Origin of the sequence: Weissella sp. LMG 11983 (genome assembly GCF_025908495.1) — a bacterium.
Taxonomy (GTDB): domain Bacteria; phylum Bacillota; class Bacilli; order Lactobacillales; family Lactobacillaceae; genus Weissella; species Weissella fermenti.
Map to the genome: position 1 here is coordinate 1 of NZ_JAOZFD010000002.1, position 57,671 is coordinate 57,671.

A 57,671-nucleotide genomic window follows, 5' to 3' on the forward strand; every position below is an offset into this window, starting at 1 on the left:
ATCTGCATCTTGTACAAGTGCACGGGCTACCAAGGCACGTTGACGTTGCCCACCTGAAAGTTCATTTAGCGAACGATTAGCCAAGTGGGCAATATCCATTTTCTCGAGGCATTCTCAACAATTGCTTCTTCAGCCTTACCGACCGAATGCCAACGGGAGATTTGCGATAGCACGCCCATCATCACCAAATCGAAAACATTCACTGGAAAATCTAAGTCCAGGTCGCTTCGCTGGGGAATGTAGGCAAACTTATCGCGACGACAAGCTGACCAGTAACGGGCGAGTCGTCATAAGTGATTGTGCCGGCGGTTGGTTGAATAATTCCTAGAATCGCTTTAATGAGTGTCGACTTACCAGCGCCATTAGGACCGATAATACCGATGAGCTCATTTGGATTAAAAGAAAGGGTCAAATCTGTAAAAACAGGTCCATATTCATAGCCAACCGTCAAGTGATCAACGCTTAACATATGCCATTCCTTTCATGCGTACTTACTTATTCAAAGTAAAAATAGAATAACGAGTAACAATGTAACAGTTTTTGTCCGGAATGACAAATGAAAAAGTCATCATATTATATATGAAATAAATAACATGTTTTATATATCCGAACATTGCTTGTTTAAAAGGACAATCGCAGAAAGAATTCGTCCAATTGTTCCGAGGGTCGCTTTATATGGTAGAATTAACCATTAGAAAAGCGAGTTTGTTGGCATTATTATAGCGAAAGCCAACACGTAATGTGTATTTTGTACACTTAAAAGCTACTATATATAGTAAGGACAGGGAAATATGGGTACAGCTGAGACTTATCAACAGATTACAAAGAAGATGGACGGTCCCTGGCGAGTTCGACCAGAAGCGGGTAATCGTGTTGGCATGTTACAAGAAATTTTGCGCTGGATGGGACATCCTGAAAGCAAGCTGCGTGTGATTTCCACATCGTCGGAACGAATGGTAAGGGTTCAACTGGTGGCCAAAATTTTGGTTACAGCAGGGTACAAGGTTGGGCACTTTTCAACGCCAGAAAATGATCGTGGTTACATCGTCATTCTTGAAGCTGGCGTAGGCGGTGCGCGTGATGCAACCAATGTGATTGAAAAGCCATTGGTCGTGGCCTTTACCAAGATTTCATATGACCACGTTGGTTTGTTGGGTAACGACCTGCTTGAAATTGCGCAAGACAAAGCTGGTGCAATCAAGCCAGGTGCAAGTATCGTCAATTACCCAGGCCAAGATATTGAAGTGTACCACTTGTTGCACGATAAGGCAGAAGAAGTGGGCGCAATTTGGAATCCAAACCCTAAGCCAGTAATTACGATTGTGCAATCGTCACCAAGTGGCTTGGTCTTGAATGCTGATCAATTCGAAGGTTTGAAGTTGTCATTGACTGGTGCGTACCAAGCGAATAATTTGAGTACGGTTTTGCAAATTGTCACGGTCCTTAAGAGTCGTGGCTTTGAAATCAAGGATGTGGACGTCGCTGAAGCCTTGGCCCACGTTAAGATTCAAGGCCGTATGGAATTTGATGCGGAACGCAACATTTTGTATGATGGTGCGCACAACCCAGACGGTATTATCAGTTTGGTTGCGTCAATTCGTTCATGGCACTTGCCATTTAAGCCGGTCGTTGTTTTGGGCTTGCTAAAGGGTAAGAACTACCACGATATGTTGGAAGAATTATTACCACACGTTGATACGGTGATTGCTGTTACGCCTGATTCTGATCGTGCCATGTCAGCTGATGAACTGGCCGCTAAGATTGTGATGATGAGTAACGTTGACGTTGAAATCGCAGACGATCCAAGTGCCGCGATTACGTTGGCGCGTCGTGTTCGTGAATCATCAGAAGCCTTGATTCTGGTTACCGGTTCATTCTACACACTACGCGCGATTGAATCTGAAGGGATGTAAGACATGTTAAAGCGATTGGTAATTGCCTCGAACAATTCACATAAGACAGCAGAAATGGTTGATTATCTGGCGGTTTTGGGTGTTGAAGCGATTAATTATCGTGACCTACATGAGCAAATCACATTTCCAGATGAGACCACTGATGATATGGCTCAAAACGCACGCGTAAAGGCCCAAACAATCCATAAGATTTTGCCAGATGAATACATTTTGGCAGATGATTTAGCGTTGTTTGTACCAGCGATTCCGGATCATTTTGGTGTGACAACGATGCGCGAGTTTCAGGCGCACCAATTACGTGGGGATGCGGAAATTAACGCGTATGTATTAGCGCAGTTGCCAGATGATGCTGACCGAACGGCTTATTTGCAAGCCGATTTTGTCGTCATTGCACCGTCAGGCGAGACGTATTTCAGTCAAGCACGTGGGGGTATCACGTTAGCAACTGAACCGCGCGGTGGTCGCAACGGCTTGGATGAATTAATAGTTACAGAAAATGGTATGACGTTGTCAGAAATCGACATGCCAGAGCGTGTTCATTATGCACACCGTGGTCGCGCTGCCATCATGATTTTGCAACAGCTTAAAGCAGCTGGTGAATGGCAATAATAATAGATAGATAATGAAGAGGAGAGATAGGATAAATGGAACTCACAGCACAACAAATTACTGAGTTGTTGGCCGATCAAGATTTGTTGATTTCAGCGCCGGACTTTGATGGTGAGGTCAAGCATTTAGCCTATAATTCAAATGATGTTGAACCTGAAACGTTGCTCTTTATTAAGGGACGTTTTAAGGCTGAATATTTGACTGACGCCATCCAAAAGGGTGTTAAAGCGTTGGTCGCACCAGAAACTTTTGTCCACGACACAACGCTACCAACGTGGGTGGTTGATGATGTGCCAGCGGCCATGAGTATTTTGAGTATGGCGTTTTACGGCTATCCACAAAACGACCTTGCCTTGATTGGTATCACAGGTACCAAGGGTAAGACATCTGCAACGTACATGGCCTACGAAATGCTACGTGTCGCAACGAACGACAAGGTTGCGTTGTCATCAACGTTGCAAGTGATTACAGGGGCAGACCCAAAGTTCCACTATCGCGCGCACTTGACGACGCCCGAGTCATTAGACCTGTTCCGTTGGATGCGTGAAGCCGTTGATAACGGTATGACGCACATGGTGATGGAAGTATCATCACAAGCCTACAAGATGGAACGCGTTTACGGTTTGCGTTATAACGTGGGTATTTTCTTGAACATTAGTCCAGATCACGTTGGTGAAAACGAACACCCAACGTTCGAGGATTATTTGGAACACAAGATGATGTTGTTTATCACTCAGAACAGATTATTTTGAATGCCGATTTAGATCACTTTAGCGAATTGATTGAACATGCTGAAATGGCTGTGCCACGAGATGGTATTTGGTTATACGGTCGCGAAGATGAGGATTTACCAAAGGCTGACGTTTATTACGAAACGGTCGAAGCTGACTTGCAAGGTAGCACGTTTACGGTCCGTCAAGCTGGTCAACAAGCTGACCGTCTAGGCATTGCCGGCGAATACCACTTGGACATGCCGGGTGACTTCAACCAAGGAAATGCAGTCGCAGCGATGATTGCTGCCCGATTGACGGGTGCTGACCCAGATGCCATGCGTGAAGGACTAGAAGTTGTTAAGATTCCTGGTCGCATGCAAGTGTTGACGTCAGCTAACCACGGAACCATTTACGTGGATTATGCGCATAACTATGCCTCAATCGCTGCTTTGTTGAACTTTGTTCGTCAAAACGAAACGGTCGAAAAGTTGACGATTGTCGTTGGTGCACCTGGAAACAAGGGTGTGTCACGTCGACCTGGTATTGGCCAAGCAGTCAGTGAAGGAGCCGATATGGTCTACCTAACCAGTGATGATCCGCAATTCGAAGATCCAAATGCAATTGCAGACGAAATTCAAGCGGCCATCACTAACAAGGATGTTATGATTAACCGCGAAATGGACCGTACAGTCGCCATTACCGAAGCGATTAAGGCAGCAGGTCCAAACGACGTGGTTGTGTTGACAGCTAAGGGATTGGACGAATACCAAAAGATTGGTGGCGTAGATACACCGTATGAAAACGACTGGGCAGTTGCACAACGTGTTGTTAACGAATTGGAAGCCTAGTTTTTAATCATAAAATTTGGTATAATATACAGAATTGCCGATAGTATCGGTGATTTTTTATGTTTAAAACAGTGAATAAATGCATTAAATGTGCAGAGATTAAAAGGGGATAGTGCCATGGCTAAGGAACCTGCAGAAAATACGTCAGAGTTCGACTTGGGTGACTTCGTTGAAGGTAAGAAGTTTGCCAACTTCGAACACGACTTTAAGGGTATCGTTGAAAAGATTTACGAGCACTCATTGTTGGTCTTGATTACGGAAAATGACCCAGAAGATACAGCGACGGTTAACGAATACAACCACCGCGCCGTTGTCCGCATGTCAGAAACTAAGATTTTGGTGAAGACGGACAACCCAGCACCACGTAAGGCTGATGAAACTGAAGAGGAAGACGAAGAAGAAATTCCTGAAGACATCAAGCTTGAAGATGACGATGCTGAAGAAGAGGAAGAAGAGGAGTAACCGATGGACTACAAGAATCAAGTGGCTCAAGCCGTTGCTGCGGTTGTGCCTGAACTAGATGAAGCAACGATTTTGTCAAAGGTTGAAGTGCCTAAGGATTCATCAATGGGTGATTTTGCCTTTCCAACGTTCTTGTTGGCAAAGGAACGCCACATGGCACCTAACCAAATTGCGGCTGAAGTAGCTGAGGCAATCGATGCGTCAAACTTTAAGCAAGTTGAAGCTGCCGGACCTTACGTTAACTTCTTCTTAAACCAAGAAAACTTTGGTGCCGATGTGTTGCACGCCATCTTGGAAAACCAAGAATACGGTCACAACACGGATGGTGAAGCAGGGCACGTAACGATCGACATGTCATCACCTAACATTGCTAAGCCAATGTCAATGGGTCACTTGCGTTCAACGGTTATCGGAAACTCATTGGCTGAAATTTCAAAGGCCAACGGTTACCAACCAATCAAGATTAACCACTTGGGTGACTGGGGTACGCAATTCGGTAAGTTGATGGTTGCCTACAAGATGTGGGGATCAGAAGCTGAAGTTAAGGCTGACCCAATCAACACGTTGGTTAAGTACTACGTGCGTTTCCACGAAGAAGCTAAGGAAAACCCAGCATTGGATGATGAGGGTCGCGCTTGGTTCAAGAAGTTGGAAGACGGTGATGAGGAAGCTCGTCAATTGTGGTCATGGTTCCGTGAAGAATCATTGAAGGAATTCATGGAGCTTTACGAGACATTGGATATCGAGTTTGACTCATTCAACGGTGAAGCCTTCTACAACGACAAGATGGACGGCGTTATCGACACGTTGAAGGAAGAAGGCTTGTTGGTTGAATCTCAAGGTGCGCAAGTTGTTAACTTGGATAAGTACAACTTGAACGTTGCCATGATTCAACGTACTGACGGTGCCACTTTGTACATGACGCGTGATTTGGCGGCTGCCATCTTCCGTAAGAAGAACTACAACTTCGTGAAGTCATTGTACGTCGTTGGTGGCGAGCAACGTGAGCACTTCTTGCAAATGAAGGCCGTGTTGAAGGAAATGGGTTCCGAGTGGTCAGATGATGTTGAGCACATCCCATTTGGTTTGATTACTGTCGATGGAAAGAAGCTTTCAACGCGTTCAGGACGCATCATCTTGTTGAAGGATGTTTTGAAGGATTCTGTTGAATTGGCTTTGGAGCAAATCGAAGAGAAGAACCCAACTTTGGCAAACAAGGAATTGGTTGCCCACGAAGTTGGAACGGGAGCCGTTGTGTTCCACGACTTGATGAACGAACGTATCGGAAACTTCGACTTTAAGTTGGAAGAAGTGGTTCGTTTCGAAGGTGATACTGGTCCATACGTTCAATACGCAAATGCCCGTGCACAATCAATCTTGCGTAAGGCGGGTAACCCTGAACTTGATTTGTCAGATGTTGTCATCACTGATGAGAACGTTTGGGAGACTGAAAAGTTGTTGGGTGACTTTAACGATGTTGTTCGTCGCGCATGGCGTGATCGCGAACCATCAGTTATCGCAAAGTACGCTTTGAACTTGGCTCGTACGTTCAACAAGTACTACGCTAACTCAAAGATTTTGGCAGACGACGGTCAATTGAACGCACGTTTGGCTTTGGTTACGGCTGTTTCACAAGTCTTGACTGAGTCATTGCGTTTGTTGGGTGTTAAGGCGCCAAAGGAAATGTAATTACGATTAAGGCAGTTGATTTCATTACGAAGTCGACTGCCTTTTTTCATTCGGTTTTAGTAAATGACAATATCAATTGACGTAATTCTCATCTGGGTTTAATATTCTGACATATCTTTTGTCAATGAAATATGGGGGAGAAACGTGACAACTATTGGTATTCCAAGTAATCACTTGAACCATGCAAATCCAAAGCATGGAACAAATTACGTTGATTACACGCAGCAGAATTACACGGCAGCTTTGCGTGAGGCAGGGGCCTTGCCAATTGTCTTTCCAATGGGAACACCAGAGGAAGCGGCTGAATATGTAAATGCAGTCGATGCGGTATTGTTGATTGGTGGGCAAGATATTGGACCACTATTTTACGGTGAAGATCCAACACCTAAGATGGGTGAAACAGATCGCCAACGTGATTTGTTTGAGTTGGCCATCATCGCTGAGGCTCGTAAACAACGAAAGCCGTTGATGGGCATTTGCCGTGGCTCACAAATTTTGAATGTTGCGTTCGGTGGTACCTTGATTCAAGATATCAACACACAATATACGCCGGCGAATGGGCAACCAGTTGTGAAGCACATGCAATATCCGGTTAAGTGGTATGAACCAACACACCGTATTGATGTCATGGCAGGAACCTTTTTGGCGGGGACGTTTGGTGATCAACCGATTGTTAATTCATTCCACCACCAAGGAATTAAGCGCTTGGGGGATGGGTTGATGCCGGCAGCCTATGCGAGCGACGGCACAATTGAGGCATTCCAAACGGAAGACGCGTCAGTCCGCGGTGTGCAATATCACCCAGAAATGATGTTTGATCATGATGCCACACACTTGAAAGTATTCCAAGATTTCGTGGATTATGTTGCTGAACATAAGAATTAAATAGTACTAGACACAGATCGCTCATTGTACATTTTTGTATGATGGGCGAGTTTTTTGAGGAATAGTACGGCAGTGTAAATTTTGTTACAAAATCCGAGAAACCGCGTATTTACTGATATAATTATTTTTGTTGTTTTTTAACAAATAAAAAATTAAAAGTAATATGTATTTCAGGAGAGAGACATGGAAGTCTACGTATTAGCAACGGTGGTTATTATCGTTGCCCTAATCTTTGATGGGGTTAACGGATTCCACGATGCGGCGAATGCAATCGCCACGGCTATTACAACTGGTGCCTTGAAGGCGAAGACAGCAATCATTATGGCTGCTGTGATGAACTTGATTGGTGCCTTGATGGGAACGGCCGTTGCTGCAGTTATCGCACGTGACATCGTTGATATGACGCAGGTGAGCGCCGAGCAACAGTTGTTCTTGGTTATTGCTGCTTTGCTAGGTGCAATTGGTTGGAACTTAATTACGTGGTGGTTTGGGTTGCCATCTTCATCAACACACGCCATTATTGGTGGATTGATGGGAGCTGGTTTGGCTGAACAAATCGCTGGTAACGACGTACACATTAAGTTGGCTAAGGTGGTTGAAAAGGTTATTGATCCAATGGTGTTGTCACCAGTTGTCGGATTTGGACTAGCGCTACTAATCATGGTGATTTTGAATAAGATTATCAAGAAAGCCAATTTGAAGGAAACGGACAAGTTCTTCCGTACAGCACAAATTTTCACGTCAGCTTCATTGGCGTTGGGACACGGTTTGCAAGACGCCCAAAAGTCAATGGGATTGATGTTTATGGCGGCTGCCCCAGTTGGTTTCTTTGGTATTAAGCCAGGGCAAACTGAAATTCCATTCCAAATTATCTTGATGGCATCTTTGGCCATCTCAGTTGGAACAATGGCTGGTGGCCAACGTATCATTCACACGTTGGGAAGTAAGATTACGCTATTGAGCCCACAAAAGGGATTTGTTGCGGAAGCTGTTTCATCAGCAGTGTTGTTCATTTCTGCTTACTTTATTCACGCGCCAATTTCAACGACGCACACGGTCACGTCAGCAATTGCTGGTACGGGTGCCTCTGATGATATTCGTGCCGTGAAGTGGAGCACGTTGAAGAACATTGTGATGGCCTGGATTATTACGGTGCCATCTGCTGGGTTGATTGGTTTCATGTTTGAAGAAATCTTCCGTATGCTATTTATGTAATTAAATATGAAGGACGCTACTTGCCGGCAGGCGGGTAGCGTCTTTTTTTATTGCCGCCCGAACTTAAGGCAGAAAACCGAAAAACCTGTATAATTATAGTTATATATGCAAAAAAAGAGGGATTGAAAACCATGGCATTAAAGAAGCAAGAGCGCCAAGCGTTGATTTTGGATATTTTGTCACGCGAGGTGATTGATTCACAAGAAGGTTTGATGAACTCGCTACAAGCTGCGGGTATTGAAGTGACGCAAGCAACGGTTTCACGCGACATCAAGGAAATGCGCATTGTTCGTCGCGCTGACGGATCGGGTCGTCCACGTTATCAAGTGATGTCAGATGCACCGGTTGTTGATAGCGAGCAAGTGCAAAAGGGCTTTGCCGAAACAGCCGTGTCTGTGACGCGAGTTGAGTTTATGACGGTTGTGAAGACAACGCAAGGTAACGGAAACCGCTTGGCAGCATTGATTGACGCTGCGAACTTGTCAGAAGTCATTGCTACGTTGGCCGGACACAATACAATCTACGTGACCAGCCCATCAGCAGAGGCGGCCGAGAAGTTAGCACAACGCTTTACAAACTGGATGCAATAATATGATGACGCGAATAAAAGCATTTTTCGCGTGGATACGACGGAAATTTGGACCGTTTTGGACACGGTTCCAAATTAATCGTTGGATAGGTGTTGTTATTCTGACGGTAATCTTGGTGATTAGTGTTCTCGGAACATTTGAAGCAAAGACGACAGACGTGTCAGACCTAAAGACACGCCTACAATCATCCACCGAAATATACGATGTTAAAGATAATAAGGCTGGCTCAATTGCTGGTCAAAAGGGTACGTATGTATCCTTTAATAAGATTTCACCGAATGCAGTGAATGCTGTTTTGGCAACTGAGGATCGTAATTTCTATCATGAACCAGGATTCTCAGTGACAGGTATGGCCCGTGGTGCGTTGACGACGGTTTGGTATCGCATTCGTGGTATCAATGCCTCAGCCGGTGGATCAACCATCACACAACAGCTGGTTAAGAACGCGTTCCTGACGCAAAATCAAACGATCACGCGTAAGGTGCGCGAGTTGTTCCTGGCAATCCAGGTTGAAAAGGAATATTCAAAGCACGATATCTTGGCGATGTACTTAAACAATGCTTACTTTGGTCAAGGTGTCTGGGGAATTCAGGATGCGTCACTGAAGTATTTCGGAGTTAACGCTTCGGATTTGTCGGTGACGCAAGGTGCTATGCTGGCGGGGATGTTACAATCACCAAACGGCTATGACCCATTGAATTATCCTAAGAACGCGTTGAATCGTCGTAATCAAGTTTTGCAAAATTTGGTGAACGACAAGAAGTTGAGCCAATCAGAAGCTGATCAATATGCAGCAACTGCGATTGGCGCATCTGACCACAACGTCGATAATTCGAACTATAACTATCCATACTTCTTCGATGCCGTTATTGACGAGGCTATTAACAAATATGGCTTGACTGAATCAGAAATTTTGAACGATGGTTATAAGATTTATACGACGTTAAATCAAACGGACCAACAAAACTTACAAGATGATTATGAGACCAGCTGGTTGAACCCAATTGGTGGGGATTCACAAGCGGCGTCGGTTGTCATGGATGCTAAAACTGGTGGGGTGCGTGCCGTTGTTGGTGGGCGTGGCGAACACGTCTTCCGTGGCTTCAACCGCGCAACGAGCATGTATCGTTCACCTGGTTCAACAATTAAGCCAATTGTTGATTATGCACCATCGCTATCACGTGGGTTTTCGTATGATTCTGAGTTGAAGAATGAGAAGACCAGCTTTGGTACGAATGGTTATTCACCATCAAATTATGCGGATTACACTAGTGAAGATGTTCCAATGTACGTCGCACTTGAAAACTCATACAACATTCCAGCCGTTTGGTTGCTTGACCAAATGGGTGTCTCTGTTGGGTATAACGCAGGAATTAAGGCCGGTTTGCCATTGAAGAAGTCTGACAAGAACTTGGCCATGGGAATCGGTGGATTGCAAAAGGGTGTGACGCCTTTGCAAATGACACAAGCCTACACAAGTTTTGCCAACGATGGGGTGATGAGTCATAGTCACTTCATTACGAAGATTGTGGATTCTTCCGGCAAGGTGATTGTCAAAGCGAAGGAAAAGCAAACGCGTCTTTGGTCAAAGAAGGTCGCTGATGAAATGACATCAATGATGATGGGTGTTTACACGAATGGAACTGGTAAAGCAGCTGATCCATACGGTTACACGGTAGCTGGAAAGACTGGTACAACCGAGGTGACGGGTAGTGATTCAACGGCAACGAACGCCACAGACTCATGGGCAATCGCCTACACACCTGATGTGGTGGTCACAACGTGGACGGGTTATGATTTATCGGCTAACGGTGAAACGATTCCAGTATCACTTGGTATGACAGCTGGACCATTGATGAAGACGACTTTGGAGCAAGTGATTCCAAATACTGATCAAACCGCATTTGGTGTTAAGAGTGTGCGTCAAAAGATGAGCACGGTCACGGGAGAAAGCGGTAAGAGTAGTGGTAGTTCATCATCAAATGGTTTCTCAAACGCCATTGATGGTATTCAATCAGACATCAAGGATGGTGCAAGCCAAGCGTGGTCAAACGTGAAGGACGGTGCGCACGCGGCATGGTCAGGTATTCAAAGTCTGTTTGGTAATTAGCCCCCAAAGTATGCGATAATGGAATTACTAATTTAAAGAAGGATATTAATTAATATGATTAACATTTATGACAACGTAAACGCAGTTGCTGCTGATTTGCGCGAGACGGCCCAATACAAGACTTTGCGTGATGCGGTTGAAGCATTGAACGCCGACACAGCTGCTAAGGATGTGTTCCAACGCTTCCAAGCTGCCCAAATGCAAATCAACCAAGCAATGCAAGCTGGTCAAGAGCCAGAAGCTGCGCAAGTTGCAGAATGGCAAGAAATTGCTGGTGAGATGGACAAGCACGATTCTTTGAAGAAGATGATGGAAGCTGAGCAAGCAGTTAACCAATTGTTGATGGAAATCAACAACATCATCACGAAGCCAATCGCTGAGTTGTACGGCCAAGACTAATTGATATGACAAAGGCGTCGCAAGAAATTGCGGCGCCTTTTCTTGTGGGCAAAGGTTAAGAAACAACGTTAGGTATTTCCTAATATTGACTAATCAGGGATAATAGAACACAAAGACTTTAAGAGGAGTGGTGGACCGCATGAAATTTATTCACGCAGCCGATTTGCACTTGGGTAATCCGTTTGTGGGGTTGGCCAATGTGCCCGCATGGCTACAAAATAATTTGCAAACGGCCAGTGAAACAGCGTTGGCTCGCTTGGTTGATGATGCCGTCGCAGAATCGGTTGACTTCGTTTTGTTGGCTGGTGATTTGTTTGATACGACAACACCTGATACGCGCGCGCAATTGACGTTGGTAACGGCTTTGCAACGCTTGGATGAAGCTAATATTCCGGTTGTGATGGGCTTTGGTAATCACGATTTTGTGCAAGATTGGCAAGCTTTGCCAATTTGGCCGGCAAATGTCACGGTTTTGCCAGCTGATATCACAACTACGCAACTGACGACGACTAACGGAGAACGCGTTGCCATTACTGGCTTTTCGTACACAACGCGTCATATCACGGAAGACATGGCGATTAAGTTCCCGAACAAGCTACCTAGCGTGGCATTTCATATTGGGATGTACCATGGATCGCTTGGTCAAGACGGGACGGGTGATTATGCGCCTTTCAGTTTGGGAGACCTACAAGCACATCATTATGACTACTGGGCATTAGGCCACATTCACGTGCGTCAAACATTGCAAGCAGAACCGTTTGTTGGTTATTCAGGTAGCTTGCAAGGACTTAACCGCAATGAAAGTGGGGCAAAGGGTTATTACTTGGTTGAAAATCAAGGAACCCGCTTGGTACCAGAATTTACGCCAGTAGCGCCTATTGTTTGGACGACACATGAACTAACGTTGACGGGTGACTTAGCCGAAGCAGTTACGCAAATTCGTCGTGAACTAGGGATGCCAGAAGAATTTGAATTGGTGTCGCTAACAGTTAAGACTGACGCGCCGCAATTGTTGTCAATGATTGAAAATGGTCAATTATTGGCTGCACTAACACGTGCATCAAAGTCGAATGATGCGTTCTATGTATTTGATGTCCGGCTGGATAGCTCGCCACTAACAGCGACGTTGCCAGCAGTGGACCGGCATTATTGGGACGAGACGGCTGATGTGGTGTTTAATTTTGACATGTTGCAACGTTTGGGGTTGAAGCAGGTGACTGACGCATCAATTTTGACGTCATTTTTGTCACCTGACATGATGGCCGAAATCAAAGAAGCCGTCGAAACAAAATTACGTGTTGCGGAACAAGGAGGCCAGACGGATGTGGATTAAAAATGCAACCATTGTCGGATTTGGTCAATGGCAACAACAACGTTTTGATTTCGTGGATGGCTTACAAGTTATTCAAGGACTGAATGAAGCAGGGAAGACGACATTGCACCAGTTCTTGTTGGGGATGCTATTTGGATTCCCGCAAGCCAAGGGTCGCAAGGTTAATACTTACGAACCACTGGAGCAAGGCCCATACGGTGGTCATCTGCAATTTGAAGTAGAGGGCACAACGTATGAACTAACTCGTTTGGGACGTACACAAACCACGACGCGCTTGGTAGCGGTTGACACGCAACAAGAATTTGCGGACCCAGAGGGGATGCTAGCTGAGCTCTTAGGACCGGTTGACCGTGACTTGTACCAAGCGGTGTTCAGTTTCGATCAGGATGCGTTGACGCAAATCTTTGCGCTACGTCCTGATGAATTTGCGGAACACTTGCGCTTGCTGGCAACGCCAGGGTCGGAGCAATGGTTAGCAATTGCAAATCAATGGGAGCAAGAGGCGGTGAGCCAATTTGGTGTCACGAAAACAGCTCGTCGCCCGATAAACGAAGCGCTACAAACGTTGCAGACAGCGCAAGATAACTTACAAACAGCTATTGCAGCGCGACCATCCTTGCGTACTTTGTCTGAACAACAACAGGCTGCTCAAGCACGTTTAGACTCGCTAACTGAGCGCCAACGTAATCTATCAACTGATTTGTCATCACAAGCAAAGCAACAACAGCTGGTACCGATTTATCAACGTTGGCAACAACTCACAACTCAACTTGCAGATGCGCCAGAACCAATCGACACCCGCTTGGCTGAGGAGGCCGAGCAGGTACAGCAACAATTGTTGGCGCTAGAAACCGTGTCGGTTGAAGCGACAGTTACTGATGAACAATTAGATGACGCTACCCAAGCGGTTAATGCGTTGGACCAATTGAATCAGCAGCAACGTGAAGCTGCTCGGCGTCAAGCGGATATACAAAACCAAACGAGTTTGTTATTGGCAAAGTACCGCTGGCAAGTGTTCCCACCAGAGCTCACGCCATTCCAAGTGAACCAGTTGCAAGGTGGGCCACAAATTGCAGTTTCTGGCCAATACCAGCGCGCCGGTATTGGGGCAATCGCGTTTGGAATTGTTGCCGGATTGGGTTTGATTCTTGGTCACCAAGTTTTGCCGGGAATCTTAGCAATTATCCTATTAGGTGCAATTGGGGCATTCCTATTCTTTAAATTGCCTAAGCGGGTAACGGCATCAACTGATTTGCCAGCCGAATACGGTGATATGACACCGGAGATGGTGTTGAATGCGCAACCTGATGTGCGTTTAGGTCACCAAATGGCGCAACAGCTAGCTGATTTGATGGCTGCGCAACAAGCTGTCATGCCACAACAAAAGGCATTGGAAGAGAAGTTGGCTTGGTTAGGATATCAATTGTCTGAAAGTGATTATCGTCAAAAGTTAGCTGAGTTGCGGGCAAATAACCGCACGGCTGACCAACAAGTGGTGCAGAAGGCCAAACTTCAGCAACGATTGAATGAGTTGTTGCAAGTTTTGGGCGTCACATCCGTTGGTGAACTATTGCAACAACGTGAACTGGCAGCCCGCACCCAAGCCATGATGCAAGAAGCTGATTTGTTGCGAGAACAACTTGGGGATGCTGATTTGAATGCGTTGGCCACTGCCAGTGATACGGTGGATGACACTGATCCATCAGCAGTGACGTTACGTTTGCAAGAAGAAGTGAATGAGGTGCAACAAACACTGGCTCGTTTGGAAGCCCAACAACAGCGTTTGTTGACGGATACGTCAATCGAAACCCAACAACAGCAAATCGCGGACCAAACAGCGGCTATCACAGCTGACTTGAAGGCTTATTTCGTGAACCGTTTGGCTAATGAATGGGTTGCTAAAACGTTGGATGCCGCCATTGGTGACCGATTCCCACAATTGATTCACTATGCCGGCGATTTGTTGCAACGCTTAACGCAAGGAAACTATACGCAAATTTCACAAACAAAGACTTTAATTAAAGTGACGCGTCATGATGGGGCAATCTTTAATGTCAGTCAGCTATCAAAGGGTGCAGCGGAACAAGTTTATGTTGCTTTGCGCCTAGCATTTGTGCAAGCCGTTAAGGAGAGCATTCAATTGCCACTATTAATTGATGATGCGTTTGTAGACTTTGATCGTGAACGTCGCCAAGCCATGATTGACATGCTACAAGAAATGGCGGGTAACCAACAACAGGTCTTGTATTTCACGGCACATCAAGTTGCCGCGGATCATGTATTGGATTTGAATGAACTGAAGGGGGCTTCGAAATGACAGAAGCAAAACAACTAAAAGAATATCAAGTTGATGAACGAATGGAAATTTACGTCCTATTGAAGGAAGTTGATCCACGAGTGACGCAACAAGGTAAGCGTTACTTGGCAGTTTCGGTTGCGGACCGTTCAATGGAAATCCGCGGGATGAAGTGGGATGCGACGCAAGAAGAAGCGAACACTTTAAAGAGCGGTATGGTTGTCTTTATGACAGCGGTTCGCCAAATTTATCAAGATAAGCCACAATTGAAGGTACTGTCTTTGCGACCAACGCATGCCGGTGAACCACAAGATCCAGCTGACTTTATGAGTGCGGCGCCAATGAAGGCCTCTGAAATGGAAGAAGAAGTTTCAGCAATTTTGTTCCAAATCACGAACGCCACTTGGCAACGTATCGTGCGTCACTTAATTGCTAAGTACCACGACCAGTTTTACAAGTATCCAGCAGCAAAGAGTAATCACCACGCATTTGCAGGTGGGTTAGGATTCCATACACTCTCAATCGTACATTTGGCGCAAGCAGTGGTGAAGCAATATCCTGGCTTGGATGCAAGCTTGCTATACGCCGGTGCCTTACTTCATGATTTGGGCAAGGTAATTGAATTGACGGGGCCAATCGCCACACAATATACGACAGCTGGTAACCTCATTGGACACATCGTCTTGATTGATGAGCAAATTGTCTTGGCCGCCAATGAAATGAACATGGATTTATACAGTGAAGAGATGCTGTTGTTGCGTCACACTGTTTTGGCCCACCACGGCTTGATGGAATATGGTTCGCCGGTTCGTCCAGTTGTTAAGGAAGCCAACATTTTGCACCAACTTGATGAATTGGATGCTAATATTCAAAGTTTTGATAATGCCTTGGCAGAAACGGAACCGGGTGAGTTCTCACAACGTCAGTGGGCATTGGATAACCGGTCAGTTTACAAGCCAACTAAATAAGCATAACCAAAGGAGTCGTTTTGACTCCTTTTTTGTTACATTTGAAATATTTAGCCGCTAAATTGTCCTGTTTTATGGCAACTTACTTTCCGTAACTTTACAATTTTTGGATTTACGAAAAATTTTTGATAATTAATGTTAAACTACTTTAGTTTAGTAAGAAAACATTAAGAGAAGTGGAGAAAAGAAAAGGGCATGTACGAGTGGTTATTTGATCATATAGTTAATTTTTTGGTATTGGTTCCGGTCTCATACCCAATTATTGGGGGAATGGCGTTTATTGTTTCAAGTATTTATCAACGCATTTTCAATGAGCGTCGCCAATTACCAAATTATGTAGAAGGAGAAACGCCGTTTGTTTCAATATTTGTGCCAGCGCATAACGAAGAAGCATCGATTGAATCAACGGTTGTTTATTTGGCAACGCAGCTAAATTATCCGGATACGTCCTATGAAATTATTGTGATTGATGATGGGTCAACCGACCGTACACCTGACATCTTGAAAGTGTTACAAACACGCTTCCCTGAAAAACTACGTGTTCTGACAGTTGTTGATAATCGTGGTAAAGCACACGGATTCAATATCGCATTAGGTTACGCGCAGGGTGAGTTTATTTTGTCTAATGATGCTGACACGAAGCCGGAAGCAGATGCGTTGTGGAAGTACATCTCATACTTTGAGCGCGAAGGTGGGCAAAACGTTGGCGCTGTTACTGGTAACATGCTGGTTTCTAATCGCACAACGATGACAGCTTTGGCGCAAATGAATGAATTGAATTCTATTGTGGGCATGATTAAGCGTTCACAAATGGCATATGGTGGCTTGTTTGCTTTCTCAGGAGCTAATACGATGTATCGCAAAGCTGCAGTGTTTGACGTTGGTGGGTTCCAAGCTGAGCAACCAACGGAAGATATTGCGATTGCTTGGGATATGCAAATCAATGGGTGGAAGGCCTTGTTTGCACCGCACATCCGATTCTTCTTGGATATGCCGGAAACGCTACGTGCAATGTTTAAGCAACGTCGCCGTTGGGCATCAGGCGGAATCTATGTGCTACTAACGAAAACTAGCGCATTGCTACAACATCCAATCAAGCACCTGTCAAACTTGCCGATCGTGATTGATTACGCCTTTAGTATCGTTTGGAGTTTCTTTTACTGGGTTTCAATGTTGTTGTTCATCGCATTGGAAGTTTATTTCTTTGCGACGGGTAATATGGAACGTTTCGTGCACGGCTGGTACATGGTTGCCATGTTTGTCACGATTGAATTTGCCGTCGGAATTATTCAAGGTGTACTTTCATCTTATATGAACGATGGTGGGAAGACTTTGAAGTATCTTTTGTTCCTGCCTTGGTATTTGATGATTTATTGGATGGTCAATACTGCCGCAATGGTAACGGAATCAGTGCCAACCTTCTTAAAAGTGTTATCTGGTGATGAAGGCGGTGTTTGGAAGTCGCCTAAGCGTTCACAAAGTTTGGCAGCTGTTAATGAGGAGTTAAGTCATGGAAAGTAAATATAATCGTACGGTGGCTGCACCAAGCTACGTGAAAAAAGAATCGAATGAAGATGCCGTCACGGTTGATTGGTTCTTTGGTAAAGGGCACATCGGCACTAAGATTTGGCAAGCCATCTTAATGGTAATCGGTGTTTTCTTCGCTGCTTTGCCAATCTATATCACAGTTAAAACGATGCTGGCAACGTATATGAAGAAGGGTGAAACAGTCTGGTCATATCGTGAAGGATTTAAGATGTGGCAAGATGCAACGCATTTTTTCTTTCAAATGTTGATTTTCTTCGTCGTTATTTTCTTGGTGTTGTACATCATTAATGTTCTTCGTGCGCGTCATGAACGAAAGGGATTAACTGTTGATGCTGAACGAGTTGCGTATCGCATGTCATTAGCTGAAGAAATGTATGACAGCAAATACGGACCACGTGCTTTCCGTATGCAACGTCAGAATATTCGTGTGGCGGGTTATGATGATGTGGAAACTTATGAGTTGCGTGACCGCATTAAGTATTTTGAAATGACGGACGGTGAATAAACATGACACAAACAGATGCAGAAATTATTGAACACATGAAGCTGCGTGAGTTGAACATGAAGCACCGTCAAGTTACGGCAAATAAGATTTTCCGTATGCAAAAGCGCGTCCGACAAGTGACGATGCTAGTTTTGTCACTTGTAAGTTCAGTGGCTTTATTGGCGCTGTTTTTGTTCTCACCACTGGATGTGCACGATCGCTTGCAATATCTGCCAAAAGTCGATGTGTTGATTTTCTTCATTCTCCTTTGGGTGACGGCTTTCATTTGGAACAAGTTGGGCAACGTTGGACCACTTAAGCGTTTCTTCCAGCGCGAGGCTAGCAAGATTCGTCGTCGTTATTCAGGTGAATTGCACGCTGGTCGTCGTTGGATCCAGTTCTATTACAAAGGGCGTGATATCGGACCGTTGATTCCACAGATTTTGTATTACGTGGATAGTGAGCATGAGTTTGATTCAATTGATGAAGCAATTGCTCACATTGACAAAGGGGTTGCCAAGCAACAATTAGCCGGTATTGGCAAGTTTCAACGTTATGCTAAGATGACAAATCGCGTCATCATTTCTTCTGTACAAGAATTGGGCCAACCAAGCAGCCGGTTGATGCGTTTTGTGAAGGTGCCTGACCGACCAAATGTTTGGTTGATGGCCTCAGCACCTGATACGCCTAAGATTGCCGAAATGACAAACAGCAAGGTGGCAATTTTTACACCACCAACTCGTGATGGGGCAACAATTAGCAGTAACAATGTGAGCGTGGTTCGGGCGGATTATCACTTGGATGCTGTGGCAGATTTGTTCCGTGATCAAATCCATGGCTTCTTGGATGGCATGACGGAAGCTGATTTGGCAACTGAAGTTATCTTTGAAATGACTATTCACAGTGCCAAATTGGACACTTGGACTGACCATTCACTAGCTGTCCTAGATGAAAATGGCTATTTATAGTATGTAGAAAGGATGTATAACGCGTGCTTGTGACGTGTTGTACATTCTTTTTGTTAATAAAATGTACCAGTACAGGGATAATGAGAAAAAACTTTACGCCGAAAACGTTTGCATTGTGAAAGGTTTTTACATAAAATAGTAAAGTACTATTCAGAAGTAATTAAGATTAGTGAAGATTTGAGAGGTCTTACAATGGAATACTTGATCGGAGTTGACTTGGGGACAACGTCAACTAAGGCTGTTTTGTTTGACACTGAAGGGCATGTTATTGCCAGTGCAAACAAGGGTTACAAGCTTTACCGTGACGAACCAGACATGGCCGAAGAGGACCTAAACGAAATTTGGGAAGCCTTCGTTGATGCTATGACTGAGGTCGTTCGCGGTGCAAACGGTGGCAAGATTTTGGGTGTATCATTCAGTTCTGCAATGCACTGATTGATTGCTTTCGACAAGGATTGGCAACCATTGACACGCGTTATCACTTGGGCTGATACGCGCGCTGTTAAGTACACGGAAGAGTTGAAGTCAACTGGCTTGGGCCAAGAGATTTACAGCAAGACGGGTACGCCAATTCACCCAATGGCACCTTTGTCAAAGATGTTGTGGTTGAAGAACGAAAAGCCAGATATCTACAACAACGCTGCCCACTACTTGGGAATTAAGGAATACTTGTTCAACCGTTTGTTCGGTGCCAACAAGATGGATATTTCAATTGCTTCAGGAACAGGAATGTTCAACATCTTCAACTTGGATTGGGATGAACAAGCCTTGGAAGTGACTGGTATCAAGAAGGAGCAAATGCCACAACCAGTTGAGCCATACGAGATTGAGCGTGGCATGGTTGCGGAATACGCTGCTGTTATGGGCTTGGATATCGACACACCATTCGTTTATGGTGCTGGTGATGGTCCTTTGTCAAACTTGGGTGTTAACGCTGTGCAACCTGGTGTTGCCGCTGTGACGATTGGTACGTCAGGTGCCATCCGTGTCGTAACTGATGCACCTAAGATTGATCCAAAGGGACGTACGTTTACGTATGCCTTGGACAAGGATCACTGGGTTGTCGGTGGACCAGTTAACAACGGTGGAGATGTCTTCCGTTGGGCCCGTGACAAGATGTTTGACGCCGAGAAGTCAACGGCTGCCTTGATGGGTGTTGATACGTATGACTTGTTGACGGAAATTGCTTCAAAGATTCCTGCCGGTGCTGATGGTTTGCTATTCCACCCATACTTGGGTGGTGAGCGTGCCCCAATCTGGGACGCCAACGCCCGTGGTTCATTCTTCGGATTGACGCACAACCACACGCGTGCCCACATGGTTCGCGCGGTGCTAGAAGGTATCATCTTCAACATCTACATGGTTGCTTTGGCCCTTGAAGAAGTTGTTGGTGATTTGAAGTCAGTGCAAGCAACTGGTGGATTTGCTCGTTCAGCTTTGTGGCGTCAAATGACAGCCGACATCTTTGAGCAACCAGTTACGGTGCCAACGGCCTTCGAGTCAGGAGCTTTGGCTGCTACTGTTATGGCACAAAAGGCTTTGGGAATGGTTGATAGCTTGGATGTTATCGGCGACATGGTCGGTGATTCAAACACGTACGATCCAAACCCAGAAAACTACGAAGCTTACCGTGAGTTGACGCCAATCTTTATTCGTTTGGCACGTCAATTGCAAACGGAGTACGCAAACATTGCGAACTTCCAACGTAAGCACGTAAACAAGGGCGATAAGTAGTCCTGAGCGAAAAGCAGATAAAAAATAAAATATTGCTCACAGTGCATGACAATTTGCCGGTACTGTGAGCAATCGTTTTTAATAGATAATTTACCTACTTAAGGAGTAAACGATGGAATTCGTTATGTTGGCAATTTCAATTTTGATTTTGCTTGTTTTGATTGTTAAGTTCAAGTTGAACACGTTCGTATCATTGGTTGTTACGGCGTTCATCTTGGCATTGCTATTGGGTATGAACCCAATGGATGTTCCAAACGCTGTATTGGGCGACCAAGGTATGGGAAATATCTTGGGTTCAAACTCAGTTATCTTCATCTTCGGTGGAATGATCGGACGATTGGTTGCCGATGCCGGTGGTTCATACCGAATCGCTAAGACGTTGATTAACTGGTTTGGAATCAAGCGTTTGCAATGGGCTGTTTTGATTGCTTCATTCATCATCGGAATTTCAATGATTTTCGGTGTTGGAATGGTGCTTTTGATTCCTATCGTATTCGCGGTGGCCATCGAAGCCGGTGTGCCTTTGCTTTACTTGGGAATCTCAATGACGGCTGCCTTGTCATCAGCACAAGGATTCTTGCCTCCACAGCCAGCTCCAACGGCCGTGGCTATGTCATTGGGTGCTAACATTGGTTTGACGTTGATTCTTGGTTTGATTGTGTCAGTTATTACGGCCGTTGTTGCGGGTCCTTTGTTCACAAAGTTAGCTCAAAAGTACGCCCCTGACGCATTCCAATTTAAGACGGAAATCAAGGCAGTTGGTGAAGTTAAGGAATACGAGTTGGACAAGACGCCATCATTCTTCTTGTCAGTTATCACGTCAGTATTCCCATTGATCTTCATGATCATCGCAACGGTTTACAAGATGATCTACACGGGTGGTGTTACCCCAAAGAACCCATCAAACTTCGATAAGGTTGTTGAGTTCTTGGCAACGCCAGCTGTTGCTATGACGATTGCTTTGATCTTTGCCATCTTCTCAATGGGTGTATGGCAAAAGAAGTCAGCACAATCAATCGGTGCATCATTGAACAACGGTATGAGCGCAGTTGCTGGTATCTTGTTGATCGTCGGTGGTGGAGGAGCATGGCGTGGTGTCTTGGTAAACGGTGGTTTGTCAGACAAGGTTGCCTCAATCTTCTCAGCTAACGGTCACATGTCAGCTATCACGGTGATTATCTTCGCCTGGGCAGTTGCTGCTGTATTGCGTATCTCAGTTGGTTCAGCTACGGTTGCTGGTATGACGGCGGCTGGTATCGTATTGTCAATCGTGCAATCACAACACAACCCAACGTTGTCAGTTTTGGTTGCCTTGGCAATCGGTGCCGGATCATTGATCGCATCACACGTTAACGACGCTGGATTCTGGATTTTCCAAGAATTCTTCGACTTGTCAATCAAGCAAACGTTCCAAATCTGGACTGTTTTGGAAACGATTATTTCATTGACGGGTATGGTTGTTATCTTGGCAATGGCAGTTATCTTGCTATAACGAAATAAACATTCAATTAAGGCTCACATGGCATTTGCTGTGTGGGCCTTTTTGTGGTTTGTGTTGTGCTAGCGCACAAATCGTTTTGGAACAATTCGGAGCACCGCCACCCCAACCAACCCACATGCTTCGGCGCGTAAGCGACGACCCAAAATCAACATTAATTTTAAGAAACAAAAATAACCATAAGCCCAAAATACAACCAATATCCCGTATAGAAAGCAAACCAAAATATCGGACTTTTTTTATTCTGATATCCCGACAATGAAATAACTCTGATTAAAAATTTAATGAACTTATTACCCGCAAGCGCTTACAAAAGGTGTACAATATTTAAGTTAACTTATGAAATCGTTTTCATGAGCAGAACACATTTGAGATATTTTTTAATTGAGAAGGGGTAAGACGAGATGCTTACATTACTCGCTGGCCTAACTACTGATCCTAAGACAGGATTATTCCAATGGATGACAAACGGCTTTAACGTTTGGCCATTCTTGATTTTGGTAGTTGGTATTGCATTGTTGCTATTTTTGATTTTGAAGGCCAAGATTAACACATTCGTTGCGTTGATCATTACTTCAATTTTGGTCGCCTTGGGCTTGGGAATGAACCCGGCCGGAATCGCTGATGCCTTGAAGAATGGTATCGGTGGTACGATGGGTGAGTTGGTCATTGTCTTTGGGTTTGGATCAATGATCGGTCGCTTGGTTTCAGATGCTGGTGGATCATACCGCATCGCTTCAACTTTGATTAACAAGTTTGGTAAGTCAAAGTTGCAATGGGCGGTTGCCGGTGCATCATTCATCATCGGAATTTCATTGCTATTTGAAGTTGGTTTGGTTGTTTTGATTCCTATCGTCTTCACAATCGCTTTGGAAGCCGGGGTATCATTGCTTTACTTGGGAATTCCAATGGCTGCTGCCTTGTCAGCTGCGCAAGGATTCTTGCCACCACAGCCATCACCAACTGCAGTTACGAACGCATTGGGTGCTAACATCGGTGTCGTATTGATGTACGGTATCATCGTTGCCATCGTCGCAATGTTGGTTGCTGGACCTTTGTTTACACGTTTGATCCAAAAGGTTGAGCCAAAGGCATTTAAGATTACTAAGAAGCTTGATGCTATTGGTGAAGTTAAGACCTTTAAGTTGGAAGACACACCATCATTTGGCTTGTCACTTGTTACATCATTGATGCCTGTGTTCTTCATGTTGATTTCAACGATTTACACGTTGGCTCACAACGGCGGAAAGCAAGTTTACAGTGGTATGGTTGGTGATGCAGCATGGAAGGCTTTGACGCCTGCTGCACAACACGGTTACTTGACTGACCCAACGGTGCTTGACCGCATCATCGCCATGCTTGGTAACCCAGTTATCGCCATGGTTATCGCAATGGCCTTTGCTATTTGGTCAATGGGACCAAAGCAAGGACGTACGATGGGCGAAGTTGGTTCATCAATGTCAGAAGCTTTGAAGTCAATCGCTAACTTGTTGATGGTTATCGGTGGTGGCGCTGCCTTTAAGGGTATCTTGACTGCTGGTGGTATCTCAACTGCTATTGCTTCAGCATTCTCACACACGTCATTGTCACCAATCATCTTCGCATGGTTGATTGCCGTTATCTTGCGTGTCTCAGTTGGATCAGCTACGGTTGCTGGTTTGACGACTGCCGGAATCGTCGCACCATTGGTTGCTAACCAAACGGCTGTTAACCCAGCCTTCGTGGTATTGGCAATCGGTGCCGGTTCATTGGCTGCTTCACACGTTAACGATGCCGGCTTCTGGATGTTCAAGGAATTCTTTGACTTGGATGTGCCACAAACGTTGAAGATTTGGACAGTGCTTGAAACAATTATTTCAGTTGTTGGATTGATTGTTATCTTGATTTTGTCAGCATTGTTCTCATAGGATTTTTACTTACTTCTGACGTCAATTCACAAAAAGCGCAAACTTTAATCGAAGTTTGCGCTTTTTTATTTGTAAATATAAACATATTAAATATTTCACAAACTAAATGATTTAGGGAGAGTATCATGATGATTTGGCATAATAAATGGGTCCGATGGGTGTGGTACAACCTGACGGGCATTCTGTTTGTTTTGTACCTTTTGCACTATACAGCGCCCGTGTTGAATACATGGAGTGTTGTTGTCTTATTGGTTGGTATGGCAGCAGTTAGCGTATTTATGTTTGTATCTGAATATATGCGTTTGAATCCGGTGAGCGCAGAGTCACCGGAAGAAGCTGACGACCAGGGAAATTGAGTTGGTAAAATAGGACGCAGAAGTTTATACTTATAGTATTAGTTTCTGCACAAATTATTCGTTACTATGACGAGTTCGCAGACTCCAATTGTACGACAATAAAAAACAAGCGCGTTCATTACCAGCGCGCTTTTAGTTTGGAAAAGAAGGTATGTCAGTGACTACAGTAACCGTTCAACCTGGCGTTTTTCTGCATATTTTGCCAACTCAGCAATTTGCAACGACAAGAATATTAATTAACTTTACCCGTCAACACGACGTGGCTTCTTTAGGAGGCCGTGTGTTGGCAAGTAACATGCTTGAAACAGCTTCACAAAAATATCCCTCACAAACCGCTTTGGCACGTGTCTTAAGCGACTTGTATGGGGCATCATTTGGTACTGATGTACTGAAGACAGGCGCTTTGCACACTTTGCGCTTGCGCATGACGTTGGTACATGATGATTTTGCAACGGATTCACAGAGTTTGTTGCGCGATGGCTTTGCGTTTATTCGCGAGATGATGTGCAACCCATTGGGTGATGCTGCACATGGCTTCGATCCAACTGTTTTTGAACGCCAACGTGAAATTGCATTAGATGAAATCGCCGGACTGCAAGAGGAAAAGCCATTCTATGCGGCCCGCCAAGCAATCAATGCTTATTTCACTGATCCAGTGCAAGCCGTACCGGCATACGGCACCACTGAGATTCTTGAAAAGGTCTCACCAAAAGATGCGTGGGATGCTTGGCAGGATACGATGGCGCACGACCGTGTGGATATTATCGTATTGGGTGATGTGGACACGGCAACGGTTGAACAAGCAGTGGCGCAATTGCCGTTGGAACCGCGTGCCATCGCTGGAAATCCTTATTATGAACAAGAACTATTTCCAGCCGTAAAGCGCACAGTGGAACTTGATAAGGTGAACCAGGCCCGTTTGATTTTGGCGTATCAATTGAAACTGGAACAGACCGACCGTTTTCAAGGTTTCGTCTTTAATGCCTTGTTCGGTGGCCTTGCCGTTTCACGTTTGTTTATGAACGTGCGTGAGACAGCTGGCCTGGCTTACTCGATTTATTCTGACTACAATCCGTATACAGGTTTGTTGATGGTTGAATCAGGTGTTGATCACGGTAAATTGGTTGAAGCTGAGGACCGTATCGATGCTGAATTGACGCGTTTGCAAACGGAACTTGTCGGTGACGATGAGTTAAACATGATTAAGCGCTTGATGAAGGCGGATTATGTTGTTTCGCTTGACCAACCTGGTCGTATTACAGAACGCGTTCAGAATCAAGAGTTAATCGGGTATCATACGACCCCTGAAGAATGGCTGGCTGCAGTTGATGCTGTGTCAGCCGAACAAGTCCAACAAGTTGCCCGAGCAGTGACGAAGCAACTTCATTATGAATTGGTAGGAGGTAAGGCTAATGGTTGATGCATTAAGTCGTTTTGCGCCTAATGAGCGTCACGAAACGTTGCCAAACGGGGCACGCTTGCACATTTTGCCACGCCCTGATTTCCACCAATTCGTGGGGATGGTGACGGTTGATTTTGGTGCGCGTGACCAAATGTTTATGAAAGAGGGTCAATTGGTTAAGCAACCAGCTGGCTTAGCACATTTCTTGGAACACAAGTTGTTTGCGCAACCTGGATATGATGCCTTTTCGCGTATGAGCGAACTTGGGGCGAATGCTAATGCGTTTACGACGCAGACACGCACAAGCTACTTTATGACGGCACCAGCTAATGAATATGCAGCCTTCTCAGAATTGTTGCACTTCACACAAGAGCCTTATTTCGAAGAGAGTTCTGTTGTTCGTGAACGCGATATCATCTCACAAGAAGTGGATATGTATCAAGATGATACGAATGCACGTTTGTATCGCATGATCTTGGGTCAACTATTCCCAGGTGATCCGATGGCTGATGATATTGCTGGAACCACTGAATCGGTGCACAGCGTCACGCCGGCTGATTTGCAGGCCGCCTTTGATGCGTTTTACCGCCCAGAAAACATGGATATTGTCGTGGCTGGTGCCTTCGACATTGATGCAGTCCGTCAACTCGTGATGGATGCGCCAATTAGTTCACGCCAAGCAAATGATAATATCACGGTACCGGCTAAGATATTTGCACCGGTTATTACGGAACCGCTTGAAGTGGATATGGACATTGTGCGAACAAAGATTGCGATTGGTCAACGCTGGTATGATGGGGCGATAATGCCAACTGGCATGGAGGCCTTACGTATTGCCATCGCGGGTAGCTTAGCAGTTGATTTGGTATTTGGTGAGTTTTCACCAACCTATATGATGTGGTACGACTCGGGTATGATTGATGATACATTCAGTGCTGAGTTTGACTGGGAACGGGGCGTGGCCTTTTTGACCATTGCCGCCGAAACACCTGAAGCTGATGAATTGATTGATGCAGTTTCAGATGAGTTAACGAACTTGGCCGAACGATTCAACGAGCTATCTGCAGATTTTGAATTGGTGAAAAAGGATGCCTTGGGTCGCTTGATTAGCAAGTTCAATCAACTCGAAGAAATTGTCACGCGATTCGAGGGGCAAACCTTTGATTTTGCCACTTTGCGTGATGAAATTAATGTCTTGCAGAGCCTAGATGTGCAAAGCGTTTATGACATACTTATGCATGCCGAAATTAGTGACCTTTCGACCGTTATTGCGCGTCCGAATGTCGATAATATGTGGTAGTATAGATATATGCAATTATACTGATAAAAAAAGTTAAGGATGAGAGACTAATGAACGAAGAACGCAACAGCGTCATCGGACAAGAGCTACAAAAGGCTCGTCTTGATAAGGGGCTATCCCTTGACGATATTCAACAAACGACAAAGATTTCAAAAGCGCTACCTAGCTGCGATTGAAAATGGCCAATTTGATCAATTGCCAGGGGCATTTTATGAACGTGCATTCGTGCGTCAATATGCTGCTGCAGTTGGTCTTGATGTTGCTGATTTTATGCAAAATCACGATATCACCACGGAACAAGTTGAACCTGATTTAAGCGGAGCTCGCGTTGACGCAGATAACGTGACGCGTGCGGGGATGCACAAGGTTGAAGAAACGGCTGCTGATAAGACGCGCCAAATGATGCCAAAGATTTTGATTGGTGTGGCTGTTATCGCCATCATCGCCGTTATCTGGGCTGTTGTTGCCTCATTTGCTGGTTCAGCAAAGCAACACAGTAAGAACGAGTCATCTGTTTCAGTGACAACTTCAAAGGTATCATCTGTTGCTTCATCAGAATCAAAGTCAACGACTGACGAGTCAAAGAAGTCATCTTCTAAGAAGGAATCTTCAAAGAAGGAGTCATCAGAGAAGAAGGATGACAAGGTTGAGCTTGGTACAGGTACGGCAGCTGGTAACACAGTAACGTACGCTGCTGTTAAGGCGCCAGCCGACAAGGAAATGACGTTGAACTTGAAGTCAACTGGTGCGTCATGGATCCAAGTTAAGGATGCAGCCGGCACTGTTTTGTGGAATGGTACGTTGCAAGCTAACGGTAACCAAGACGTTAAGATTCCTGCTACGGTAACTGGTGTCAGCGTTTCAATCGGTAACGCAACGGTTACGACGATGTCATTGGACGGTTCAGAAGTTAACTTGATGAACAACAACGCCATCGTTTGGAACGCCAACATGACGTTCCAACGCTAAACTTAGTGGGGTGGATAAAAAATGAATTTGCCTAATAAGTTGACGGTCTTCCGTATGATTTTGATCCCTGTATTCATGTTGGTACTTGCTTTGCCACTTGATTGGGGAACGTTGCAAGTTGCTGGCGCAGTTTTGCCAGTCACACACCTAGTGGCAGCAATCATCTTTATTGTTGCTTCATTAACGGACCTTGCAGATGGAAAGATCGCGCGCAAGTACAAGTTGGTAACGAACTTTGGAAAGTTTGCTGATCCATTGGCCGACAAGTTGTTGGTTATGACAGCATTGATTTTCTTTGTCCAATTCGGTTGGGCACCAGCTTGGATGGTTGCAATCATCGTGATTCGTGAGTTGGCCATCACTGGTTTGCGCACATTGATCGTTGAAAACAATGGTAAGGTGTTGGCAGCAGCGATGCCAGGAAAGATTAAGACGGCTTCACAAATGGTTGCCATCTCATTCTTCTTGCTTCACGACATCGTCTTTGCAATGTTCAACATCCCATTTGCGATGATTATGATTTGGATTGCCTTGCTTGCAACAATCTACTCAGGAATTGATTATTTCTACAAGAACCGTGAAGTTTTCTCTGACGGGTTCAAGTAATTAACTGAATGGAGAGGTAGTTTGACACTCATTGTGTTGGACTACCTCTTTTGTTATACAATTAAGTCAAACAAAAATTGGAAAAATTAGCGATTACTGCGTCTTTATTACTGAAAGGGGTGCAGAATGAAAAATATTGAAGTTGGTCAGGCCTTAATTGCACGACACGAGAGTATTACATCCGCCGAGTCTCTGACGGCTGGGTTGTTTGTCAGTACGTTAGCAGAGGTGCCAGGTATTTCTGCTGTGTTGCCCGGAGCGTTTGTGACCTACGCAGCAGCAGCGAAGACCCAATTGGTTGGTGTGCCGGCCGAATTGATTGCGGAAGTGGGGGTCGTATCAGCTGAAGTTGCTGAGAGTATGGCCAGTGGGGCGAAGCGTGAATTGCATACCGCATGGGGTGTTAGTTTTACTGGCGTAGCTGGACCTGATGCGTTGGAAGGTCACCCGGCTGGTACCGTGTTTATCGGCATTGCGGCGCCAGATGGTACAGTCGCCGCAACGAAGTTTGAGTTTAATGGTGACCGTCAGAATGTTCGTGACCAATCAGTCGCAGCTGCGTTTGACCTGTTGGCAGACAAAATCAAACAAATCGAGAATTAACACGAAAAAGAATTGAATTCTAAATTGAATTAGGTTACACTAGGTGTATATTAAGTTTAAGTTAACAAGTGGAGGCCGATAAAAATGGCATCAGGAAAGAACATTAACCCAAATAAGAAGCTTGAAGGAAAGATTGCGGACCCAAAGGAGCGTCAAGCTGCGTTGAACGAAGCCTTGAAGAAGATTGAAAAGTCTTTTGGTAAGGGTTCAGTTATGAAGCTTGGTGATAGCCAATTCACGAAGGTACAATCAACGTCAACGGGATCATTGAAGTTGGACGTGGCCCTCGGAATTGGTGGCTACCCTAAGGGACGTATCATCGAAATCTACGGACCTGAATCATCAGGTAAGACGACGTTGGCTTTGCACGCGGTTGCTGAAGCACAACGTAACGGCGGAATCGTCGCTTATATTGACGCGGAAAATGCCATGGACGTTGAATACGCCAAGGCATTGGGTGTCGACGTTGACGAGCTTTTGCTATCACAACCAGATACTGGTGAACAAGGATTGGCCATTGCGGACGCCTTGATTACATCAGGTGCCATCGACATGGTTGTTGTCGACTCAGTTGCCGCTTTGACGCCTAAGGCCGAAATCGACGGTGAAATTGGTGACTCAACAGTTGGTTTGCAAGCCCGTATGATGTCACAAGCTTTGCGTAAGATGTCAGGTGCCATCTTGAAGACTGGTACGACGGCTATCTTTATCAACCAATTGCGTGAAAAGATTGGTATCATGTTTGGTAACCCAGAAACGACACCTGGTGGACGTGCTTTGAAGTTCTACTCATCAGTACGTTTGGATGTTCGTCGTAAGGGTGGTATCGATGCTACCAAGGCTGACGGTGACGATGTGAAGTCAGTTGGTAACGTTACCCGTATCAAGGTTGTAAAGAACAAGGTTGCGGCACCATTCCGTGAAGTGGAAGTTGAAATCTTGTTTGGTAAGGGTATCTCAAAGACTGGTGAAATGATCGACTTGGCTGCTGATAAGGACATTATCGTGAAGTCAGGATCATGGTTCTCATACAACGGTGAGAAGATTGGTCAAGGAAAGGTCAACGTTATTCGTTGGTTGGAAGACCCAGAACACAAGGACATTTACGATGATATCTACGCACAAGTTCGCGAAGCATACATCGGAAGCCACGATGGATCAGACGACGCTGCCGAAGATAACTCAGCAGATGACGTAGAAGACATCGAATTGGCAATCGAAGAAGATTAATAATTAAAAACAAACGGCAAAGCCTCCACAATGGGAACTTTGCCGTTTTGAGTATCCACTGAATTTATGCAAAATATCATATCCAAAGGGCGTCTGAAAAATTAGATTGAAGATGTCTATTTTCTGATGCAAATTTGGATACCTTATTTTCGCCATTAGATTTCGGTTGTTCTATACTAATCATGTAATAAAAAAGAAATAAAAAAGCGCTACGTATGAGTAGTTGGAGGTGTTTATCATGGCATACACAAAGCAAGAAGTTCAAGATTGGGTAAAGAAGTTGGATTTGAACACTTGGGGACCAACTGAGGTTTATTGGTCTGACAGTTTCCACCGTGTTCATGTCATTGCAGCTGATATGGAAAGTGCAGCAGTTACCGAAAAGATTAAGGCAGCTGTCGAAGCAGAAATCGCAGCCGGCACCACCGACGAAACAGACGCACGTGACTTCTTGGAGCACTTGATTGTTACTGATTACGCCCAAGAAGATTAATATTAACGATAATTCTAAATTGCTTGTCTAACAGAGATGTAAGGCAAGCAATTTTTATTTTATCAATGTTTCTACTATATATAGTGGGAACCTTTTTCTATGATCATCAAACTAACATAGAATGCCTCGGCGCGATAGCGACGAACCGTAAACCGAAAACACTCTGGTAAATAACCTTAAAGTGTAGTACCATGGAATCACTAATTTTAGCTGGAGGGGACCCAGTATGGAACCATACGAAGCCGAGCAACAACGCTTGGATGTGGTCTTGGAAAAGATTCAAGACGCAAAGGTAAAAAATGATTTAGATCGACAAAATAACGAGCAAAAGCAGGCTGATGTTGAAGCTGGATGGAACGATGTCCGCTTCAAGTCATCTACTTACGGTAGCTTGTTCGAAACAGCCATGTCTGTTCGCCAACAACAACAAATGTTGCAAGAACGCGAATTGGCCATGAACTCTGTTGAACACCAAGCTGTGGTATTGGACCGCTTGCAAGCCCGTCCATACTTTGCCCGTATTGATGTGCAAGAAAACGGTTCTGAGACGGTTGAGCCAATTTATATTGGTTTGGCATCATTCTCAGATTCACCTGACAATTTCTTGATTTATGACTGGCGTGCACCAATTTCTTCTATTTACTATGATGCTGGTTTGGGTCAAGTGACTTATGAGACACCAGATGGTAAGCAAGAAGCAACGGTTCACTTGAAGCGTCAATTCCAAATTGAAGACGGTAAGATTGTAACCATTTTCGACACTGACGAAGCTGTTGGTGATCAAATGTTGTTGAACGCCGTTTCTGGTGAGTCAACGACAAAGATGAAGTCAATCGTTACGACGATTCAAAAGGAACAGAACAAGATTATCCGTAACACGGCAGCTGATTTGTTGTTCGTGCAGGGAGCAGCTGGTTCTGGTAAGACATCTGCCGTGCTACAACGTGTGGCTTACTTGCTATACCGTTACCGTGGTCATTTGACGTCTGGTCAAGTGGTGATGTTCTCACCAAACCAATTGTTCAATGACTATATTGACCAAGTCTTGCCTGAATTGGGTGAGCAAAACATGGTGCAAATGACGTACTACCAATATGCATCACGTCGTTTGCCTAAGTTGCAACTTGAGACGCTACAAGAGCGTTTCGAAGCGCAACCAGAAGGTGCTCAAAAGGCTATCATCGATATGAAGGGTACGAGTGATTACTTCAACGTGATGAACGCATACGCCGATGGCTTGAACAAGGCTGATATTAAGGTGCGCCCAATTAAGTTCCGTGGCCAAGAAATTATTTCAAAGGCCAAGATTGAAGAGATTTACTACTCATTCAACGAGAACTATAAGTTGGGTAACCGCCTCCAAGCAACCAAGGAACGTTTGATGAAGATGTTGCAAGGTCGTATTGGGACGGAAATGCAAGCTGATTGGGTTGAAGCTGAAATCCAGAACTTGACGAAGGAACAATACGACTCAATGTTGGGGGACAACCCACGTGAGTTTAAGTCTGATGAAGAAGAGACAAAGTTCTTGGCCAAGATTATTGTGACGAACGCTTTGGCACCAATTGCAAAGGGTGTTAACCGTAACCGATTCATTAACATCAACAACCAATTCATTCACTTCTTGCGTACAGTGCCTAAGTTGATGGATTTGTCTGCATATGGCATCACGCTAGAAGACTGGACAAAGTCTGTAGAGAACACAATCAACAAGATGAAGAATGGTGAATTGCCAATGGCCGACATGACGCCATTCATGTTGTTGTTCGATTTGATTAAGGGTAGCCGTGGTGAGCGTGACATCCGTTTTGTCTTCATTGATGAAATCCAAGATTACACGCCATTCCAATTGGCCTTTTTGAAGTTCAGCTTCCCACGTGCACGATTTACGATGCTGGGTGACTTGAACCAAGCCATCTTTACAAAGGAAAATGCTGTTAGCTTGCAAGAAGAGTTGTCACACTTATTTGATCCAGAGAAGTCTGAATATGTGCAATTGACGCAAACATACCGTTCAACGCAACAAATTACGGATTACTCAAAGGCTATTTTGATTAACGGTGCGCAAATTGATGCCTTTGAACGTGAAGGTGACAAGCCGCTGGTTAAGGTATTGCCAGATCAAGCCGCGATGATTGCGGCCACATTGTCACAATTGGCAGCTAATGACGCAGCTGAAGAGACAACCGCAATCATTACCAAGACATTGGCCGACGCAGAAGTTGCTTACGCAGCCTTGCGTGACCAAGCTGATGTTACAATCATTCGTACTGAAAACCAACGCTTGGTACCAGGAACTATCATTGTGCCTGCCTACTTGGCCAAGGGACTAGAATTTGATGCTGTTATTATGTGGGATGCCTCAGAAGGGGTATACCACGGTGATGACGAGCGTCAACTAGTTTACACAATTGCATCACGTGCTATGCACCAATTGACGGTTCTTGCGATTAACAAGCTAACGCCATTGTTGGCAAACGTGGATTCACAACTATACGAAATGGGGTAATTGACTATGAGTCAGGCACCACTTAACTACGCGGTATTTGATCGCGATGATTGGTCAGTTTTAGTTGAGCCACCTGCAGACCGTGACGTGTCACACGTTACGCCATCTATTTTGGGTGAGATTAAGGCGTTTAATGATCAAATTTCAATGGCCGACGTTGCAATGTTCTACGATCCATTGATTCACTACATTAAGTTACGTCACGCGCAATACTTGCGTGACCGTGAAGAGCGCCAACGCTTTTTGGGTCGTAACACGAAGCCAAGTCCATTTGTAATCGGGATTGCCGGTTCTGTGGCGGTTGGTAAGTCAACGACGGCCCGCTTGCTACAATTTATGTTGCAAGCTGAATATGGTGAAGATAACGTTGCTTTGACGACAACGGATGGTTTCTTGTTGCCAAATGACGAATTGAAGGCGCAAGGTCTCTTTGACCGTAAGGGGTTCCCAGAGTCCTATGATATGCCAGCGTTGTTAGAATTCATGAACGCCGTGAAGGACGGTGAAGAAGTTGTCCGCTCACCAAAGTACTCACACGACATTTCTGATGTGTTGGTCGATGAGTTTGACACATTCGAGCGACCTGAAATCTTCATTGTTGAAGGAATCAACACCTTGCAGGCGGCACCAAACTCACCAGTGTACTTGTCAGACTTCTTCGACTTGTCAATTTACGTTGACGCAGAGACTGAATTAATTGAACACTGGTACTTGGATCGTTTCGAAGCGTTGTTGCAACAAACAGCTGAGACCGATGATCCAGACAACTTCTTCTATGCTTGGACGCAAGTGCCACGCGAAACAGCCATTGATGCAGCGAAGAAAGTGTGGGAAACGGTTAACTTGCCTAACTTAGTTGATTATATTTTGCCTACGCGCGAACGTGCTGATTTGATTCTCCATAAGACAATCGGGCACGGAATTGATGAAGTTTGGTTACGAAAATTCTAAAACCATTACTTTTCAACGTAACGCTAATATGACAAAAAACGACAAACGCCGAGAAACGACCGTTTCTTGGCGTTTATTTTATGAGTTTCGTTACAAATTTCGAGTTATTTAACTGGTTAACTATATTGGTGAGAAACCTTAAACGGTGCGGGTTTACAAGTGTAACAGGCCCTATATGACGATAATGTAACGAATAAAGCGGGTCGTTTGGTCGGTTTCGACATCAAATGTAACGCTTCTGTAATTTTAAGCCCTGTCAGCTTGGTAAACTATGTCTTGTGGTTGAGGCGAGGTAAGCCTCATATAGAGAAGTGCTTGAGCAATAGTGTTCGCACATGAAAAACAATCCGTAGGAGCGTTATAAAAGATATGAACAAGATGAAAGAAACAGCATTGACGGTTGCCGGTTTGGCATCAGTATTGGTAGCAGGACAACAAGTTGTTCACGCTGCATCAACATACACTGTACAAAACGGTGATACTTTGTCAGAATTGGCCGACAAGTTCAACTTGACGGTTGAGGACTTGGTTAAGACTAACAAGATCTCAGACGCCAACATGATTTTCGTTGATCAACAAATCGAAGTACCAGCTTCAGCAGAAGTTAACCAAGCTGACTTGGATTCAGCTGCTGCTTCATCAGCTAACTCAGCTGCTGCCAACGCTGCTTCAGCTGCCGCATCAGAAGCTGCTTCATCAGCTGCCGCCGCTTCAAGTGTAGCCGCATCAGAAGCCGCTGCCTCAGAGGCTGCCGCTTCATCAGCTGCATCTTCTGCCGCAGCATCATCAGCTGCTGCATCAAAGGCCGCAGCTTCAGAAGCAGCCGCACAACAAGCTGCTACGACAGTTGCTGTTTCAACGGCAGCCGGATCAGGTTCAGTTTACGACCAATTTATCGCTGCTGGTGGTACTGCAGCATTGTGGAACGCAATCGTTATGCCTGAATCAGGTGGTAACCCTGACGCCGTTTCACCAAACGGTTACCGTGGTTTGGGTCAAACTAAGCAAGCATGGGGAACTGGTTCAGTTGCAACGCAAACTGCTGGTTTGGTTAACTACGCCGTTTCACGTTACGGTTCAATCGATGGTGCCATCCAATTCCGTTTGGCTAACGGTTGGTGGTAAGATTTTACCCAATTAAATAGATTTCCAAATCGCATCTGGTTTTCAACCGGATGCGATTTTTTTGCGTCTTTAAGTTTGAATTCTCACAATCTATATGCCATAATTGGCATATAGATTAGTTTAGGATTACGGGGGAATATGTCATGGGTCACGAACATCATCATCACGAATTTGAGCAAAACAAACAAGCGCCATATTTAATTGGGATTGGATTGAAATCTGGCGTTTATCATCGGTGAAATGATTTTTGCCAAGCTGGCGGGATCGACCGCCTTGTTTGCAGATGCCTTGCACAGTGTCAGTGACGTGGCGTCATTGATTCTGTCGTGGCTCGCAGTCCTTGTGTTTGGGTTGAGAGCAACTCGTAAGCGCACGTATGGCTTCCACAACACGACGATTTTAGCGAGTGCGGTGAATGCCATTCTATTATTGATTGCGGTGGGGATTATTTGGTTTGAGGCTGTTGTGAAGTTACTAAACGGTAAAAGCCACGTCGACGGCGATATCATCATTTGGGTGGCCTTGGTTGGTATCGTAATTAACTTCCTATCGGCGTACTTCTTTGCGAAGAGTGGCCAACAGGATCATGATTTGAACGCTAAGGGAGCTTACATTCACTTATTGGCTGATGCAGGTGTGTCGGTGGGAGTGGTTGTCTCTGGTGTCCTAATTGCGTTTACAGGTTGGAATTGGATCGATCCCATTGTTTCAGTTCTCATTGGCATTGTCATCGTGGTCAGCTCGTGGGACGTCTTTAAGCAATCATTGAACTTACTGCTTAATGGGGTACCGGCCGGTATTGATGAAGCAGGGCTTGAATCATACCTAGCTAACTACCCAGCAGTGAAATCTGTCCATGATTTGCATATTTGGGGTATCTCAACGACCGAGGCAGCGTTAACGGCGCATTTAGGGGTGCAGAAGAGCTTTAATGACGCAGACCTAGATGAGATTACCCAAACGCTAAAACACGACTACGGTATCGCACATACGACGATTTAGACCGAGTTACACACAGAGGTCAACTGCAATAGCATTTAGCGGGGAATTAAGATGACACAGGAACAACAGTTAAATAGTGCCGTGGCAGCTTTTTACAAAGTGCTAAGTAATGAGAGCCGCGTGCAACTATTGGATTACATGGTGACCCATCCCGGACCGGTTCATGTGAGTGAACTAGTTGAACAAACAGGTATTTCACAACCGAATGTGTCAAAACATTTAGCGGTGTTGTTAAAGCAACAAGTAGTTACGCGTGAAGAAGTCGGCAACCGGGTTTACTACGAAATATATGATCAACACCTCAAACAGACGCTTGAAGCAACATTCGTTCACATGAAACATATGCTGTCGGACCAACAGTAGCAAGGGTTTGCGGAATTAAGAAATAATTGGTCGAAACTCACTATATCTTTATCAGGAACCGCGTGCTATACTAATCACATAGTTTAAAAGATTTTGTTTTATGTTTCACCGAAATATCTGGCATTTTCATTTTTGAATTATTAGAAAATTTGGCAATGTGCCAGGAGGTTTCAGACATGGAACAAGGAACAGTAAAGTGGTTTAACGCAGACAAGGGATTCGGTTTCCTTTCACGTGAGTCAGGTGACGATGTATTCGTTCACTTCTCAGCTATCCAAGGTGACGGCTTCAAGTCATTGGAAGAAGGACAAGCTGTATCATTCGAAGTTCAACAAGGTGACCGTGGCTTGCAAGCTGCTAACGTTACTAAGTTGTAATAACGGCTTAAAGGCAACCTGGTAAAACAGGTTGCCTTTTTGTATACATATCAAAAGGAGGTTGCCCATGGATTCTTGGACAAAGCAGATTGTCTTGCCGTCTGATCAACCGGCAATTTCAATTAAAGAACAATTAACGCGATGGCTCGTGCCACGCCGTATTCGTGGTAATTTTCGCATGGAACATCGCATTTTGTTGAATGGTACATATCAGCCAACGTCAACGATACTACAACCAGGGGATACGTTAACGATGACGTGGTTGCCAAACGATTTTGAAGTCGCGACGTCGAATTATGTCACCGACGATAGTCAGCCAGTCGATGTGCTATTCGAAAACGATGATTTAATGGTCGTGAACAAGATTAAAGGGGTGAAGACGCATCCTAATTCACCAGGCGAAGATGGCACGATGATGAATTTCGCCCAGGCATATTTACAAGCCCAAGGGAAGGCTGCCTACATGGTGCATCGACTAGATGGTGATACCACGGGTGCGTTGATTATTGCTAAAAATCCGTATGTTGTGCCCATGTTGAACCAAATGTTGCGTGACAAGACAATTCGTCGCACGTACTTGGCTTGGGTCCGTGGTGCGATTAATGAGGCTTCAGGGACAATTACGGCGGCGATCGGGGAAAACCCCGACGATAACCGTACACGCCGTGTAGACGGCCCTAACGCAGTTCCTGCGGTGACCCACTGGGCAAAGGTGCACACGGTGTATCAAAACACGCTAGTTCGGTTGGATTTGGAAACTGGGCGTACCCATCAAATTAGATTACACATGCAATCAATTGGGCACCCGTTAGTCGGCGATCCGCTTTATAATCCAACTGATGACTACGAGGGTGGATTATTATTGCATGCGGCTTCAATTAAGATTCCTTTGCCATTCACGAACGAGGTGAAATCAATCGGGGCGCCATTGCCAGTATCATTTCCACGTAATTTCAAATAGCGTAAAAAATTAAACTGTTACATTTCGATGTCGCTTGTTAACCTTGGTGGCAGAGGATGAGAAATATGGCAGAGATGATTAGGATTGATACGGAGGTCTTGGATAATACTGGCGAGGCAGTGCCGTTGTATGTCTATCAGACGATTAGTTTGCTAGGCGAAAAAGTAGCGATTACAGATGGTGGTTACTTTATTGAGGATTTACTCCATGCAAAGGGACAAAGCCAGTTATCAGAGGCTGATATTAAGCGAATAAAGCAACTATTGAAGGGAACACCGATGACACTAGACACACGCAGTCAGGTGTTGAAATTAAAATGTTCCGTAAAACAGGCGGATGCCAATATCGCACTAGCAACAAAGATGTTGGAACGCTTACAGAAGGAAACCAATTGAATTATTTTTGTAAACCAATGTCGAATAACATTGGTTTTTTTCTTGAAGATGTAATGAATTTGTTAAGATGCTTTGCTATACTAATTAAACGTTAGGGAAAACATAAACAGTATATGATTGAATTGAAGATTTAAGGGGAATTAATATCCATGGAATTGAAGAAGCACTACAAGATGTATAAGTCAGGTAAGCAATTTGTTGTCGCAGCAGTTGCTGCAGTAGCCGCTGGTGTTATGTTCGCCGGTAACCAATCAGCATCAGCTGATTCATGGCAAGCAAAGTCAGTTGACCAAGTTGCTGCTGAATTGCAACAAGCTGGCAACGTTTCAAACTACACAATCCAAAACGGTGATACTGTGTGGGCTTTGGCGACAGCATTGAACATGTCAGTTGAAGACTTTTCAGCACAATACGGCATTGCTAACCCAGATTTGATTGTCGCTGGTCATGCTGTTAACGGACAATTCGTTGTTGTTCCTGCTTCATCTGAAGTAACTGCTAACTCTGACGCTGCAGCCGCTGCATCACAAGCAGCTGAACAATCAGCCGCAGCCGCTTCATCAGCTGCCGCATCACAAGCAGCTGCCGATTTAGCATATGCAGCCTCAGTTGCTGCAGCTCAAGAGGCGCAAGCACAATCAGCCGCAGCTGCTTCAGTAGCCGCTGCTCAAGATGCACAAGCACAAACGACTGCTGTTTCATCAGAAGCAACGCAATCAGTTGCTCCTGCAGCTACTGAGCAACAAGCGCCAGCTGCAACGACTAACACGCCAGCACCAACGGCTCCATCAGCACCAGTTGCCACTGGTTCATACGCTGATGCTGTCAACCGCATGAACGCTATCCGTCAAGCTGCTGGTTTGTCACCTGTAACGTTTGATGCAGGTTTGGCATCAACTGCCCAAATGCGTGCTAACCAAATGGCTGGCTCAGTTGATGGTTCACACTGGTCACAATCATACGGTCCTGAAGTTGTTGCTATCCAATTCGGATCAGGCGCAGCTGCTATCGACGCTTGGTACAACGAGACCAACATGATGGCTGCTCCAGCACACCGTAACTGGATTTTGAACTCACAAATCTCACGTGTTGGATTTGGATACGATGCTGCAACTGGAACGTTCGTTGGTATCGCAGGTTAATCATTAATAATAACTAGAGGTCGCAAGGGAATTTATCCTTTGCGACCTCTTTTTGTAGTACCGCTAAAATAAAAAGTCATCCACGCAAATGCATGAATGACTTCTAAAATGCGATTATGCCCAATCTCCATTGCGGAAGACCGGAACGACTTGACCATCGTAAGTAATACCATCAATGTCCATATCAGCTGATCCCATCATGAAATCAACGTGAACAAGTGAATCGTTTTGTCCCTTAGCCTTGCGGGCCTCGACGTCCATTTGTGTACCCCCTTTCAAATTGAATGGGTAAGCAGCACCAAGGGCCAAGTGGTCTGACGCGTTCTCATCAATTAGCGTGTTGTAGAAAACAATGCCTGATTGTGAGATAGGTGATGGGTCTGGCACCAATGAAACTTCACCAAGTGATGAAGCGCCTTCGTCCGTCTTGATTAATTGTTGCAACACGGCTTCACCAGTTGAGGCGTGGGCTTCAACAACGTGACCGTTCTCAAACGTCAACTTGATATCGTTAATCAACACACCAGCGTATGACAAAGGCTTCGTTGACGTAACCGTACCATGAATGTTGCGGTAGTCAGGGGCAGTGAAGACTTCTTCAGTCGGCATGTTGGCAACGAACATATTACCAGCCTTGTCGATTAAATCAGCCGCTTCCCACAAGTGGTCCTCAGCTAAACCAACCGTCAAATCAGTTACAGCTGACTTGTAGTGGAGCTCCTTGAAGTTCAAGTCGTTCAACCATTGTGCCTTTTCCTTCAACTTGTTAACGTGGGCCATCCAGTCGGCGATAACATCGTTTTCAACACCGACACGCGTAATCTTAAAGATTTCCTCCCACAAACGGTCAGTTGCAGCTTCACCTGACAATTCAGGGAAGACCTTTTCAGCCCAAGCTTGACCTGAAGCAGCGACAACCAACCATGAAACGTCGTTGTTCATCGTGGCCTTGCGAACAGCTTGGTTAGCGCGTTGGTAGGCTTGTTGATAAGCAGACACGCGTTCGCCATCAACTGAACCAAGACCATCTGGATCAGCTGAAATCAATGAAATACGTGTCGTGTGCTTGCCCATCAATTCTTCGGCACGAACTGAAACCCATGTAGGAATGTTCGTTAGAGAATCCTCACTAGCATGCTTCAAGAATTCACGTTGAATGTGAATGTCTTGCCATTCAATCATGACGTTGTTTGCGCCACGGGCATAGGCTGAGTCAACAATTTTGTGCACCAATGGTACCTGCTCAACATCAGCGTAGATAACAATGTCTTGGCCCTTTTGAACATTAACACCAACTGAAGTAATCAAGTCAGCGTACTTTTGTGACAGAACGTCAAAATTTGCGAGAGTCATAAGAATTCCCCGTTTCTATTATTAAGATATTCTCATTTTACACTAAAAAACCGTTTTGCATAGCTGTTTAGGAGATTTGTTCATAATTTATCCGCTTTCTTATCGTATGATTATCGTAGTGAAAGTGATTGGGAGAGAGGTCATGGGGACACAGAGTTTAGCGAAACGAATTAATGAGATTCGGGCCGAGAAAAATATTACAATCGATGAAATTGAAGCAGCTGGCGTGTCACGTTCGCAGTACTATCGGTTTATCCGTGGTGAGGCGTCCCTAACAGCGGTGGAGTTATGGCATATTGAGACGCTATTTTCGATTTCATTTTCTGAATTGATGGATGGCGTTGCTGAAAAACCGTATCAACTCAATATTGGTGAATTGGCGAAAATGGCGGATGCCGACTTAATTCGTGAGCGCGAGCGGGTGGTAGCAACGTATGATGAACAACGTTTTCCGTTGGGGATGCAAGTGATGCATGTCATCAACATTATTTTGGCGCGTCGCCAAGGGGACGACTACGCTGATGATGTTAAGGCTTTATACAATGATTTTCGTAAGTTAAAATCATTTTCGCTGTTTGAAATGCGTGTGACATCACTAATCGGAATCGATTTGACACCCAAACGTTTCTTAATTTTGTATCAGAAGTTTATTGAGAGTGTTCAAGTATTTCGTGACTATATGCCACGTAGCTTGTTCGAAACCAGCTTGATGATTCATATGACCGCGATTCAGTTATTGATTATTAAGCCGCGCATACCGAAAGTTGCGAATGTGTGGTTAATCTTAACGGCAATCAAAAACCATCCTGTTCAGGATTCTAATGTCGAGCTGTTAGTACTAAAGCGATATGCCTATTTGATTGCAACATTTTTGAAGACGAATTCGATGGTTACTGAGGCAATGATGGCCACGTTTTTGTTGGCCGCCCGACAAATGGGTGTGGAGACATTGCAAATGAATTTTGTGAGCATTTCACTAACGGATGCTTGGCGCAAAATTCAGGATAAAATTAGCCAACTACACGCACAATCATTGAGTCCGGTTGATGACATTATGTATGATCAATTGTCGTTTAAGCCGATTAGCCAGACATTTGGCGAGCTGATGCACCAAACAGTGCGTGATAAGGGCATTTCGATTAACCGGTTAACGGCGTTAGGCTTCTCGAAGTCAAAAATGTATCGGTTGTACGATGATTCACAATCGCTAATGGTGAATGATATGCTCGATTTAATGCGCATCGGGGGATTGGAAACGGGTGACTTGGATCCGTTGCTCACGATGTTGCCAGATAAGGGGTTGGACGTCCGCTATAATTTGTACGGGGTGCAACAACATATGCTGGTTGAAACGGCCGAAGAATTACGGCAGAAGTACGAACAGTCAGGCCATATTCGCGACTTAGAAGGTGCGTTTGAACTGGAAACGATTGTTCGATTCCAGCACGACACAACCTGGATTGCTTCCGAGGATGCTAAGGTGCATGCCAAAGACGTTGCGAATTTGCTACGACGCATTGATGAATGGCATGAAAATGAGTATCGCTTGGTTAAAATTGGCTTGATGGACGTGACTGAACCAGAGGAGTTAAGCGAGTGGCTGCGTCGTATTCGACATGACGGGAACGCAGCTAACCACACGCGTGTTTATACTGATCGTTTGATTGACGCAGTGGAATTTGCCATATTCAGAGCACTGTTTGAGGGGGACTGGGCACGTGTTAAAACGCTGGTCACCAACGCAATTGATGCGAATCCGAAGCGTGAAGAATCAAGTCGTTACATGGCTTGGCGCTGGCGTATGGCATCGTACGAAATTTACCGTCGTTTGTCTGAAAATCCAGTGGATGCCATCCGTGAACTGTATGCCTACTATACAAACTATGAAGTGTTGTTGGGACCCAATACTCTGGTAGATCGCTACATCAGTTTGTTTGATAATTTGTGGCGTCAGTACCGCTAAGCTAATGCCAAGTGTTATCGCTTGCAATTAATGCGTACTTTTAATAACTTGGTAGTAGAGAATTGAATGCGTCACCAATTTGGCGCGAAAAAAGTAAATCATTAAAAGTTACGTCGGCACAATTTTCGTCTTCGCGATAAGATGGAACAGTACCATAATGTAACCCCTATGGTATACGTGAGATTGGTTTGTGGCGACTTCGTAATGGAGTCGCCTTTTCTTATGGCCTGCTTCCCGGATAACGGATTTTTTGAATAAGCAAAATATTTCCGTTAATCCAAATTGGTAAAAATATTAGACTAAAATTGTTCAGTACATTAAGGAAATGAGAGACAGAGATCATGGAATGGCTACTACCGAAGAAAGATCAAGAACGTTTGTCATTGCACCGTTACCTCAACGCACAAGAAAGTAACGCGGTGCTAATTAAGGATATTATGGCCGATTTAGGTTGGTCGAGATACATGGTATTGCAAAACGTGGAAACGTTGCGCATCGATTGCCAGCAGATAGGGGACGGCAATGTACCATACTTGACCTTGGTGGATTCTAACCGGGCTTTACAGATTGAGCAGCTACAGACGATTAGCGATACTGCCTTAATGGGTTACTATATCCGAAACTCACTGCGTTTCGATGTGTTGATGGATATCTTTTTTGAAGTGGCACAGTCAAATGAAACAATTGCTTTCCGTCACTCATCAAGTACAACGGTTGCCCGTGTGACAAAAGTGGAAGTGAATGATGAATTAGACAAGTATGATATTCACATCTCTAATGACTATCAACTAGTTGGTGATGAGCGAAACATTCGTATTCTCTTGTTCGAGATGCTTTACACGGCTTATGCTGACCAACCCTCGCCATTCCCAGATGACATTCGGGCACTGGCAGCTAAGGTGGAGCACTTGGTCGAAGAACATACACCAATGCGTGCGACGGTGAAGCGCGCTTTCCGTATTTTCTTCGGTATCTGGATGACTCGCATTCGCAATGGTCATGTGATTGCACCGAGCGAACCGGATATATTCAAGCCAACTGAAGATTTGACGGCCAATGCCAAGATGATTGTTGGCAAACTACAAGAGGCATTGCAGTCGGCATACATGGTAAATGAACCGTGGTGTGAGAGTGAATTGCGCTTTGGACTAGGATCAATGTATTCGCTTGGTCTCGGTTTTGGGACGTACCGCATTGATAATTTAGCACCAGGAGCGGCGCAAACTTTTGACAACATTTATCAAGATATTGCGACAATCTACGAAGAGTTCTTTGGCTTGTCGATGACTGAAGCGGAACTAGCTATGATTCGTAAATCATTGTTCGCATTGAACCTGCGCTTGCTATACTTCCGCATGACTGGTATTTCAACGCAAACACGTAAACAGTTCTCAGAACGTGTGTACCCAATTCATGCTGAATTTACCCGTCGAGTACTTGAAAAAATCGCACCGTACTTTGACATGCCACACGACAAAATAATCAACGCCCTTTACAATGAGTACCTAAACACCTTTGTAGTGGCCTTGGATGTGAGCGAAATTTTGCCGGTTGTGACGGTAACAGTTGATTTGATTGATATGCCGTCATTGGAGCGTGTCCTACGTGAACATATTATGGATTGGCATGCTGTTAATCTAAACTTTACGAAGTACTTTACCAACGATACTGATTTGTATGTTTCAAATATTAAATTATCTGATCGGGTGCCGGGATTTGTCTGGCGTGCAATTCCAGACCAAGTTGCGGTGCAAGCGTTGCTCGATAAACTAATTGAAATTACGACCACACGTTTTTACCAACTAACGGGTAATGCAGCAACTCAAAAGAATCATTAGCCAAAAAGACCAAACGTTTGCGCGTTTGGTCTTTTTCTGTGGATGACAAGTGCCTATCGTGACCAGAGTTAGTTATAGTCGAGGTAACCAACTAAGGAGGGTATCAAGATGGAAATGGTATTAGAGAAAACGGCGGACGAAACACCAAAGCGACCAACGAAACGCTGGGTTATCACGAAAGCATTTACGGATCAAAACGCGTTGAATCCGGCTAATGAAGCGATTAGACATTTTGCAACTGAATTAGGATTTCATTGTTTGGATTGCCCAGAAGAGCTCTTGGATTGGCCAGATGCATTGACAATTCAAGCGGGGGACGTGGTGTATTTGGCGTATCCGACTTTCTATTTATCGATTGAGACCGATGGGAAGTATGAAGTCGACATTATCGAAGCATTGCATATGCGTGGTGCACGAGTGGTGTTGCTTGTTGGTGACAGTTTGATACTGCGAGAGAAAGTTTCCTGCAGCCAAGGCGAGTTAAAATCATTGAACAGTGCGGATGTATTAATCGTGCCGAATAATAAAATGCGGGATCAATTTATCAATATGGGGGTCACGACGCCGATGCTGCATCAAGGGCTATATCCGATAAAGCCAACGCATGACATGCCTTCACGTGCAACATTTAACCGTGATAAGGTGTTTTACACAGGGAATTTGAATAAAGGACCGTTCTTGAAAACGATTCAGCAAGACGCAGTGTCGTTGGAAGTGTTTGGCCCAAATGTTTCTGAAGAAATCATCATGAATCAAAGTCTGAAATATCATGGGTCATTTTCACACGCTGACTTAACCGAGAAATTGATTACTGAAACGGGATTTGGTTTGATTTGGGATGGTGGCAATTTGCCGATCTTGTCACGAGTCGGGCGGTATACGCAGTATAACTACCCATACAAGGCATCATTTTATCTGAGTTTGGGGATGCCGCTGATTGCATGGCGTGGTTCTGCTGTTGCGGATGTGATTAGCCAATATCGCTGTGGCATTGTGTTGAACAGAATAGATGAATTGGGGCCAACCATTCAGGCTTTGACTGAACAGCAGGTGGATCGCATGGTTGAAAACGCACGCAACTTAGGTGAAGAATTGCGCACCGGCCGTCACTTTATGCGTGTGATGGCTCATGCGGAATTGTTTGAAACGGAGGAATAACCAAGATGGTACCAGCCTTACAAGTGAATTCTGAAATTGGCCGTTTACGAACAGTACTATTAAAACGACCTGGTGACGAACTGGAAAACATCACGCCGGCATCGATGGGTGAGTTGTTATTTGATGACATACCGTATTTAAAAATTGCCCAAGCTGAGCACGACGCGTTTGCGGCAACCTTGCGTGAACAAGGTGTGGAAACGCTGTATATCGAGCAGCTGGTTGCCGATGTGTTGGCAGATGCACATATCAGATCACAATTCACGGCTCAGTTCATTACAGAACACGGCTATCAGCCTGACACACCAACGTTCGCGGATTTGATGGGGTATTTGCGCGGGTTTAGTGTGTCTGATCTGGTTGCAAAATTGTATGCTGGTGTGCGTATCGATGAATTCGACAATCGTTTAGAACAGCCAGTCCAGACGCCGTTTCTTATGCAACCATTACCAAATGCCTACTTCACCCGTGACCCACAATCGGTGATTGGCAATGGATTAACGATTAATCGAATGACTTATCCGGTCCGTCAGGTGGAATCACTGTTGACGGAATTGGTGATGACTTATCATCCGAGATTTGCCGGGCATGTGAACATCTGGCGGTCACGGGAAGTCGAGACCTGCCTAGAGGGTGGGGATGTGCTGATTTTGAATGAGCACACGTTGGCAGTTGGTTTATCTGAACGGACGGAACAAGCTGCGGTGTCAGAATTAGCAGAAACGTTATTCAAATCAGTCGATAGTCAAATTGATACAGTGTTGATGATACAAATTCCACATAGCCACGCTACGATGCATTTGGATACAGTGTTCACGATGGTGAATAATAATCAATTCACGATGTATCCAGGAGTATTAGCTGGTGGCAAGGAAATTGAGATGGTATTGGCACGAAGAAAGTCATCGGGGGAAGTTGTCCTTGGTCGTCGGACAGACTTAATTGCTACATTGCGCGAAGTTACTGGAGAAGTTGATTTAGATTTGATTTTGACCGGCGCCGGTGACCCAGTGCATGCTTCCCGCGAACAATGGAACGATGGGTCAAACACCTTAACAATCGCACCAGGTGAGGTTATCACGTATGATCGCAATCACGTCAGCAACAACCTGCTGCGAGAACACGGTATCATTGTGCATGAAGTCCGGTCGAGTGAACTATCACGCGGACGTGGCGGACCACGTTGCATGACCCAACCAATTTGGCGTGATTAACTCACCAAAAATTTTTAAGCGGTTAAAAAGCAAGCGTATTTTTAATGAAAGCGCTTTAAAAGTTAGTCGTTTAACCAGTTAATTTTCTGTCCGATATTCGATATACTCAAATTGTAGGAATGAAGAGTTTCATGAATTTTGGGAGGGTGAATGATGCTTCAGACATTTATGCAAAACTGGTTGGCTTTGCCAGAGAACGACATTATCGCAGAAAAGTCGTTCGTGAATAAGGCACGCGCATATGGCGTCGATTTCAATGAAAAGTACGTTGCAATCGTAGTCGAAGGTGAAAAACAACAATTACCTGATGAACGACTGGCATTTGAATTGGATTATTTGCGTCGGGTTTACGTGGTTCATGCAGGGGAAGTCGATGATTTCTTGCCACGACTGCCGAAGCGCGCACTAGCTGGGGTGGGAATGGCGCACCATGACATTTACGAAAGTGTGAAAGAGGGTATTTTCGCACTGGCCATGACGCATCCGATGGTTGATGAAATGCGAACGCAGTACTATGAGCATATGATGGATTTGGCCATCATTATCGATGCGGGGGTGACTTACCCGGAAACCGAGCAGCTCATTCATGATTATTTGGATGATGAAGTGATGCTGACGTTGTGGTTGTATGCGACGTTTGGTCAGTCAATGTGCGCTTTGAGTGACGCGCTCCACGTCCACCGACGTACGATTCAGTATCGTCTTGATAAAATCACAACAGTAACCGGTTTAAATCCACGTGTAACCTCGGAAGCATGTACGTTGTTGCTGGCGTACGTTCGTCGTCGTACGTCAGTGATTGTACCAGCGTTGATTGAACAATTATCACGCGTCATGATGCAGGGCGAACGCCGTCAAATTGTGAACAGCTAGGTTTGCACCGGTGTGGTACAATAATTTGAGTGAATAAAAAGAAAGTAGATGTCTTCATGGTCGAAATGGTTAAGGACTTGTTGGTCAAGTTCCGCTCTCAAATTTTGTACTTATTCTTTGGTGTTTTAACGACCGTTGTCAATATTGTCGTTTACGCATTGTTGCGTATGACGGACATGCCAGTGCAGGTATCATACTGGTTGGCTTGGTTCATTACGGTGTTGGTGGCTTATCTAACGAACCGCAAGTGGGTCTTTAAAAGTCAAGCTAGCACGCCCCGCGAGTACTTTGATGAAATCGTCAAGTTCTATGTGGCCCGTTTGGCAACTGGTGTTATCGGATCTGGCATTATGTGGATTGGGGTTAGCTGGTTGCACCAAAACGACATGCTTTGGAATATTATTCAAAACGTGTTCGTGATTGTATCGAACTATGTTTTGAGTAAGCTGGTTATTTTCAAAGCCAAGCAAGAATTCGAAAACTAAACAAAAAACGGCGACTCCGATGTATTTCGGAGTCGCCGTTTTGCTTTTACTTTGTCTTTAAGGCGTTTTCAATCACATTGTGGGCACGGCTGATTTCAGCCTCGTCCATAATTTGGTATGACACGCCGTCAATCATCGTACCTGTACCAACCATTTGGTCTGACTTAACGTTGTTACCAGCCTCACGGTAATTTTGAGCCAAGTTCTTAATTGAAGTCAGTGAAACGTCAGTACGAACGTTATCAGCAACTGCGCCGAGGAACTTGTCCGACATCACTGTTGTTGGGTTTGATTGCAACTTGTCCATGACAGCCTTAATCACCAATTGTTGACGCTCTTGGCGACCGTAATCACCACGTGGGTCGTCGTAACGCATACGTGAGAAGGCGAGGGCCTCTGTACCGTCGACATGGTAGCTTTGACCTTCGACAAAGTTATATCCTTCATAGCTAAATGTCAAAGGTGACTTAACTGTGACACCGTCAACCGCATTAACTAATTGCTTCATACCCTTCATGTTAACCAACAGGTAACCATCCAACTTAATGTCGAGCAATTGTTCAACTTCTTCCATGGCAGAATCTGCTGATCCGTATGCATAAGCAGCATTCAATTTCGCGTTTTGACCATTCAATGAAATTAATGTATCACGTTGGAGTGACATCATGGTTGATGACTTCGTTGATGGGTTAACGACCATCACCATCATGGTGTCGGTGCGCCCCTTATAATCACGGCCAAGCGCACCAGTGTCTGTACCAAGCAATAGGTAAGCGACTGGCTTCTTAGCACCTGTCTTCTTATCTGATGTTTTTGAAATTTGCTCGTTGTTTGAGTAAATCTTAGACGTTGTGTTGTGAATCTTGTAGGCTGCAACACCACCGATGACGACGATACCAGCCAGCGAAATTCCTAATATCCAAAGTAATACTTTTTTCATATTGTCAATTCTCCCTTAAATGTCAATCAATGATTATTATAGGGGAGATTTATGCGTGATACACCATTAATCTATGAACAATAATTGACGGCAGATGAAAAATATGAGTTTTTTAGGCGTAAAAACCTGTTTTACTGGTAACTGACGCAATAGTTGCGTATACTTTTTATTAACTAAGGCTTTTTAAATTTTTAGAAAATAAACAGAATTGCAAGGAGCCATACAAACTGATACATTATAGGGAGTATGGATTATCGGACAAACTAGGTATGGGGGCTGTCCGCATTTGAGAGGAATATTAAATGGGTATTAAGAAGACAATGGCAGTTGTTGTTGCTGGAACAGCTGCAGTTGCTGGTGGTGCAGCCATTTCAAAGCCGCTAGATGTAACGGCAGCAACGTCATCACAAGTGCAACAGTTTATTAATAATAACCGCGCTGATGTTATCAATGTCACGAACAAGTATGGGTTGTACGGTTCTGTTCAAATGGCACAGGCGGCGTTGGAGAGTTCTTGGGGATTGAGTACGCTAAGTACACAAGCCAACAACTACTTCGGTATTAAGCAAACAAACACGAGTAACCCGACTTACTGGGCTGACACGTTGGAATGGTCAAACGGTCAGTGGATTACGATTAAGGCGCCGTTTGTGAAGTACGCCTCACGTTACGATTCATTGGAAGCCAATGCCAAGTTGTTGCGCAACGGTTTGACATGGGATAGTAATTACTATTCAGGTACTTGGAAGTCAAAGGCCAAGACATATGCTGATGCGGCCAACTCATTGACGGGTAAGTACGCCACTGATCCATCATATGGCTCAAAGTTGATTAACCTCATCAAGACGTACAACTTGACGGAATTGGATAAGCCAGTAAAGACAGGTTACCTGCAAGACTCCGATGGCCAGTGGTACTGGTTCGAGTCAGGTGCGAAGTACACGGGTTTCCGTTTCTACATGGGAACGTACTACTACTTCATTAACGGTGTCCGTCAAGAAAATCAATGGGTTTCACAATGGGGCTTGCAATACTACGTTGGTAACGATGGCCGTGCTGTTGAAGGCGTTCGCTTTATCGACGGTGTGCCATATGACTTTGGTACAAATGGTACCTTTAATTTAAAGGGTAAGGCTTCAGGTTATTTGTACGACGGATCACCAGCTAACGGCGGTTACCGTTGGTATGAGAAGGGTTCGTTGTACACGGGATTCCGTTACTACATGGGCACGTACTACTGGTTCGTTGACGGGGTTCGTCAAAACGAAGGTTGGCGTGAAGCATGGGGCTACAAGTACTGGACTAACAAGGAAGGCCGCGCCGTCCAAGGTTGGCAAACAATCAACGGACAACGTTACTACTTCGGTAACGATGGTACGTACTACTTGCGTTAATTTAATCATCTAAAAATTATGTGCACACCATAGACTGTCTATGGTGTGCGCTTTTTATTTGTCTGCGATTCTGATACAGTGGCGAAGGGTTATTTTAAATAATGACAGTTTGTCAGTGAATGTAGGGGAGAAAGAGACAATGGGGATGATAAAGTGGGGCGTTTGTATAGCGGTGTGTGCTGCCATTGGTGCAGCTGGACTATGGCTGGCAACGCGTAATGTGCCGGATAGCTATGTGGCGACACGACAGATGTATATTGGTAATAAACAAACAACTGGAGATATTGGTCGATTTAACGCGGATAGCTTGCTGATTAAGTCGTATCTAAAAGCAGCGAAGGATTCGAAAATTGTTGATGAAGTGCAAGGGCGCCTAGCGAAACGTGGGGCACATCTATCACGACAACAATTGCGTGAAATGGTGACGTTTGAACAAGATTTAAATACGTTGATTGTGGATTTGTCAGCAAAAGCAGAAACAGCGGAGTTAGCAGCAAGTTTAACAAACACGTATGTTGAGGTTTTTGCGGAAGTTGCACCAACGTTGATGGCGGACATGCCACAACCAGAATTGTTGTCAGCCACGCGACCATCTGAAGCTGAAAATGTGGCGCTGTATGAGACAAAGAAAGTTCTGGTATATGGTGGCACGATCGGTGCAGCGTTCGGGGCGTTGTTCATGTTCTGGCGTCGCGTACTACGTGAAACCTGCCAACAACGTCGGACTAGAACCTCACGTGTGCAGGGCTAGTCTATGGCATTTTGGTTGTTTTTTGTAATTCTGTTTCCCAAAACGCATTCTTATTGGTGGCTAGATGTTTTTACACAGTTACCGATGATTGTGTTTGGTAGTTATGTGTTTGTTCAGGCGATTAAAGGGCGGTGGCAAGAAATTGTGCCGAGTAATCGTGCGTTGATGATTGGCGTGGCAGTTTTCCTTATTCAAGCAGTTAGAGTGTTAATTTCATACAATGAGGTTGGTATTGATACAACGACAGCGGGCATGATTCACGGATTAATTGGACTAGTGGAGTTGTTGATTGTTGTTTGGCTGGCGTGGGCAACGGTGCAGTTGAGTGGACAAAGTTTTATGCCGATTGTCCGTGGTGCATATGCCGCTTTTTGGACTTACTTCATTATGGTGCTGATACCACAATTCTGGGTGATGATTGGTCGAACGGAGACGATTGGCTACGTGAATGGACTGGCGCACCTGTTTGAACGTCATTGGATTGGCCGTGATGATTTCTATCAAGCCGGTAGTTATGTCACGACTCAAATGAGACTAAATGGGTTTGAACCGGAAGCCCCGTTTCTAGCTATTTTGATTGGCGTGGTGTTTCTACCTATCTTTATGATGGGAGTTAGACAATCATTGATCATCTGGCGACGACCGGGTGTGACGAACACGTTGCTTTTATGGGTGACGTTGATTAATGCGTGGCTAGTGCTGTTGGCTGCTAAAACTACGACGGGGATGTTGTTAGTGTTTGTGAGTGTTTTGTTGATGCTAGTCACTGGTTTGGGGATGCAACGAGTGACGTTACTGATTATTGTAGTTTCAGGATTCGGTATTGGATATGGGTTATATCAATTCGTACCAGGTGTCCACGAAATGTTTACGAGATTTTTATTTGCAAAACATGGTACCGAAAATCGACTTGGAGGTACGCTTGGTCTATTGAAAACCGTTATGCAACATCCTTTGTTTGGTGTCGGTTACGGATTTGAGTCACCATATATAGTAGAAAACGTACCGAGTTGGTCGAAAGCAAATCTTGAATACCAAAATGTCTATGCAGTTTACGGCTATCCAATCCTATCTGGATTTCTGGGTTGGTTTGCACGGTTTGGGCTAGTTCTGGTCTTGCCGATGCTGTATGTTGTTGTTCACCGATTTAAAGTTGCTTGGCAAAACCAAAATTCTGCTAGTTGGGCATACATGTATTTCGTGGTGCTGGCGATAGTGACGTCGATGTTTACGTTCTCTGTGTTTGCGTGGCCGATAATGATGGCTTGGTTTATGTGTTTGAAAAGTAAATGATGATAAAGAGCATTGCGTGTACTAGGCCCCGTCAAGTTGACGGTGGAAATAATATAAAATTTAACTAGGCGCTCGCACCGCCGTAAATGGCCATATTCCGGAATTCTTCCGGGGTATGGCCATTTATAGTTTCCGAACGTCGAATCAAGTTGAAGTAATCAATTCCTGCTTTGATTGCCTTAACTGCTTCCTTGAATGTGAAACTGTGTTGCTTATCCCACCATTCGACTTTGAAGTCATTCCAAAACTTCTCCATGATGGCGTTGTCGTATGGTGTTCCCGGGCGAGACATACTGCGATGAGCGTTGTGTCGCCTTAGATAGTTTTTGAAAGCACCAGAAGTATACGCTGCGCCACGATCTGAATGCACTAAAACATGTCGTGGATGCCCGCTAATTCGATATGCGCGCTGAAAAGTTTGGACAGCTGCAGCTGAAGTTTCTGTTTCGCTTACGTTAAATGAAAGAACGTACGTACCGTATAAATCAATCACGGCTGAAAGTTTAAGTGTGTGTTCTAGGTTTGCGCCGTAGCGCAATTCAGTCATATCAGTTGCCCACTTCTGATTAGGCGCTAAGGCAGTAAAGTCCTGATTCATCACGTTATCAGTGATGTACATTTCATTTGTCTTAATATGGTTGTGCTTCTTCTCTCGGATATCCGCACGGATACCGGCGATATGCATCAAACGACGAACGCGTTTGTGGTTGATACGTTGAGAAATTTCTTCATCAAGATTGATGTACATCGTCATTCGCTTTACCCCGAGGTTGTGCTTATGAGCTTCATCAAGGCCTCTGATTTTCTCCATCACGAGTTGGTTTAGTTGATCATTCGCCGTTTCAGACCGCCTAAGCCACTTATAATACGCTTGCTTAGATACTTCGGCGGCCTCGGCTAATTGATAAATAGGATATGCCGCTGGATTTTCCTCATGAAGTGCATGCATTGCTTCGTACAACAGCACGTTAGCGACCCGGTTTACAGTTACCTGCCTTTGCTTAGAATCTCTTGTAATTTTTTTGCTAGGTCTAACTTCATCTGTTGGGCCTTTAACTCAGCCTTTAGACGCTTATTCTCAAGAACGAGCTTATCCATTTCTGATAACTCGTCTGCTGTCTTCTTTCGACCACGGCCATCACGCAACGCTTCGAATCCACCAGCTTCAACCTTCAATACCCATGAGCGGACTTGTTGGTAGCTTACTTTAAACTCCTCTGAACTATGGGTGAAGTTGCGGTCGTGTTCGATTGCGTATGTTGCGATTTCAACTCGCTCTTCGAATGTTGTCTTGCGTGATGCCATGGTAACTCTCCTTGTACCTGCGCCTGAAGAACGCAGTTCTTGATTCCCATTATACTTTGAAACCCAATCAGATATTTGACTATCACTACGTAGTTTGAATCGTCGTGTCAATTCTCGTAATGTTCCTTCACCAGACAAGTAAGCTTGCACAACTTTACGCTTAAATTCCTTAGAATATTTTTGATTATCTTGTAATTCGCTAAGCCCCTCCATACCGAAATTAGCGTATAACCGCAACCAGTTATGCAATGCATTCAGCCCGACATTATTCGATAAAGCGAAGGCTCTCATAGATAAAGAAGACTTGCTCTTATGATGAGATTCCGGACTAGTTTTTCTAGTTTGGTAAAATATCATCATAGGAGTATTTTTATTTATGGTTACACGTTATGAAGAGGACTTTAAAAAGTCCATCGTGGAGATGGTTAAAGCGGGCCGTCGGCCCGATGAATTATCCAAGGAATACGGTCCTTCAGCCGATTTAATTCGGAATTGGGTCAAAAAATATGCGCCTGTAGAAGTGAATGGCGAATCAATATCAGCTGATGAATTGAAGAAGTTGCGTAAGGAAAACGCAATTTTGAAAGAAGAGCTCGAAATTTTAAAACGTGCGGCGGTGTTGCTGGCAAAACATTAGTTTTGCGCGGTAGAAGTGTTGTTTTACCAATTATCCACAAAAATTTGGTACAGGGGCACCGCATCACACGCGTTCTGAGTGCTTTGAAAATTCCAATGTCCACTTACTCTGACTGGATCCATTGGGAGCCGAGCGCACAAGAAATACAACACAACAAATTGAGAATTGCCGTCGAATCAATTTACACAGCCAATAAAGGCATTTATGGTTATCGACGAATTGCTAAAACCATGCGCGACTTATTCAAACTAGCAATCAGCGACCGCTTTGTATGGCAATTGATGAGTGAAGCTGGCTTGAAATCGCGTATGCAAAAGCGATATAACAAGCCTACAACAGTCAATGACAAAGATCAGATGCCAAATCTCATTATCAATCTGGATGACCTAAGTGGCGTAATTACAACTGACATTACGTATATCCAGTTGACCGATAAGACATGGGTTTACATGGCTAGTGCATATGATCCGGAAGACCGTAAGGTGCTGTCGTATCGAATCGCAGATACGATGACAGCTCAACTAGCAACCTCAGTAATCGTTAAGGCGCTAAGACGAGGTGAAAAACCACTGTATGTGCATAGCGATATGGGAAGCCAGTATACCAGCGAATTGTTTGAAAATACACTGGAGTCCATAGGTATTAGGCACTCTTACTCCCGTAAAGGGCACCCTTACGATAATGCCCGCATCGAAAGTTTTCACTCGTTACTCAAGAGGGAGCTGATCTACCAACAGGATTTCGAGAGTATCGCTGATGTGCAAGCCGCTGTTGGATGGTACGTCAACTGGTATAACAACAATCGTCGCCTAGACAAATTTCTAGATGACATAAACGCGATTATACAAATTTGCCTATACACCGGCGTTTACAAGCACTGACTTTGTGAAGTCCAAAAATCACTCTGACAAGTGCTTATTTGCTATACCCTCAGACTTGTGAAATTCAACAAAATCCAAACTAGACCACCGTAACTCCATAGCCTCCGGCAGGCACAGGGGCAAAACCCCTGGACCCCATTAAAAAATGACCCAAAATCTGTACGAAATCAGGTCATTTTGAAAAATTTTCGTGGTACGAGCCCTAGCGGGCTCTAAAAAGAGGTCCGGAGTCTTGACATCAGAGCCACTTTTGATACGATTCAATCATCTTCAATTTCTCTTTAGGTGAATATTTTGATCTAGACATAGAAAAATCCCCTAGAAGTTGACGGAAGAAATTTATATTATTTCTTCCGTCAACCTCTAGGGGACTATAGCAGCGATAGCGCGATGCTCTTTTATTTAAACCATGATTCAAATATTCGATGTTTAAGCAGTTAAAAGCAACGAAACTGTCATTGGAAAATGATCGGTTATTCCTTAACCGTTTTGAAGGTATAATTTACTAAAATAGATATTATGGATAATCGGATTTGGGGAGCGATATGGAAGTTTGGGAAAAATTAAATTTGCATTCTGAATTAGAAGGTCTAATTGATATGATCAGTTCATCAGCAGCTAACGGTCAATTTGCCTACGTTCTAGGGGCGGGTGTGTCGATGGTACAGAGGATGCCGAGCTGGGATAAATATACTAACGATTTGATTGAGTATTGGAAATTTCATTTGGAAGACATATCTGACGAGGTAGAGAATAAGTATTTATTGATGTTAGATATGATAAAAAAATCTGACGAAAATAATAAAAGAAAAATAGATTACGTTCATCAATTGATTAGGGACTTAGGGGCTGATGAAAAAATGCTTCAATTTGAACAAATGTATTTTTCAAAGATGCAACCTTTAATACCTGAAAATGAAGTAATACAAAAACTGATTCGTGTTCACGCGAAGTTTATTACTACTAATTATGATTCACAAATTGAAAAACACTTAAGTAATATTAATGATGCTAAAGTGCAAAGAACAATTCGAGATTTAGGTAAATTTTCTGTAGGCGATAAAATTCCTGATGTTATGCATATACATGGTAGCCCAGATAGCAAACCTGAAAATTTTGTTAATTCAACTAAGAGTTACGAGACTATGTATCTACAGCCTAACGATGGGCTAGAGTCGTTTAAGAAAGAACTGGGTGCTAGAATTACAACAACTTTAACTGTTGGGTCGGGGTTGCAAGAGCCGGAAGTGTTGAACATATTTTCTAAAGTTCAAACTAATTACGCGTTAATGCGAGTGGAAGATGGAGATATTGATGATCCTGTAGTGTTGAGTCTTCTTAAGCTTAAGTCGGAAATGTATATGCATAACCACAAGGTTAAAGTGATTTGGTATGGCACAAAATTTGAAGATTTACCTCTTTTTTTGGATTGGTTAATTAATAAAGTTTTTGTCACAAACAATGATGCGACTCTTGCAGAGTCTGTTATTAAGCTACATAGTACTGACGAGGAATTTAATGAGTATGGCTCTGATGTCAAGACTCCGGACCTCTTTTTAGAGCCCGCTAGGGCTCGTACCACGAAAATTTTTCAAAATGACCTGATTTCGTACAGATTTTGGGTCATTTTTTA

The 57,671-nt window shown here is 44.5% G+C and carries 49 protein-coding genes and 5 pseudogenes (1 of these 54 running past the window's edge); 48 read left to right on the top strand and 6 right to left on the bottom strand.

What is annotated here, in order from left to right:
* Both OIT45_RS12585 and OIT45_RS09560 read right to left on the bottom strand, forming a co-directional pair.
* Positions 1 to 99, bottom strand: a pseudogene (locus tag OIT45_RS12585) (manganese ABC transporter ATP-binding protein); the annotation flags it as partial.
* Between the two features lie 112 nt (positions 100 to 211).
* Complete coding sequence (locus OIT45_RS09560; protein WP_264340037.1) at positions 212 to 469, bottom strand: ATP-binding cassette domain-containing protein; 258 nt, start codon at positions 467 to 469, stop codon at positions 212 to 214.
* Positions 470 to 791: 322 nt separating this feature from the next.
* Here OIT45_RS09560 and OIT45_RS09565 point away from each other — a divergent pair.
* From OIT45_RS09565 to OIT45_RS09740, 36 genes and pseudogenes are all read left to right on the top strand, one after another.
* Positions 792 to 1,913, top strand: a pseudogene (locus OIT45_RS09565) (bifunctional folylpolyglutamate synthase/dihydrofolate synthase).
* 3 nt (positions 1,914 to 1,916) lie between these two features.
* On the top strand, positions 1,917 to 2,522 hold the full coding sequence (locus tag OIT45_RS09570) for a non-canonical purine NTP pyrophosphatase (RefSeq protein ID WP_264340039.1): 606 nt from the start codon (positions 1,917 to 1,919) through the stop codon (positions 2,520 to 2,522).
* A gap of 35 nt (positions 2,523 to 2,557) precedes the next feature.
* A pseudogene (locus OIT45_RS09575) lies at positions 2,558 to 4,083 on the top strand (UDP-N-acetylmuramoyl-L-alanyl-D-glutamate--2,6-diaminopimelate ligase).
* 117 nt (positions 4,084 to 4,200) lie between these two features.
* The gene (locus OIT45_RS09580; RefSeq protein ID WP_071707534.1) at positions 4,201 to 4,545 is read left to right on the top strand and encodes a hypothetical protein; all 345 of its coding nucleotides are present in this window, start codon (positions 4,201 to 4,203) and stop codon (positions 4,543 to 4,545) included.
* A gap of 3 nt (positions 4,546 to 4,548) precedes the next feature.
* Positions 4,549 to 6,234: an arginine--tRNA ligase gene (gene argS / locus OIT45_RS09585; RefSeq protein ID WP_199403665.1), complete on the top strand. Its 1,686-nt coding sequence runs from the start codon at positions 4,549 to 4,551 to the stop codon at positions 6,232 to 6,234.
* Between the two features lie 144 nt (positions 6,235 to 6,378).
* Positions 6,379 to 7,119, top strand: a complete 741-nt coding sequence (locus OIT45_RS09590; protein ID WP_161690557.1) for a gamma-glutamyl-gamma-aminobutyrate hydrolase family protein — start codon at positions 6,379 to 6,381, stop codon at positions 7,117 to 7,119.
* A 183-nt stretch (positions 7,120 to 7,302) separates the two neighbouring features.
* On the top strand, positions 7,303 to 8,334 hold the full coding sequence (locus OIT45_RS09595) for an inorganic phosphate transporter (RefSeq protein WP_135798080.1): 1,032 nt from the start codon (positions 7,303 to 7,305) through the stop codon (positions 8,332 to 8,334).
* A gap of 131 nt (positions 8,335 to 8,465) precedes the next feature.
* Positions 8,466 to 8,924, top strand: a complete 459-nt coding sequence (locus OIT45_RS09600) for an arginine repressor (protein ID WP_135798079.1) — start codon at positions 8,466 to 8,468, stop codon at positions 8,922 to 8,924.
* A 1-nt stretch (position 8,925) separates the two neighbouring features.
* Positions 8,926 to 11,034, top strand: a complete 2,109-nt coding sequence (locus OIT45_RS09605; protein ID WP_264340040.1) for a transglycosylase domain-containing protein — start codon at positions 8,926 to 8,928, stop codon at positions 11,032 to 11,034.
* Positions 11,035 to 11,088: 54 nt separating this feature from the next.
* The gene (locus OIT45_RS09610; RefSeq protein WP_199403663.1) at positions 11,089 to 11,433 is read left to right on the top strand and encodes a YlbF family regulator; all 345 of its coding nucleotides are present in this window, start codon (positions 11,089 to 11,091) and stop codon (positions 11,431 to 11,433) included.
* Positions 11,434 to 11,572: 139 nt separating this feature from the next.
* On the top strand, positions 11,573 to 12,766 hold the full coding sequence (locus tag OIT45_RS09615) for a metallophosphoesterase family protein (RefSeq protein ID WP_199403662.1): 1,194 nt from the start codon (positions 11,573 to 11,575) through the stop codon (positions 12,764 to 12,766).
* On the top strand, positions 12,756 to 15,083 hold the full coding sequence (locus OIT45_RS09620; protein WP_199403661.1) for an ATP-binding protein: 2,328 nt from the start codon (positions 12,756 to 12,758) through the stop codon (positions 15,081 to 15,083). Before OIT45_RS09615 ends, OIT45_RS09620 begins: the two co-directional genes overlap by 11 nt.
* A complete protein-coding gene (locus tag OIT45_RS09625; protein ID WP_135798075.1) occupies positions 15,080 to 16,030 on the top strand; it encodes a 3'-5' exoribonuclease YhaM family protein in 951 nt (316 codons plus the stop codon). The genes OIT45_RS09620 and OIT45_RS09625 overlap by 4 nt, the downstream gene beginning before the upstream one ends.
* Positions 16,031 to 16,300: 270 nt before the next feature.
* Complete coding sequence (locus OIT45_RS09630) at positions 16,301 to 17,551, top strand: glycosyltransferase (protein WP_264330141.1); 1,251 nt, start codon at positions 16,301 to 16,303, stop codon at positions 17,549 to 17,551.
* Positions 17,541 to 18,083 carry a hypothetical protein gene (locus tag OIT45_RS09635; protein ID WP_161690545.1) on the top strand — a complete coding sequence of 181 codons (543 nt, stop codon included), beginning with the start codon at positions 17,541 to 17,543 and terminating at the stop codon, positions 18,081 to 18,083. Before OIT45_RS09630 ends, OIT45_RS09635 begins: the two co-directional genes overlap by 11 nt.
* 2 nt (positions 18,084 to 18,085) lie before the next feature.
* Positions 18,086 to 19,030, top strand: coding sequence for a hypothetical protein (locus OIT45_RS09640; protein ID WP_264340041.1), 945 nt, complete (start codon positions 18,086 to 18,088; stop codon positions 19,028 to 19,030).
* 192 nt (positions 19,031 to 19,222) lie between these two features.
* Positions 19,223 to 20,764, top strand: a pseudogene (gene gntK / locus OIT45_RS09645) (gluconokinase).
* A 112-nt stretch (positions 20,765 to 20,876) separates the two neighbouring features.
* A complete protein-coding gene (locus OIT45_RS09650) occupies positions 20,877 to 22,256 on the top strand; it encodes a gluconate:H+ symporter (RefSeq protein ID WP_199403658.1) in 1,380 nt (459 codons plus the stop codon).
* Positions 22,257 to 22,666: 410 nt separating this feature from the next.
* Positions 22,667 to 24,169, top strand: a complete 1,503-nt coding sequence (locus tag OIT45_RS09655) for a gluconate:H+ symporter (RefSeq protein WP_112464080.1) — start codon at positions 22,667 to 22,669, stop codon at positions 24,167 to 24,169.
* 125 nt (positions 24,170 to 24,294) lie between these two features.
* Positions 24,295 to 24,525 (top strand): hypothetical protein, encoded by a 231-nt coding sequence (locus OIT45_RS09660; protein WP_135798067.1) that lies wholly within the window; start codon positions 24,295 to 24,297, stop codon positions 24,523 to 24,525.
* 151 nt (positions 24,526 to 24,676) lie between these two features.
* Positions 24,677 to 25,945, top strand: a complete 1,269-nt coding sequence (gene yfmF / locus OIT45_RS09665) for an EF-P 5-aminopentanol modification-associated protein YfmF (RefSeq protein WP_206767440.1) — start codon at positions 24,677 to 24,679, stop codon at positions 25,943 to 25,945.
* Complete coding sequence (gene yfmH, locus OIT45_RS09670; RefSeq protein WP_199403657.1) at positions 25,938 to 27,227, top strand: EF-P 5-aminopentanol modification-associated protein YfmH; 1,290 nt, start codon at positions 25,938 to 25,940, stop codon at positions 27,225 to 27,227. The genes yfmF and yfmH overlap by 8 nt, the downstream gene beginning before the upstream one ends.
* A 120-nt stretch (positions 27,228 to 27,347) precedes the next feature.
* Positions 27,348 to 28,196, top strand: a complete 849-nt coding sequence (locus tag OIT45_RS09675) for a helix-turn-helix domain-containing protein (protein ID WP_264340042.1) — start codon at positions 27,348 to 27,350, stop codon at positions 28,194 to 28,196.
* Positions 28,197 to 28,217: 21 nt separating this feature from the next.
* The gene (gene pgsA, locus OIT45_RS09680; RefSeq protein ID WP_199403655.1) at positions 28,218 to 28,802 is read left to right on the top strand and encodes a CDP-diacylglycerol--glycerol-3-phosphate 3-phosphatidyltransferase; all 585 of its coding nucleotides are present in this window, start codon (positions 28,218 to 28,220) and stop codon (positions 28,800 to 28,802) included.
* 126 nt (positions 28,803 to 28,928) lie between these two features.
* Positions 28,929 to 29,405, top strand: coding sequence for a nicotinamide-nucleotide amidohydrolase family protein (locus tag OIT45_RS09685; RefSeq protein WP_199403654.1), 477 nt, complete (start codon positions 28,929 to 28,931; stop codon positions 29,403 to 29,405).
* A gap of 84 nt (positions 29,406 to 29,489) precedes the next feature.
* Positions 29,490 to 30,635: a recombinase RecA gene (gene recA, locus OIT45_RS09690; protein ID WP_056973888.1), complete on the top strand. Its 1,146-nt coding sequence runs from the start codon at positions 29,490 to 29,492 to the stop codon at positions 30,633 to 30,635.
* 238 nt (positions 30,636 to 30,873) lie between these two features.
* Positions 30,874 to 31,128 (top strand): hypothetical protein, encoded by a 255-nt coding sequence (locus OIT45_RS09695; RefSeq protein WP_112464085.1) that lies wholly within the window; start codon positions 30,874 to 30,876, stop codon positions 31,126 to 31,128.
* 226 nt (positions 31,129 to 31,354) lie between these two features.
* Entirely contained in the window at positions 31,355 to 33,637 is a 2,283-nt protein-coding gene (gene helD, locus OIT45_RS09700; protein WP_199403653.1) for an RNA polymerase recycling motor HelD, read from the top strand.
* Between the two features lie 6 nt (positions 33,638 to 33,643).
* Positions 33,644 to 34,588, top strand: coding sequence for a type I pantothenate kinase (gene coaA / locus OIT45_RS09705; protein ID WP_199403652.1), 945 nt, complete (start codon positions 33,644 to 33,646; stop codon positions 34,586 to 34,588).
* Between the two features lie 369 nt (positions 34,589 to 34,957).
* Positions 34,958 to 35,713: a LysM peptidoglycan-binding domain-containing protein gene (locus OIT45_RS09710; protein ID WP_199403651.1), complete on the top strand. Its 756-nt coding sequence runs from the start codon at positions 34,958 to 34,960 to the stop codon at positions 35,711 to 35,713.
* 143 nt (positions 35,714 to 35,856) lie between these two features.
* Positions 35,857 to 36,715 (top strand): annotated as a pseudogene (locus tag OIT45_RS09715) (cation diffusion facilitator family transporter).
* 51 nt (positions 36,716 to 36,766) lie between these two features.
* Positions 36,767 to 37,078, top strand: a complete 312-nt coding sequence (locus OIT45_RS09720; RefSeq protein ID WP_135798058.1) for an ArsR/SmtB family transcription factor — start codon at positions 36,767 to 36,769, stop codon at positions 37,076 to 37,078.
* A gap of 176 nt (positions 37,079 to 37,254) precedes the next feature.
* On the top strand, positions 37,255 to 37,455 hold the full coding sequence (locus OIT45_RS09725; RefSeq protein ID WP_003610350.1) for a cold-shock protein: 201 nt from the start codon (positions 37,255 to 37,257) through the stop codon (positions 37,453 to 37,455).
* A 67-nt stretch (positions 37,456 to 37,522) separates the two neighbouring features.
* Positions 37,523 to 38,416: an RluA family pseudouridine synthase gene (locus OIT45_RS09730; protein WP_199403649.1), complete on the top strand. Its 894-nt coding sequence runs from the start codon at positions 37,523 to 37,525 to the stop codon at positions 38,414 to 38,416.
* Between the two features lie 65 nt (positions 38,417 to 38,481).
* Positions 38,482 to 38,811, top strand: a complete 330-nt coding sequence (locus OIT45_RS09735) for a hypothetical protein (protein ID WP_135798056.1) — start codon at positions 38,482 to 38,484, stop codon at positions 38,809 to 38,811.
* Positions 38,812 to 38,960: 149 nt separating this feature from the next.
* Positions 38,961 to 39,953, top strand: coding sequence for a CAP domain-containing protein (locus OIT45_RS09740; RefSeq protein ID WP_264340043.1), 993 nt, complete (start codon positions 38,961 to 38,963; stop codon positions 39,951 to 39,953).
* A 114-nt stretch (positions 39,954 to 40,067) separates the two neighbouring features.
* On the opposite strand, the gene OIT45_RS09745 is transcribed toward OIT45_RS09740, so the two are convergent.
* A complete protein-coding gene (locus tag OIT45_RS09745) occupies positions 40,068 to 41,306 on the bottom strand; it encodes an aminopeptidase (protein ID WP_264330146.1) in 1,239 nt (412 codons plus the stop codon).
* 142 nt (positions 41,307 to 41,448) lie between these two features.
* Between OIT45_RS09745 and OIT45_RS09750 the strand changes: the two genes are divergently transcribed.
* From OIT45_RS09750 to OIT45_RS09775, 6 genes are all read left to right on the top strand, one after another.
* A complete protein-coding gene (locus tag OIT45_RS09750; protein WP_199403647.1) occupies positions 41,449 to 43,269 on the top strand; it encodes a helix-turn-helix domain-containing protein in 1,821 nt (606 codons plus the stop codon).
* A 341-nt stretch (positions 43,270 to 43,610) separates the two neighbouring features.
* Positions 43,611 to 45,107 carry a helix-turn-helix domain-containing protein gene (locus tag OIT45_RS09755; protein ID WP_264330147.1) on the top strand — a complete coding sequence of 499 codons (1,497 nt, stop codon included), beginning with the start codon at positions 43,611 to 43,613 and terminating at the stop codon, positions 45,105 to 45,107.
* A 108-nt stretch (positions 45,108 to 45,215) separates the two neighbouring features.
* The gene (locus OIT45_RS09760; RefSeq protein ID WP_199403646.1) at positions 45,216 to 46,265 is read left to right on the top strand and encodes a hypothetical protein; all 1,050 of its coding nucleotides are present in this window, start codon (positions 45,216 to 45,218) and stop codon (positions 46,263 to 46,265) included.
* Positions 46,266 to 46,270: 5 nt separating this feature from the next.
* Positions 46,271 to 47,479, top strand: coding sequence for an arginine deiminase (locus tag OIT45_RS09765; protein ID WP_199403645.1), 1,209 nt, complete (start codon positions 46,271 to 46,273; stop codon positions 47,477 to 47,479).
* 150 nt (positions 47,480 to 47,629) lie between these two features.
* Positions 47,630 to 48,352: a PucR family transcriptional regulator gene (locus OIT45_RS09770; protein WP_242458239.1), complete on the top strand. Its 723-nt coding sequence runs from the start codon at positions 47,630 to 47,632 to the stop codon at positions 48,350 to 48,352.
* 56 nt (positions 48,353 to 48,408) lie between these two features.
* Entirely contained in the window at positions 48,409 to 48,837 is a 429-nt protein-coding gene (locus OIT45_RS09775; protein ID WP_199403644.1) for a GtrA family protein, read from the top strand.
* 46 nt (positions 48,838 to 48,883) lie between these two features.
* Here the strand turns inward: OIT45_RS09775 and OIT45_RS09780 are convergent, their stop codons facing one another.
* The gene (locus tag OIT45_RS09780; RefSeq protein WP_199403643.1) at positions 48,884 to 49,777 is read right to left on the bottom strand and encodes an LCP family protein; all 894 of its coding nucleotides are present in this window, start codon (positions 49,775 to 49,777) and stop codon (positions 48,884 to 48,886) included.
* A gap of 302 nt (positions 49,778 to 50,079) precedes the next feature.
* On the opposite strand from OIT45_RS09780, the gene OIT45_RS09785 reads away from it, so the two are divergent.
* From OIT45_RS09785 to OIT45_RS09795, 3 genes are all read left to right on the top strand, one after another.
* Positions 50,080 to 51,171, top strand: a complete 1,092-nt coding sequence (locus tag OIT45_RS09785) for a glucosaminidase domain-containing protein (protein ID WP_199403642.1) — start codon at positions 50,080 to 50,082, stop codon at positions 51,169 to 51,171.
* 139 nt (positions 51,172 to 51,310) lie between these two features.
* Positions 51,311 to 51,922, top strand: coding sequence for a hypothetical protein (locus OIT45_RS09790; RefSeq protein WP_199403641.1), 612 nt, complete (start codon positions 51,311 to 51,313; stop codon positions 51,920 to 51,922).
* Between the two features lie 3 nt (positions 51,923 to 51,925).
* Positions 51,926 to 53,215 (top strand): O-antigen ligase family protein, encoded by a 1,290-nt coding sequence (locus tag OIT45_RS09795; protein WP_199403640.1) that lies wholly within the window; start codon positions 51,926 to 51,928, stop codon positions 53,213 to 53,215.
* Positions 53,216 to 53,279: 64 nt separating this feature from the next.
* Here the strand turns inward: OIT45_RS09795 and OIT45_RS09800 are convergent, their stop codons facing one another.
* Together OIT45_RS09800 and OIT45_RS09805 are read right to left on the bottom strand one after the other, a co-directional pair.
* A complete protein-coding gene (locus OIT45_RS09800) occupies positions 53,280 to 54,182 on the bottom strand; it encodes an IS3 family transposase (protein WP_264330023.1) in 903 nt (300 codons plus the stop codon).
* Positions 54,183 to 54,202: 20 nt separating this feature from the next.
* Positions 54,203 to 54,769 (bottom strand): transposase, encoded by a 567-nt coding sequence (locus tag OIT45_RS09805; protein WP_264340044.1) that lies wholly within the window; start codon positions 54,767 to 54,769, stop codon positions 54,203 to 54,205.
* A gap of 127 nt (positions 54,770 to 54,896) precedes the next feature.
* Between OIT45_RS09805 and OIT45_RS09810 the strand changes: the two genes are divergently transcribed.
* From OIT45_RS09810 to OIT45_RS09820, 3 genes are all read left to right on the top strand, one after another.
* Positions 54,897 to 55,157 (top strand): transposase, encoded by a 261-nt coding sequence (locus OIT45_RS09810; protein ID WP_264329950.1) that lies wholly within the window; start codon positions 54,897 to 54,899, stop codon positions 55,155 to 55,157.
* 2 nt (positions 55,158 to 55,159) lie between these two features.
* The gene (locus OIT45_RS09815; protein WP_264340045.1) at positions 55,160 to 56,038 is read left to right on the top strand and encodes an IS3 family transposase; all 879 of its coding nucleotides are present in this window, start codon (positions 55,160 to 55,162) and stop codon (positions 56,036 to 56,038) included.
* 545 nt (positions 56,039 to 56,583) lie between these two features.
* A protein-coding gene (locus tag OIT45_RS09820; RefSeq protein ID WP_199405056.1) for an SIR2 family protein crosses the window boundary here: on the top strand, positions 56,584 to 57,671 show its 5' portion. Its footprint extends 1 nt past the window's final position; the window shows 1,088 of its 1,089 coding nt (coding positions 1-1,088); it begins with the start codon at positions 56,584 to 56,586; the stop codon is cut by the window's right edge — 2 of its three bases fall inside, at positions 57,670 to 57,671.

Coding starts and splice junctions, on each gene's coding strand:
- pgsA (WP_199403655.1), top strand. CDS start 28,218: ATGAATTTGCCTAATAAGTTGACGGTCTTCCGTATGATTTTGATCCCT.
- OIT45_RS09655 (WP_112464080.1), top strand. CDS start 22,667: ATGCTTACATTACTCGCTGGCCTAACTACTGATCCTAAGACAGGATTA.
- coaA (WP_199403652.1), top strand. CDS start 33,644: ATGAGTCAGGCACCACTTAACTACGCGGTATTTGATCGCGATGATTGG.
- OIT45_RS09795 (WP_199403640.1), top strand. CDS start 51,926: ATGGCATTTTGGTTGTTTTTTGTAATTCTGTTTCCCAAAACGCATTCT.
- OIT45_RS09740 (WP_264340043.1), top strand. CDS start 38,961: ATGGAATTGAAGAAGCACTACAAGATGTATAAGTCAGGTAAGCAATTT.
- OIT45_RS09610 (WP_199403663.1), top strand. CDS start 11,089: ATGATTAACATTTATGACAACGTAAACGCAGTTGCTGCTGATTTGCGC.
- OIT45_RS09735 (WP_135798056.1), top strand. CDS start 38,482: ATGGCAGAGATGATTAGGATTGATACGGAGGTCTTGGATAATACTGGC.
- OIT45_RS09650 (WP_199403658.1), top strand. CDS start 20,877: ATGGAATTCGTTATGTTGGCAATTTCAATTTTGATTTTGCTTGTTTTG.
- OIT45_RS09570 (WP_264340039.1), top strand. CDS start 1,917: ATGTTAAAGCGATTGGTAATTGCCTCGAACAATTCACATAAGACAGCA.
- OIT45_RS09600 (WP_135798079.1), top strand. CDS start 8,466: ATGGCATTAAAGAAGCAAGAGCGCCAAGCGTTGATTTTGGATATTTTG.
- OIT45_RS09765 (WP_199403645.1), top strand. CDS start 46,271: ATGGTACCAGCCTTACAAGTGAATTCTGAAATTGGCCGTTTACGAACA.
- OIT45_RS09615 (WP_199403662.1), top strand. CDS start 11,573: ATGAAATTTATTCACGCAGCCGATTTGCACTTGGGTAATCCGTTTGTG.
- OIT45_RS09780 (WP_199403643.1), bottom strand. CDS start 49,777: ATGAAAAAAGTATTACTTTGGATATTAGGAATTTCGCTGGCTGGTATC.
- OIT45_RS09810 (WP_264329950.1), top strand. CDS start 54,897: ATGGTTACACGTTATGAAGAGGACTTTAAAAAGTCCATCGTGGAGATG.
- OIT45_RS09770 (WP_242458239.1), top strand. CDS start 47,630: ATGATGCTTCAGACATTTATGCAAAACTGGTTGGCTTTGCCAGAGAAC.
- OIT45_RS09630 (WP_264330141.1), top strand. CDS start 16,301: ATGGCGTTTATTGTTTCAAGTATTTATCAACGCATTTTCAATGAGCGT.
- OIT45_RS09755 (WP_264330147.1), top strand. CDS start 43,611: ATGGAATGGCTACTACCGAAGAAAGATCAAGAACGTTTGTCATTGCAC.
- recA (WP_056973888.1), top strand. CDS start 29,490: ATGGCATCAGGAAAGAACATTAACCCAAATAAGAAGCTTGAAGGAAAG.
- OIT45_RS09790 (WP_199403641.1), top strand. CDS start 51,311: ATGGGGATGATAAAGTGGGGCGTTTGTATAGCGGTGTGTGCTGCCATT.
- OIT45_RS09635 (WP_161690545.1), top strand. CDS start 17,541: ATGGAAAGTAAATATAATCGTACGGTGGCTGCACCAAGCTACGTGAAA.
- OIT45_RS09730 (WP_199403649.1), top strand. CDS start 37,523: ATGGATTCTTGGACAAAGCAGATTGTCTTGCCGTCTGATCAACCGGCA.
- OIT45_RS09710 (WP_199403651.1), top strand. CDS start 34,958: ATGAACAAGATGAAAGAAACAGCATTGACGGTTGCCGGTTTGGCATCA.
- OIT45_RS09725 (WP_003610350.1), top strand. CDS start 37,255: ATGGAACAAGGAACAGTAAAGTGGTTTAACGCAGACAAGGGATTCGGT.
- OIT45_RS09580 (WP_071707534.1), top strand. CDS start 4,201: ATGGCTAAGGAACCTGCAGAAAATACGTCAGAGTTCGACTTGGGTGAC.
- OIT45_RS09760 (WP_199403646.1), top strand. CDS start 45,216: ATGGAAATGGTATTAGAGAAAACGGCGGACGAAACACCAAAGCGACCA.
- OIT45_RS09695 (WP_112464085.1), top strand. CDS start 30,874: ATGGCATACACAAAGCAAGAAGTTCAAGATTGGGTAAAGAAGTTGGAT.
- yfmH (WP_199403657.1), top strand. CDS start 25,938: ATGGTTGATGCATTAAGTCGTTTTGCGCCTAATGAGCGTCACGAAACG.
- OIT45_RS09685 (WP_199403654.1), top strand. CDS start 28,929: ATGAAAAATATTGAAGTTGGTCAGGCCTTAATTGCACGACACGAGAGT.
- yfmF (WP_206767440.1), top strand. CDS start 24,677: ATGTCAGTGACTACAGTAACCGTTCAACCTGGCGTTTTTCTGCATATT.
- OIT45_RS09775 (WP_199403644.1), top strand. CDS start 48,409: ATGGTCGAAATGGTTAAGGACTTGTTGGTCAAGTTCCGCTCTCAAATT.
- OIT45_RS09595 (WP_135798080.1), top strand. CDS start 7,303: ATGGAAGTCTACGTATTAGCAACGGTGGTTATTATCGTTGCCCTAATC.
- OIT45_RS09605 (WP_264340040.1), top strand. CDS start 8,926: ATGATGACGCGAATAAAAGCATTTTTCGCGTGGATACGACGGAAATTT.
- OIT45_RS09620 (WP_199403661.1), top strand. CDS start 12,756: ATGTGGATTAAAAATGCAACCATTGTCGGATTTGGTCAATGGCAACAA.
- OIT45_RS09750 (WP_199403647.1), top strand. CDS start 41,449: ATGGGGACACAGAGTTTAGCGAAACGAATTAATGAGATTCGGGCCGAG.
- helD (WP_199403653.1), top strand. CDS start 31,355: ATGGAACCATACGAAGCCGAGCAACAACGCTTGGATGTGGTCTTGGAA.
- OIT45_RS09560 (WP_264340037.1), bottom strand. CDS start 469: ATGTTAAGCGTTGATCACTTGACGGTTGGCTATGAATATGGACCTGTT.
- argS (WP_199403665.1), top strand. CDS start 4,549: ATGGACTACAAGAATCAAGTGGCTCAAGCCGTTGCTGCGGTTGTGCCT.
- OIT45_RS09745 (WP_264330146.1), bottom strand. CDS start 41,306: ATGACTCTCGCAAATTTTGACGTTCTGTCACAAAAGTACGCTGACTTG.
- OIT45_RS09785 (WP_199403642.1), top strand. CDS start 50,080: ATGGGTATTAAGAAGACAATGGCAGTTGTTGTTGCTGGAACAGCTGCA.
- OIT45_RS09720 (WP_135798058.1), top strand. CDS start 36,767: ATGACACAGGAACAACAGTTAAATAGTGCCGTGGCAGCTTTTTACAAA.
- OIT45_RS09625 (WP_135798075.1), top strand. CDS start 15,080: ATGACAGAAGCAAAACAACTAAAAGAATATCAAGTTGATGAACGAATG.
- OIT45_RS09660 (WP_135798067.1), top strand. CDS start 24,295: ATGATGATTTGGCATAATAAATGGGTCCGATGGGTGTGGTACAACCTG.
- OIT45_RS09640 (WP_264340041.1), top strand. CDS start 18,086: ATGACACAAACAGATGCAGAAATTATTGAACACATGAAGCTGCGTGAG.